Below are 56,578 nucleotides of genomic sequence, written 5' to 3'. Positions count from 1 at the left end.
GTAGCCGCCGCCGGCGCGTGACGGGGTTCACCAGGCCGAGGTGATCCGGGCCAGGCAGGCGTCGACCACGTCGGCGGCGGAGTTCGGCGTATCGGCGGCCGCCCACAATTCGGTCGCCAGCCGGACCGCGGTATTGGCCATGGCGGCGGCGAGCGCGACATCGAGATCGTCGGCGGGCCGGCCGGTACGGGCCGCGATGATGGGAATGAGCTGGGTTTCGCAATCGTGCTGGACGCGCAGCCAGGTGGCGCGCAGCGCGGGCAGCTGGGTGGCGGCCCGGACCAGCGGGCGCAGCCGGGTTTCGGCGATGCCCTCGGCGGCCAGGGTGCCCGCGGTGGCGGCGCGGTAGGACCGGCTCAGGGCCTCGCGCAGCGGGAGTTCGGGCGGGCAGGCGGCCAGTTCGTCCGCCCAGGCCTGGGTGCCGATGGCCAGCAGCGGCGCGACCACATCCTCCTTGCCCGCGAAATAGCGGTAGAAAGTACGCAATCCCATCCCGGCGGCGGCCGCGATCTCCTCGACCGTCGTTGCGGCATAGCCGTTTTCGATGAACAGGTGCGCCGCGACCATCGCCACTTCGCGGCGGGTGGCGGCGCGGCGGGTCTCGCTGAGCGCCGGCCGCCCGGCGCGATTTCGCTCGCTGCTCACCCGGGCACCTTACCGAGGCCGAAAGATTTCATGGCGCGCCGTGCCATTTTTGGCATACTGTGTCATTAACTAGTTCCACCGATCAGGAAGAGATCCATGAACCGTCTCGAGCAGCGCCGCATTCTGGTCACCGGCGCCGGATCCGGCATCGGCCAGGCCACCGTTCTCCGTCTGCTGTCCGAGGGCGCGATCGTCGCCGGCGCGGACGTCAATGCCGAGGGCCTGGAACTGACCCGCAAGCAGGCCGCCGAGGCGGGCACCGACGGCCGGCTGACCACCCTCGAAATGAACATCGGCTCGGAGTCCGACGTGGTCGCGGGCGTGGCGAGCGCCGTCGAATCGCTCGGCGGGCTGGACGCATTGGTGAACGCGGCGGGCATCCTGCGCGCGGCGCACACCCACGAGACGTCCCTGGATCTGTGGAATCAGATCATCAATGTCAACCTCACCGGCACGTTCCTGGTGATCCGCGAGGCGCTGCCCGCGCTGCTGGCCAACCCGCGCAGCACGGTCGTCAATTTCTCTTCCACCTCGGCCAATTTCGCGCACCCGTACATGGCCGCGTACTCGGCGAGCAAGGGCGGCGTGCAGACGCTGACCCATGTACTGGCCCTGGAGTACGGCAAGCAGGGGCTGCGCGCGGTCAGCGTCGCGCCCGGCGGCATCAAGTCCGGCATCACCGACGCCACTCCCGGCTATCTGCCGCAGGATTCGGACTGGTCGCTGTTCGGCCGGCTGATCGCCGTACTGCCGCAGGACAATCCGGAGGAACTGGCCGGGCCGGAGAACGTGGCGGGCGTCATCGCCATGCTGGTGTCCGACGACGGCCGGTTCATCAGCGGCACCGAGATCCGCATCGACGGTGCGGCACACACGTAGCAATTCGACCGCGGCAATACCCGAGGCCCCGACCGGAATTCCGGCCGGGGCCTGGCCCTCACCGCTCAGCCCGCGGCGCCGACCAGCTCGGACTCCGCACCGCGCAGAATGCCCTCGGCGGTGCCCGCCGGCCATTCCAGTGCGGTGTCCAGCTTGGCCAGCACGTCCTCGGCCGGGGATTCCATCAGGCAGCGTTCGATCTGGCTGACGGCGCCGGCGGCCGGACCGCCCTTGCGCGCCACATCGGCCTGCGTCCAGCCGTTTTCCTTCCGCCGCGCCTTCACACGCTCGGACAGCGCCTTGATGTCCGGCTCTCCCGCGACCGCCGCGGCGGCCTGCGCGGGTGCGGCCGCCGGGGCCGCCGCCGCGACCGGTTCCGCCTGCGCCACGACCGGTTCCGGCTGCGCCCGCACGGCCTCCTGCGGCCGCGTCTTGCCGGAAGTCAGCAGCCCCTGCGTGATGAGCCTGGACCGCTTCCGCCTACCCATTTTCGCCATACACCGCTCCTCGATCCACAATCCCAGCCTTCGCTGAAGCACCGGATAGGTTGCCACAAGTTCGCGAGAATCCTCGATCATGCCCGAGTGTCGGCGCGCCACGCCGACCGATCCGGACGACCGCCCACCCCGTTTCCACTCGTCGTGGCGCGGCTCGGCTCCCGCGAGGACACTGGTCGGTAGCGCCGAATCAGTTGCGGGAGAAGATGCGATGGCAACCAACGGACCGTTCGGGATCGACCCCGAGGACTTCGAACGCGCCCTGCGCGAGGCGGGCATCGAAATGCGTGACCTGCTCGGCAAGGCCGCCCAGTACGTGGACCGCACCAGCCTCAACACCCTGGCCGGTCTGCTCACCCAGTTCACCCAGCCCGAAAGCCCCAGAACGGCCAAACCGGAAGGCGATACCGCCGGTGAATCCGGCAGCGGAGTCTGGGCCATCTACACCCTCGACGCCGACGGCAGCGCCCGGGTGGATCAGGTCTTCCCCAACGAACTCGAAGCCCTGCGCGCCCATCGCGACAATACCGACGCCACGCGCCGCGTCCGCTTCCTGCCCTATGGCGTCGCAGTGAGCGTGCTCGACGCGACCTAGCCCGCGATCACCGACCGCGGAATCGGCTGCCACGTGAAATCCACAGCGAGGCAGAGGTTTTCGCGGGCGTCAGGTTCAGAGCAGTCCGCTGCTGCGGGCGGCGCCGAGGACCGCCACGCGCGAGTTGGTGCCGAGTTTGGCGTAGATGGCGCGCAGGTGGGTTTTGACGGTGTTGATCGAGACGCCGAGGTCGTCGGCGATCTGCTGCATGGTGCGGCCAGAGGGCAACTGGCGCAGCACTTTCAGTTCGGTGCCGGTCAGGGTCGAGTGGCCGGTGCGGCGGCGGGCCAGGGGGTGGTGGCGCAGGCGGGTGGCGAAGGCGTCGTAGCGGCCGAAGCTGCCGGTGAAGCGGTCCAGCAGGGTCAGGGCGCCGGGCACTTCCAGGAAGGGGCGGGCGATGCGTTCGGCGGCGGCCTGCCGCAGGCCGTGCTCCACGCCGTCGCGGGCGCGGGTGACATCGTCGAGGGCGTGATGGGCGGCCGCGTGCAGTAGCCAGGCGGTCACCCGATGCACCGGATGCAGCGGCACCTCCTCCGCCAGGACCGGGTCGACGAGTTCGAGCACGCCGCGCGAGCGGTGCGCGGTTTCGGCGAGAGCGGCTCGGGCAATGGCGATTTCGGGGGAATCGCCGAGTGCGGTGCGGCTCTGTTCGATCAGCAGTTGCGCCTCGTAGGTTTCGCGCACGCGCAGCAGCGGCCACACCACCAGGGCGATGAGCCCGGCGCTGGTGGCCGGGACCGGGCTGGTGTCCAGGACGCGAACGAAGCTGTGCCGCAGGCGATCCGCCGCTTCGATCTTGTTGTCGGCGGTGTCGAAGGCGACCAGGCTGCCGATCAGATGGGCCTGCCAGCCGCCGGTCGCGCCGAGCGAGCCGTCCAGCAGCGTGTGTTCGGCGAGAGTCCGTGCGATGGCCTCGTTTTCGGCCGGATCGCCCTGCACGTAGGCGCCGAAGGCGGCGAGGGCGGTGGCCTGCACGGCTTCCGGGGTGTCGAGCAGCGCGTGCGTGCGCGCCAGTTCGAGCGCGTGCTCGGCGCGCTGCCGGGTGGTGGTGACGGCGCCCGCGAGGGCCGCGGACACGCTGAGCCGGGTGAGGGCGCGCACGCGCAACCGCGGTTGCGCGCTCAGCTCGGCCACCGCCAGGCCCTGCCGCAGCCGCTCCTCCCCCGCCGCGAGATCGCCGCGCACGACCAGGGCGGTGGCGGTCTCGATGCGCGCGTACCCATCGAGATCGGCATGCCCGGTGGCGGGCAGGGCGTCGGCGACGAATCGGTCGTCCAGGGCGAGTCCCGTGGTCACCGCCAGCTCGCAGGTGACCGCGGCGGCCAGGGCGGTGCGCATTTCGGCGCTCGCGAGGGATTCCTGATCGTCCGGGCGCTCGCGCATGGCCTCGAAATGGGCGCGCGCCGCGCCGGTGTCACCGTGGACCAGGGCGTCGACCACGCGCAGCCACCGCAGATACGGATCCGCGGGCAGCGCCGGATCGATGGCCGTCAGCGCTTCGAACAGGCTGGCGCCGTGCCCGCTGATGGTCAGGTGCAGCGCGTGCTCGCGCAGGAATGCCAGCAGCGGTTGCCGATTCGGCATGGCGAGCACATGCGGCAGCGCGGCCTCCGGTTCCCGCGTGGATTGCAGGTGCAGTGAGGTCCGCAGATGCAGTTCCGCCGCCAGGTCCGGGCCGAGCCGGTCGAGTTCGGCGCGGAAGTAGGCGCGCAGCATCGGGTGGTAGGCGAACCGGATCTCGGTGCCGCGCACCACCGAGGTGAGCGGAAAGTTCGACCGTTCCAGTTCCTGGAGCCGATGCCCGGCCCCGCCGCCGACCAGTTCGTCGGCGAGCTGTTCGGTGAATTCGGCCGGGACGCTGGTGTAGGTGAGGAACATGCGCAGGTCCGGGGACAGGGTGTCGATCAGCTCGGCGGCCAGCAGGTCCGCGATCGAGGCAGGCAGCCGGGCCAGGGCGGTGAGCGCGGCGGCCGAATCGTCCTGCCGCGCAGTCAGATACACGGCGGACAGCCGGACCAGCGCGGGCCAGCCGCGGGTGAGCTCCAGCAGTGTGGCCAGTTCGGCGTCCGCGAGTTCGCAGCCCTGATCGCCGCACAGCCGCCGGGTTTCGGCGGCCGAGAACGCCAGATCGATCGCGCCCCAGCGCCGCAGCCGCGCGGACAGTTCCAGCAGATGCCAGCGGATGGGCGGTTCGAAGCGCCCGGCCACCACGATCATGACGGTCGGCGGCGCGTGCAACAGCAAGTGTTCGACGGCGGCCAGCGTCGGCGGGTCGGTGATCAGATGCGCATCGTCGAGGACGATCAGGGCCCGCTCCCCGCATTCGGCCAAGGCCCCGGCGAGTGCGTCCGCAGCCGCGAGCGGCGTGTCGAACGGACCGTGCGCGGGATTCACGAACCCCAGCCGGGTACGCAGCTGCTGCCAGAGCGTCGCCGGCGACTGCTGATCCACCGTGAGCCAGGCGACCCGCCGACGCGCACCGCGCTGCCGCCGAGCACGCGCCGCCCATTGCGCCAGTACCGCGGTTTTCCCGGTTCCGACCGGCGAGCGAACAAGCAGCACACTGCCATCCGGGGTTTCCGCCACCGCGTCCAGCTCATCCAGCAGATCCCGCCGGGGAATCGGCGCGAATGCCAGGCGTGGAATTCCCGCGTCATCGGACAGTGAATTCCACCGTCTTTCCAGGAATTCGAGATCGTGTGCTTCCGTCATCGCCCCTCCCGATTTCCATCGACGAACTTCGACCGCGCTCGATTCCCGGAGTTTAGCGGAGCAAACTACTCGAATTGTGAAAGCCGGAGAATCTTTTTCCCCGGGCTCACCCGAAACGGGCGATGGTCATCCCCGCGCCACCGGCGAATACTCGCCGTGAGCCGTGTCGCCCACGCGGCCGTCCCGAAGGGAGACACGGCGATGGCCTCCGATGCGACGCCCGGCACCGGCCCGATCCCGCGGCCCGCAACCTGGTCGATTCCGCGCGGGCTCATCGTGCTGCCGGCCGCCTACGCCATCGCGCTCGACCTGCCGGGCAAGACGCTCAGCGGTCTCACCGGCATCCTGTCCGATCCGAAAGCCGTTCTGCTGGATACAGATCCGTCGACACGCTGGGTCAGCGCATTGATCAGTACCGCTCCGCAACCGACACCACGGAGGTAGGAAAATGTCGTTCTGGGAAGTGCTCTGGCTGATTATCGTGAGCTTCGCCTTCATCGCGTATCTGCTGTTGCTGTTCTACATAATCGGCGACCTGTTCCGCGATGACGCCACCTCCGGCTGGATGAAGGCGGTGTGGATCGTATTCCTCATCTTCCTGCCGATCCTCACCTCCCTGGTCTACCTCGTCGCCCGCGGCAAAGGCATGCAGGAACGCTCCACCGCGCAGGCCAAGCAGATCCGGGAAGCCCAAGCCGCATACATTCAGCAAACCGCCGGAACCAACCCCTCGGCGCAGATCGCCCAAGCTCAGCTCCTACTGGCTGAAGGCACCATCACCCAGCAGGAGTTCGATCAGCTGAAGGCCAAGGCCCTGGCCTGAACGGAATCAGTGCTCCAGATCGGCGGTCGCGGCGGCCACGGTGGGATACACCCGGATGGACCGGTCGCCGCGGTCCGCGCTGTGCAGGGCGTCGCCGAACTGGCCGACGGAGCGAGCGATACGGAAGTCGATTCGTTTGCGCGCCAAGCTGTCTCGTAGCTGATCGAGCATCTCGGCGGCGCTGACGTCAATGCTCGGCGAGGTTTCGGCGTCGAGCACGACCAGGCGGGTGCGATCGGTGCACAGCTGCTCGATCCGCTCGCGGACGTAGTCGGCATTGGCGAAGAACAGCCCGGATTCCACCCGCACCACCAGCAGGTCGTCGCGGCGCGGCAGGTCGGGGTGCTGTTCGGCGTCCAGCCACAGCGTGCCGTGCCGGGCGAGAGCGGCCACATGCGGCTGGGAGGCGCGATACACCAAGAGCACCATGGAGATTCCGATGCCGATGAGCAGTCCGGGCAGGGTGTCGAACAGCAGCACGCCGAGCATGGCGGCGAGGGCGGCGGTGAAATCGGCGCGGGCGGCGCGGCCGTAGATGCTGCCCAGCCGGGCGGTCCAGACCTGGTAGAGGCGGCGCAGCGCGGCGAAGTCGACGAGTTCGATCACCGCGGCGATCACCACACCGGCCAGGGTGGCTTCGGGCAGCTTCTCGAACAGTCCGGTCAGGAACAGCAGGGTCAGCACGGTGAGCGCGGCGACCACCAGACCGCTGAGCTGGGTGCGCGCCCCGGCGGAACCGTTCACCGCGGTCTTGGAGAGACTCCCGTTGACGACCATGCCCGAGGCCAGCCCCGATCCCAGATTGGCCGCGCCCATGCCGAACAGTTCCCGGTTGGGGTCGATGCTGTAACCGGCTTTGGCCGCATAGGTTTTGGCCGCGCCGAGCCCTTCCGCGAACCCGATCAGCAGCACGCCGACCGCGGGGCCGAGCAGATCGATGTAATCGTGGAAGCTCACCCCGGCCGGCAGGCCGAGGGCGGGCAGACCGGCATCGATATGGCCGACGATCGCGACGCCGTGCTCGTCCAGATGCAGCAGCCGCACCGCGAGAATGCCCAGCAGCACCGCCAGCAGCGAGCCGGGCACCAGCGGCAGCCACCGCTTCAGCCCGACCACGATGGCCAAGCTGACCGCGCCGACAAGCGCTGTGCGCCATTGCGTTTCACCCAGGTGGGTGAGCACGCCCCACGCCTGTTCGAAGAAATCGCCGGAATGCTTGCCGATGCCGAGCAGTTTCGGCACCTGCCCGATGATGATGGTCAGGGCCAGCCCGACGATGAACCCCTTGAGCACCGGCTCGGAGATGAACGCCGCCACGAAGCCCAGCCGGATCAGCCCGGCCAGCAATCCCAGGACCCCCGTGGCAATCGCCAGCCCCGTGGAGAGCGCCAGGTAGCGCCCCGAATCGCTGCCCGCCAGCGGCGTGATGATGGCGGCCGACAGGGCCGCGGTCGCCGACATCGGCCCGACCACCAGGTGCCGGGAACTGCCCGCCAGCGCGTACAGCACCAGCGCCGGCACCGCCGCGTACAACCCGGTCACCGGCGGCACCCCGGCGATGGTGGCGTAGGCCAGCGCTTCGGGCACCAGCACCGCCCACACCGTCAGTCCCGCCAGCACGTCGGGCCACAGCCACGCCGTGCGATAACCCTGCAGCGATTCGAAAACCGGCCATCGGGCGCTCATTCGCTCACCCTAGGCCGACGGCCGCGCACCCGACCTCACCCCCGGTGGGTGAGGCGCGCCCGGGCCGGCGCCGCGAGCATCACCGCATGGCGCAAACAACTTCGAATCTCGGGCCCGTGGAGCTGGTGGTGATCGGATTTCCCGGCACCCAGCTCGATGTGAGCGTGCGGGCCGCGCTGCGGGACGTGGTCGATCGGGGGTATGTGACGGTGCTCGACCTGGTGTTCCTGTCCAAGGACGCCAACGGCTACATCACCGAGATCGATTTCGACGAGCCGCTCGACGAGCTCGGCCTCACCGGGCTCACCGGCAACGGCCGCGAACTGGTCAGCGATTCCGACCTCGAACCGATCCGCTCCACCATGCGCGCGGGCACCTCCGCCGTGGTGGTCGTGTACGAGGAGACCTGGGCCCGCAGCCTCGCCGACACCGTTCGCCGGGCCGACGGCGATGTCATCCTCCACGTCCAGGTCGACCGCGATGCCCTGGACGCCGCCCTGGCGTCATCGTAGGAAAGGTTGCCGCACATGATTCTTCGCAGAGCCCGTTTCGGCCGCCCCGGCCTGATCGGCACCGTGGCCCGTACCGCCGTGGTCGCGGGTACCGCCAGCGCCACCGCGAACGCCGTGAACCGCCGCTCCGAGCAGCGCGCCGCCGAGCAGCAGGCGTACGCCGAACAGCAGCAGGCCGTCTATTCCCCGCCGCCGCAACCGATCTCGCCGCCCGCTCCCCCGGCCGAGGATCTGGTGTCCCGCCTCGAACAGCTCGGCAAGCTGCACGCCTCGGGCGCGCTCACCGATGCCGAGTTCGCCGCGGCCAAGGCCCAGTTGCTCGGCTGACCCGTCTCGATAATCCCGTCGAAAGGAATCACGAATATGGCAGGCACCCTGACCGTTTGGAAGTTCCCCTCCGAAACCGGAGCCGAGACCGCACTGCACACCCTGAAGGAACTCCAGTCCGAGGAACTCATCACCGTCCACGATGCGGCCCTGGTGACCTGGCCGGCGGGCGCGAAGAAACCGAAGACCCGCCAGCTCAACAATGTCACCGGCTTCGGCGCGCTGAACGGCGCTTTCTGGGGGATGCTGTTCGGGCTGCTGTTCTTCGTGCCGCTGCTGGGCGCCGCTTTCGGCGCGCTCGGCGGGGCCATCGGCGGGGCGCTCACCGATGTCGGCATCGACGACGACTTCATCGACCGGGTGAAAAAGGAAGTCACGCCGGGCACTTCGGCGCTGTTCGCCCTCACCTCGGGCGCCGTCGCCGACCGCGTGCACGACCGGGTGGCCGGGCAGCACGGGCAGCTGATCGCGAGCAATCTCTCGGCCGAGCAGGAGGCGAAGCTGCGCGCGGCCTTCGCCGAGTGAACGGCTTTCGTTCAGCTGTCCCCGTCGATCGCCGCGAAGTGCCCGGTCAGGAGTTTCACCACCTGGCCGGGCGCTTCGTCGGGCAGCCAATGCGATACGCCGGGAACCACTTCGAACCGGAACGGCGCGTCGACGTATCGGCCCGAGCGGCGGGGGCCGTGCTCGAGGACCGCAGTGTCGCCGTCGCTCCACACCTGCAGCACCGGCACCCGTACGCGCCCGCGCAGGAATCGTGGCGAGGACAGCAGCATGCCCCGATACCAGTTCAAGCCGCCGCGCGCGATCACCTTGTCCCGCAGGCGATCCGAGTCCCGTCGCGCCACTTCCGCGGGCTGCCCGGTCTGTCGCAGCAGCCGCAGGAACAGCTCGGTCCGCAAGATTCTCTCCGGTAGCACCGGCAGCTGGAAGACGTACATGTACCACGACGCCAGGCCCTGCCGGGTGGTGAGCATCGACCGTACGAACGCTCCCGGGTGCGGCACCGAAAGCGCTGTCAGCGAGGCTATTCCGCCATGACCGGTGGTGGCCGCCGCCCAGGCCGCCGCCGCGCCCCAGTCGTGCCCGGCCACGTGCACCGGCCGCCCGATCTGCTCGACCATCGACACCACGTCGGCGGCGACCTCGTCGAGCCGGTACGCCCACCGCCGCCGCGGCGCCGCCGTTTTGCTCGCCCCGCGCAGGTCCGGCGCGAACGTCCGGTATCCGGCCTGATTCAACAGCTCCGCGACCTCGGCCCAGCTCCGCGAGTCCTGCGGCCAGCCGTGCAGCAGCAGTACCGGTTCCCCGTCGAGCGGCCCGGTATCCTGCACCGGAAAGACCAGCTCACCCCGCCGGAACACGGCGATCCGGCCCGGATCGCTCCACACGCCGTCCGGCTCACGATCGGATACATCGGTCATCGTCGACACCCGCACCTTCATTGGTCGCAGCAATACGGCTTCAGCGTGTCACACCCGATCAGTTTCTGCTACCTCCAGTCACACTAAACCGGTGGTGTGGCCGACCGCGCGGATCCGGCCGCTGCCGTCTCGGCGTCTCTGCGATACTCCTGGGGCTGTATACGGTGCGAAACATGATGGAGGAGTGGGTATGGGCGGGTTCACGGTGGCGGAAGCCAAGGCGGTTTTCGAGAAGGTCGACGTCAACGGGGACGGGTATCTGACCGTCGAGGAGTACACGCAGGCGGTGCAGGCGTACGGCTTCTCGTCCGAGGCCGCCAAGCAGGCCGCGCTGTCGATTCTGGCGAAGGCCGACCTGGACGGGGATCAGCGGATCAGCCTCGAGGAGTTCCTGACCCTGGTCAGCTGATCGGCGCTACCAGGGGCACAGCCGGCGTGCCAGTGCGAGCCGCGCGCCGGCTCAGGCCGGGGCGGGATGGGAGCGGCTGGCGCGGCGGTAGCCGAGGACGGCCGGGACTGCGAAGAGACACAGGGCCGTCAGCGACCAGGCGAAGCTGAGGGTGAGCGGCCGGGCGAGGGGGCCGCCTTCGGACAGTGCGCGCATGGCTTCGATGGTGACCGAGATCGGCTGGTGTTCGACGACGGGGCGGATCCAGCGCGGGTAGGCATTGAGCGGGACGAAGCCGGTGCTGAAGAACATCAGCAGCGAGGTCAGGATCGTCATGCTTTCCACCAGTGTGGCTTTGGGCGCGAGGGCGGCGATGGCGGTGACCACGGTGGCGAAGCCGAGGCCGAGCAGGACGGGGATGAGCACGAAGGCGAGGGCGGGCAGCACGCCCTGCTGGAAGCGGAAGCCGAGCAGGTAACCGAAGGCCACGATCATCAAGGTGCCCAGCAGGATTCGGGCGCCTTCGGCCAGTACGCGGGCGGCCGGGCCCGAGGCGCGGTGCACGGGCAGGATCCAGAATCTGGCGAGCAGACCGGCTTCGCGTTCACGCCACAGCATGGCGCCGCTCGCCACAGCACCGGAGAGCGCGCCGATCACGGCGACCATGGGGACCGAGCCGTAGAGGGCGCTGTGCCCGGAGAATCGGCTGACCTGGGAGCCGATCACGGTGTTGAGGACGAACAGCAGCAGGCACGGGATGACCAGGGTTTCCAGCAGGGTGACCGGGTGGCGGGTCCAGCGCAGCAGGAGCCGCTGGGTCTGGATCATGGTGTCGCGCAACAGCATTGTCATGCGGCGCTCCGGATGTTCAGCCGCCAGGCCAGGGGCAGGCAGAGCAGGGCGATCGCCGCGATCCAGAGCAGGGCGGGCGTGATCAGTCCGAGGGTGAGGACGGGTGCGCCGCCGCCACTGTCACCGGCCAGTGCGCGCAGTACGGCGGCGAACTGGGAGACCGGCTGATTGCGCACGAAAGGCTGGATCCACTCCGGGAATTGGCTCGCGGGCGCCAGGCCGGTGGAGAGCAGCCCGAGGATCAGCGGCGGCAGCCCGAGGATCTGGGTGATCGATTCCGGACTCCGCGATGCCGTGCCGACGACATCGGCGGCGAGGGTGAACACCATGCCGATGCACAGCGCGAACACCACGAAGCCGAGCGTGTGCGCGGCATCGAGCCGGAACCGGAAGCCGATCACGTGCCCGCAGACCAGGGCCGCGGCCAGGGCGATGCACAAGCGCAGGAAGGATCCGGACATGCGGGCGGCCACCGGCACCAGCGCCCCGATCGGCATGGTGTGGAAGCGGCGGTCCAGTCCCGAAACCGCGTCGGTGGCGGCGCGCATGGCGGCCGAGATGGCGGTGAAGGCGCTCGCCTGCAGGATCACCAGCGGCATCATGAATTGCGCGTAGCTGCTGTAACCCGTTCCGGCGAAGGACATCACGATGTTCAGCGGGATGTAGAACCCGGCGGTGAACACGGCCGGGGCGATCACCGAGGTCAGTACTTCACCGGAGCGCACGGCAGGTACGACGAGCCGCCCGCTCAGCGCCCACCACTGCTGTACCGCGACGGGTGTGGCGCGCACCGAATCGAAGCGGATCACGGCGGTCACGGATGCACCTTCTTACGTGCGGCGCCAGGCTCGGGGGCGGCATGTTTGCCGGGACTGGCTGTGAGCGAGAGGAATACATCGTCCAGCGATGGCCGCCGCAGCGCGATATCGGCCAGTTCGATGCCCGCGCCGTCGAGCAGGCGCAGTACCTCGGCAACCGTTTTCGCGCCGTCCGGTGCTGGCACGGTCAGCCGGTCGGTCTCGGTGCAGGATGCGGAATGCCGCTGTGGCGCAATCTGTTCCAGCACCGCCTGCATGATCTCGAGCTCCTGCGCGTGCAGCGGGACGATCTCGCAATAGCTGGATCCGGTGCGCGCCTTGAGCTCGTCGGCGGTGCCTTCGGCGACGACCGCACCGTGATCGATCACCACGATGCGATCGCACAGCGCGTCGGCTTCTTCCAGGTACTGGGTGGTGAGCAGCGTGGTGATGCCGTCGTCGCGGAAGGTCCGCACCAGCTCCCAAACCCCTTGCCGGCTGCGCGGATCCAGCCCCGTGGTGGGTTCGTCCAGGAACACCACCTCCGGGCGCACGACCAGACCGCAGGCGATATCGATGCGCCGCCGCATGCCCCCGGAATACGTGCCGACGCGCCGCGCCCCCACCTCGGTGAGTTCGACGGTCTCGAGGAGTTCGTCCGCGCGCGCCCGGGCGTCCCGTTTGCTCAACCCCTGGAGGCGGCCGAACAAGACGAGGTTCTCGTACCCGGACAACATGCCGTCGAGCGCCGCGAACTGTCCGGTCAGCATGATGGACCGGCGGACCGCGGCGGCCTCGCGCACCACATCGTGCCCGGCCACCGCCGCCCGGCCGCCGTCGGGTGCGAGCAGCGTGGAGAGGATGTCGACGGTGGTGGTCTTGCCCGCCCCGTTGGGTCCGAGCAAGCCGAGGATCTCCCCCGGTTCCGCCACGAAATCGATGCCGCGCAAGGCGGATACGCCACCGAACGCCTTCTCGATGCCCTCGACGATCACCCCGCCGGTGCCGCCCGTAGCGCCCGTCATGCGCCCGCGCCCGGTCGCGTGGTCAGGTGCGGGTCGAGCAGCCGCGCGATCCGGGACAGTGCGGCCGGCGCGGTCATACGACTGTGTTCGGCGTCGATGTCGTACACGGTGATCTCCCCGCCGACATGCGGCCGCCAGGCCTCCGGTTCGGCGATCCGCGAAACCCCTTGCGTGGCACGGAAGAACACGATGTCGCCGTCGAACCGGGGTCTTCGATACCCGCCCATGAGCCGGATGGCCGCGTTGTAGGACCCGGTGAGCCGTTCCAGCAGTTCCGCGGTCACCGGCGATTCCGCCCCGAGCCGATCACGGATCAGCCCGGCCGCGGCCTCGGCGCCGATATCCGCGGGGATGCCGGAAAGTCCGAACAGCCCTCCGAATTCGTTGAGCAGCGCTCCGACCGCGAGCTCTTCGGTCGCCGCGGCATCGGCGTGCGCCCCGTTGGAGGCGTCGGCGTCCATCATCGCCAGCACGCCGACTTCGGCTCCGTCGGCCCGCAGCACTGCCGCGATGGCGTGGGCGATGATGCCGCCGAACGACCACCCGAGCAGATGGTAGGGGCCGTCCGGTTGCGCGGCCCGGATCTCGCGGGCGTAGCGCTCGGCGAATCCGGCGATGGTCGCGATCGGCTCCTCCCCCGACAGCTCGGGCGCCTGCAGCCCGTAGATCGGCCGTCCCGGGCGCAGCAATTCGGCGAATCCGAGGAAGGGCCAGGCGATTCCGGATGCCGGGTGCACGCAGAACAAGGCCGGTTCCGTACCGCCGCCGCGAATGGGCAGCAGCACGTCCAAGCCCAGTGCCGAGGATTCGGTACCCCCGGACCCGGTCTCGGCCGATGCCGCCAGCGCGGCCACGGTGCGATGCCGGAACACCTGCGCGGGCGTCAATGCGATCCCTCGCCCGCGCGCCCGGGACACCAGTTGCAGGGCGATGATGCTGTCGCCGCCGAGCGCGAAGAACGAATCGTCGACGCCGATCCGATCCCGGCCGAGCAGTTCGGCGAACAGGTCAGCGAGCTCCTTCTCCGCCGGCGTGGCGGGCGCCCGATAGGCGACGGTGTCATCGGTGAACACGGGATCGGGCAGCGCCTTGCGGTCCAGTTTGCCGACCGGGGTCAAGGGGATGGCATCGACGATGACGAAGGCGGCGGGCACCATGACGGCGGGCAGCCATTCGGCCAGATACGCACGCAATTCCCCGATCCGCGGCGTCGGCCCGGCCGCCGACGGCACCACGTAGGCGGCCAGCGCGGGCTGCCCGGCGGGGGTGTGCACGCCGAGCGTGACCGCGAATTCGACCCCGGGCGCGGCGGCGAGCACCGCGTCGATCTCGCCCAGTTCGATGCGCTGCCCGCGAATCTTGACCTGGAAGTCGGCGCGCCCCTGATATTCCAGCTGCGGTTCCGCATCGCCGGTCCACCGCACCAGATCGCCGGTGCGATACATCCGCTCCCCCGGCGCCCCATACGGATTCGCGACGAACCGCCCGGCCGTCAGCCCGAACCGGTTGAAGTAGCCGCGTGCCAGCGACGGCCCGGTCACGTACAGCTCGCCGACCACGCCCGCGGGAACCGGCCGCAGCCAGGCGTCCAGCACGAGCAGGTCGCTGCCCTGCACCGGCCCGCCGAGCGTGACCGGCGCATCCGCCGCCAGTTCGCCGGATCGGGTTGCGACGATGGTGGTTTCGGTGGGTCCGTAGAGGTTGACCATATGCCGTCCGGGCGCCCACTGGGCCACCAGATCCGCGCCGATCGGCTCTCCGCCGACCGCCAGGTGCCGCACCTCGGGCAGGTCGCCGGGTTGCAGGGTGGCCAGTACGGACGGGGTGACGAACGCGTGCGTCACCCGCTGGTCGCGCAGTACCGCGGTGAGATCGGCGCCGCTGTAGGCGTCCGGTGGCGCGACGGCGAGCGTCGCGCCGGAACCGAAGGCGTACAGCATTTCCAGGATGGAGGCGTCGAATCCGGGTGAGGCCACGTGCAGGACCCGTGCGTGCCGGTCCAGGCGCATGGCGCAGATCTGCTCGGCGACGAAATTCGCCAGGCCGTGATGCTCGAGCAGCACCGCCTTGGGTTTGCCGGTGGAGCCGGAGGTGTAGATCAGGTACGCGATCTGCTCCAGGGTGATGGGCCCGCCGCGTTCGGCGTCGGTCACCGGTCCGTCCGGCACGGTCATGGCGTGCCGGAGCGTGCGCAGTTCGTCGAGCACCAGCCAGTCGACGGTGTCCGGCAGTTGATCGCCGATCTCGCGCACCGTGATTCCGATCGGCGCGCGCGAATCGGTGAGGACGTGTTCGATCCGGTCGATGGGATGGTTCGGGTCGACCGGCAGGAACGCGGCGCCGGTCTTGGCGACCGCCCACAGGGCGACCAGAGATTCCAGTGAGCGGGTCAGCGCCAGCACCACGAACACTTCCCGGCCGACCCCGTGCCGGAGCAGGATGCGGGCGTAGCGGTTGGACCAGGCATCGAGTTCGGCGTAGGTCATGGACCGGTCACCGGCCACGATGGCGGTCGATTCCGGGTCGAATCCCGCTCCGGTGGTGAGGATTTCGTGCAGAGTGAGCGGTACGGCGGAGCCGGCGCCGCGCCTGGGTGTGAGGTGCTGGCGCTCGGATTCGGTCGCGGCCGGCAGTTGCGCGAGGCTGTGCTCCGGGTGGGTGGCGATGGCGGTGAGCAGCCGTACGAATCGCTCCAGCAACGTCCCGGCGGCCTCGGCATGGAGCTGTTCGGTCCAGTGGTTGACGGTGATCCGCAGGGTGTCGCCGTCGCCGCCCGGGAGCGGGGTCACCTTGAGAATCAACGGGTACGGCGCGGATTCGGTGTCGGCGATATCGATCAGCCCCATACCCGCCCGGGCCAGGGCCGTGTCGAGTCCGGCACGGTCGACGGGCACCGATTCGTAGACGGTGATGGTGTCGAACAGTGCGGGCATATCCACCGCGCGATGGATATCGGCCAGGCCGATGTGCTGGTGGTCCAGCAGTCGCGCCTGCTCGGAGACCATGCGCGCCAGCAGATCCGAGATCCGTTCGCCGGGATCGAGGGTGACCCGCACCGGCAGGGTATTGATGAACAGGCCGATCATCTCCTCCACCCCGGGCAGCTGCGGGGGACGTCCGGAGACGGTCGCCCCGAACACGACGTCGGTGCGGCCGGTCAGGGTGGACAGCAGTAGCGACCAGGCCAGTTGCAAAGCGGTGTTCACGGTCGCGCCGGCGTTTCCGGCCACCCGGTTCAGCGCGGCCGTGAGTTCAGCGGGCAGCTCTGTCGACAGCGTGCCCGGGGTGGGCGAAACCGGTTCGGCCGCAGGGAGAACAAGTGTCGGCGCGTCGATACCGCGCAAGGCGTCGGTCCAGGCCGCGAGCGCGGAATCGCCGGTGTCGCCGAGCCAGGACAGGAACTCCGCGTAGGAATGCGCGGGCCGCTGAGCCTCGGAATCGGCTGTGCCGGTGAGGTATCCGGTGAGCAGTTCGCGGATGAGCAAGGGCATGGACCAGCCGTCGAGGACGAGGTGGTGGCTGGTGACGATGACCGTCCAGGTCACGGGGGTGGTGTGGATCAAGGTCAGCCGCAGAAGCGGCGGTTGTGTGAGGTCGAACCGGGCGTGGGCGTCTTCCTCGAGCATCCGCGCCAATTCACGCCGTCGGTCCTGTTCGGTGTGTGCGGTGAGATCGATTTCCCGCCAGCCGATATCGGCGGATTCCACGACCACCTGACGCGGACCGGTCTCGGTCTCGATGAAGCCCGCACGCAGAATATCGTGCCGGTCCACCAATCCCTGTGCGGCGGCGCGCAATCGGGCGGCATCGATGGAGCCCCGCAGTTCGGCCTTGGTCTGGAGCAGATAGTGGTCGACGGTGTCCGGGTCGAATCGGGTGTGGAAGTACATGCCCTGTTGCAGCGGCGACAGCGGCCACACGTCGATCAGGCCCGGATAGTCCAGCCGCCACAGCTCCAGGTCGAGCTCCGGCACCGGGACGAGGCTGAAGGGCGCGATCGGCCCGGCCGCGGGATGCGCCGCCGCCTCGGTGACGGCCGCCAGTCCCGCGATCGTCTTGTGATCGAACACGTCGCGCGCGGTGAACGCCAATCCGGCGGTGCGCGCCCGGGATACCAGTTGCAGGGCGATGATGCTGTCGCCGCCGAGCGCGAAGAACGAATCGTCGATGCCGATGCGCTCGCGGCCCAGCAGTTCCGCGAAAAGCGCCGCGAGTGTCTGCTCCACCGGAGTGCCCGGTTCCCGGAATACGGTCGCACCGTCGGTGAACACGGGGTGGGGCAGCGCTTTGCGGTCCAGTTTGCCGACCGGGGTCAAGGGGATGGCGTCGACCATGACGAAGGCCGACGGAACCATGACCGCCGGCAGGCGCTCGCCGAGATAGGTTCGCAGCTCGTGGTCCGTGGGTGCGCAGCCGGGGGCGGGGACGACGTAGGCGGCCAGTGCGGGTGTGCCGGCCGGGCCGCGTACACCGAGGGTGACCGCGAATTCCACGCCGGGAGCGTCGATGAGGGTCGCGTCGATCTCGCCGAGTTCGATGCGCTGCCCGCGGATCTTCACCTGGAAGTCGGTGCGGCCCTGGTATTCGATCCGGGGGTGCGCTTCCGAGGTCCAGCGCACCAGGTCGCCGGTGCGGTACATGCGTTCACCGGGCGCGCCGAACGGGTTCGCGGTGAACCGGTCCGCGGTCCGGCCCGGTCGCCCGGAATAGCCGCGCGCCAGGGCCGGACCGGCGAGATACAGTTCGCCGGTGACACCCGGCGGCACGGGGCGCAGCCAGGAGTCGAGCACCATCGCCGCCATGCCGCGGATCGGCTGACCGAGCGTGACCGGTTGTCCCGCAACGAGTTCGGCGGGACCGGTGGCCCAGATGGTGGTTTCGGTAGGTCCGTAGAGGTTGACCAAGCGCCGGCCCGGCGCCCATTGCGCCACCAGGTCGGCGCTCACCGCTTCGCCGGCGACGGCGAGGAATCGCAACTCCGGCAGGTCCTGCGGTTTCATGGTGGCGACCACGGACGGGGTGATGATGGCGTGCGTGACGTGCTGGGTGCGCAAGAGTTCGGCCAGTTGATCACCGCTGTAGACGTCGGAGGGCGCGACGACCGCCGTGGACCCGCCCGCGAAGGCCAGGGTCTGCTCGGAGACGAAGGAGTCGAAGCTGGGCGAGGCGACCTGCAATACCCTCGAATGCCGGTCGACCCCGAATGACTCCTGCTGGGAGGCAACCAGATCGGCGATGCCGCGCTGGGAGATGAGGACGCCCTTCGGGGTGCCGGTCGAGCCGGAGGTGTAGATCATCCAGGCGGCTTGGTCCGGCCGGGGCCGCGCGAGTTCGATTCCGGCGGGGGCCGCCAGGCTGGGATCGTCGAGCTCGAGCCAGTGCACCCCGCCGGGCAGCGCAGCGCGCTGAGCGGATTCCGTAAGTCCCAGCGTGGCACCGGAATCCGCGAGCACCAGTGCGATGCGGTCGGCGGGCTGCCCCGGATCGATCGGCAGGAACGCCGCACCGGCCGCGGCCACCGCCCAGACGGCGACGATCAGTTCCGGTGAACGCGGGAGCAGCAGTGCGACCAAGGTTTCCGGGCCCGCACCGGCGGCGGTCAGGAGCCGGGCGATGCGATCGGATTCCGCCCGCAATTCGCGGTAGGTCATGGTGTGCGTGCCGGAGACGATCGCGACCGCGTCGGAGTTCAATGCCGCTCCGGCGGTGAAGATTTCGTGCAATGTGCGCGGGACTGCGGCCGCGCCGCCGCGCAGTGGCGTCAGATCCGCTTCCGGTTCGACGACCCCGGACAGATGCCCGACGGTCCGGCCGGGCTCGGTGGCGATCCCGGTGAGCAGGCGCACGAAACGCTCCAGCAGCGTCCCGGCGCGTTCGTCGTCCAGGCGTGAAGTCCAGTAGTTGATGCCGATCCGCAACCGGTTGTGGCCGTCCGCGCCGGGCTCCGGAACCACCTTGAGGCTCAACGGATATGGCGCTGTCTCGATATCCGAGACCTCCAGCACCCGCATTCCGGCGCGGTCGAGTGCGCCGTTGAGGCGTTCCCGATCGATCGGCACCGATTCGTAGACGGTGATGGTGTCGAACAGCTCCGGCATGCCGACCGCGCGATGGATCTCGGCGAGCCCGATGTGCTGACAATCGAGCAGCCGCACCTGTTCGGCCCGCATGCGGGCGAGCACCTCGGTGACGGGTTCGGCGGGGTCCAGCGTGACTCGCACGGGCAGGGTATTGATGAACAAGCCGATCATTCCCTCGACGCCGGGCAGTTGCGGCGGGCGACCGGAAACCGTTGCGCCGAACACCACATCGGTGCGGCCGGTCTGCATCGACAGCAGCAGCGACCAGGCCAATTGCAGCGCGGTATTGACCGTGGCTCCGGCCTTGCGCACCGCCGACTCCAGCTGGGCGGTCACAGCCGCGGGCAGCTCCGTCGAGACGCTGCCTGCGCCGATCGGGCCCGGTTCGGGTGGCGCGGGCAGCACCAGGGTGGCGGCGTCCACACCGTTCAAAACCTCTGTCCAGGTGTCGATTCCGGTGCCGTCGTTCGCCGCCAGCCACGCGAGGAATTCGGCGTAGGAGTGCGGCGCTTCTGCCGGTTCCGTTGGGCCGGTGAGGTATCCGGTGAGGAGTTCGCGGATCAGCAGCGGCATGGACCAGCCGTCGAGGACGAGGTGGTGGCTGGTGATGAGCAGCGTCCAGGTGTCGGCGGTGGTGTGGATGAGCGTCAGGCGCAGCAGGGGCGGGCGGGTCAGATCGAAACGGGTGCGAGCGTCCTCGCCGGCCAGCCGGTGCAACTCGGCGTCACGGTCTCGATCCGGCAGGTCGGCGAGATCCACTTCGCGCCAAGCTACTTCGGCGTGCTCGAAGACGATCTGCCGCGGTCCGTCCGGGGTATCGACGAAGGCGACGCGCAGGCTGTCGTGCCGGTCGATCACCGCCTGGGCGGCGGTGCGCAGCCGGGCGGCATCGACGGAACCGGCCAGCGCGGCCCGGGTTTGGATCAGGTAGCGGTCGACGACGACCGGATCGAACTGGGTGTGGAAGTACATGCCCTGCTGCAGCGGCGACAGCGGCCACACATCGGTCAGGTTCGGGTAATCCCGTCGCCAGCGCTCCAGATCGGCCTCCGACTCCGGGACCAGCGCGAACGGTTCGACCGGGGCGCTTACGGATTCGGGTGCCGTGGTGGTCGCCACGGCGGCCAATCCGGCCACGGTCTTGTGGTCGAAGACATCGCGCGCGGTGAAGGACAGTCCGGCCGCGCGGGCGCGCGACACCAGCTGGAGGGCGATGATGCTGTCGCCGCCGATCGCGAAGAAGGAGTCGTCCACGCCCACCCGCTCCCGGCCGAGGAGTTCGGTGAACAGTTCGACCAGGGTGCGTTCCACCGGGCTGCCCGGGGCGCGGTATTCGGTCGTCTCGTCGGCGAAGACGGGGTCGGGCAGTGCCTTGCGGTCCAGCTTGCCCACCGGGGTCAGGGGCACCTCATCGACCATGACGATCGCGGCGGGCACCATGTAGGCGGGCAGCTGCTGCGCCAGATAGGCACGTAGATAACCGATTTCAGGAGCAGGCCCGGTGTCGCCGGGCACCACGTAGGAGGCGAGGGCGGGCTGGCCGGCGGGGGTGCGCACGCCGAGGGTGACGGCGTACTCCACTCCGGGCGCGGCGGCGAGCACGGCATCGATCTCGCCGAGTTCGATGCGCTGACCACGGATCTTCACCTGGAAATCGGACCGGCCCCGATACTCCAGCAGCGGTTCCGCGTCGCCGGTCCAGCGGACGAGATCACCGGTGCGGTACATGCGTTCACCCGGAGCGCCGTACGGGTTGGCGACGAAGCGGCCGGCGGTCAAGCCGAACCGGCGCAGATAGCCGCGCGCCAGGGCCGGGCCCGCCAGATAGAGCTCGCCGGTGACGCCCGGCGGGACCGGTTGCAGCCAGCTGTCCAGCACGAGGGCCTCGAAACCGCGGACCGGCCGCCCCAAAGCGATGGGCCGATCCGGCCCGAGATCGGGGAATCGGGCTGCGACAATGGTGATTTCGGTGGGGCCGTACAGGTTGACCAGGCGCCGGCCGGGTGACCATTGCGCGACCAGATCCGCGCTCACCGCCTCGCCGCCCACCGCGAGACTACGCAGCTGCGGCAGGTCGTGCGGGCGCATAGTGGCCAGCACCGACGGGGTGATCAGCGCGTGCGTCACCCGTTGATCGCGCAGGACGGTCTCCAGTTCCGTGCCGCTGTAGGCATCCGGCGGGGCGATGACCAGGGTCGCGCCGCAGCCGAAAGCGAAGAGGGACTCCAGGACCGAGGCGTCGAAGCCGGGCGAGGCGACGTGCAGGACGCGCGCGTGGCGGTCCAGGCGCATCGTTTCCCGGTGCTCGGCAAGGAAATTCGCCAGGCCGTGGTGATTCAGCAGCACGGCCTTGGGTTTGCCGGTGGAGCCGGAGGTGTAGATCAGATAGGCGATCTGGGCGGGCAGGATCGGGCCGCCGCGCTCGCGGGCGGAGATCGGCGTCGCGGGCATCTCGCCGACGTCGCGGAGGGTTCCGGGGTCATCGAGCAGGAGCCAGTCGACGAGGCCGGGCAAGCGAGCCGCGGTGTCGCGCAGCGTGATTCCGAGCGCGGGACGGGAATCCGACAGGACGTGTTCGAGGCGATCGAGCGGATGGTCCGGGTCCACCGGAAGGAAAGCCGCACCGGTCTTGGCGACCGCCCATAACGCGACCTGCGATTCGATCGAGCGAGTCATCGCGAGCACCACGAACCGTTCCCGGCCGATGCCGCGCCGCAGCAATACCCGGGCCAGGCGATTCGACCTGGCATCCAGCTCGGCGTAGGTCAGGGACTCGGTGCCGGAGACGAGCGCGGTCGCCGCCGGATCCGATTGCACTCCCGCCGTGAGGATTTCGGGCAGGGTGGACGGCAATACGGCAGCCGCGCCCCGTGCGGGCGCCAGGCCCTCACGTTCCTCGGCTGTCGTGACCGGTATCCGCGACAGCGCGCCCGCCGCGCCCGCGCGCAGGAACCGATCCAGGAACGCCAGGAATCGCTCGTGATGTGCGTTCAGCTCGGCTTCGCTGTACAGGTTCGGATTCGCCTGCAGATCCAGGTGCGTGCTCTGCCCGCCGATGCCCGGATACACGTTCACGAACAGGTCGTCGATCAGCCCGGAGATGAGCACGTGCAGGCGGCCGATCACCGGGCCGAGGTGAATCCGGTTGTCGAACATCATCAGGTTCACCGTCGGGCCGAACGACGTGGCGATATCCATGGTGTGCCCGAGGTCCCGGAAGATGTCCTCCTGGCGATACCGCTGCCGGCGCAACGCACCGGTCAGTTCGCGCTGGGTGGCGGCAATGAGCTCACCGACCGTCATGCGCGGATCGCGGCCCAGGCGCAGCGGCACCACATTGGCGACCATGCCGCCCGAGCGGCGCAGCGCCGCCGTGGTGCGGCCCGAGACCGGCAGGCCCAGCGTCTCCTCCCGGGCATCGGTCATGGCGCCCAGGTAGGCGGCGAACGCGGCGACCACGATGGGCGCGATACTGCTCGATTCCGCCGCCGCCATCCGCTCCAGCAATTCCGCTGTGGCAGCAGGTATTTCACCGGAGACGAGCGCGGGTTGCGCGGCCACCCCGCCGGTGCGGCCGGCCAGGGTCACCGGTTCGGCGAGCCCGGCGAGGTGGTCGTGCCAGTACTCCCGGTCCGATCGCATGCGGCTGGAATCGCGATAGGCGAGATCGTCGTCCACGATTTCCCGCAGGGCGGCGGCCCGGGCGACCGGGATTTCCTGACCGGAACTGATCGCATCGTAGATTTCGCTGGTGCGCTGCATCATGGTCATGGCGCCGGCGCCATCGATGACGATGTGGTGCATCCGCGAATACAGGAACCAGGATTCCTCGTCCAAGCGCAGCAGCACCACCCTGATCAGCCGGTCGGCGTACAGGTCCAGCGGTGCGGCGTATTCCGCGCGCATCCAGGCGCGGGCGGCGGCATCGGCATCGGGCCGGCCGCCCAGATCCACCAGTTCGACGTCGATATCGAGCCCCGGATCCACCACCTGGCAGGGGACGCCGCCGGTCTCGACCAATCGCAGCCCGCCGGTGCCGAATTCGCTTCCCGCTTGCCGGACCGCGCGGGCCAGCACCGCGATATCGACGTCGCCGGAGAATTCGACGTATTGCGCAATGGAAATCGGGGTGTCCCCGGCCACCTGCTGCGCGAACCAGATGCCGCGCTGGGCGGCGGAGAGTTCGAAAGCGTCGGTGGAAGGCATGGTTTCACCCACGGCGGATCCGAGCATGGGATTCCTGTCTGCGAATGGTGGATTTCCGATTCCGGCGGCGCGTTCAGCTCGCGCGCCGCTGACCGCCCACTTCGGCCGCCGTCAGCGGTGCGCCGGTGGTGCTCAGATACTCGCGCAACGTCGCGCGGTCATCGAGCACCAGCCAGCGCACGGCATCGCTGAGCTCACCGCGCCGAGCATGCACGGTGACGCCCAGCGCCGCCGCGGGGGTGAACGTCCCCGCGCCCACCCGCCACGCGGTGGCACCTATCTTGACCAGTGCTTTTCGCACTGCGAGGGCCTCGAATCCGGGCACGCCGGCCAGTACGACGAGACAGCCCGGTCCGGCTCCCATCCGCAAGAGCATGCGCGCCAGCCGATTCGACCACGCCTGCAGATCCGCGTCCGTGAGCGCGAACCCGTCCGCGACCGCCACCACGCCATCCGGCCGCGCCGCCGCGACCGCCGTCTCGTCACCGAAAGTGCTCATACGCATAGAAATCGATCCTCCTACCGGTCGAACGCATTTCTCCACGTGCAGGCAGTGATAACCGCCGGATGACGCGGCACGGGCAGACACTGGATACGCCCCGGAAAGCGGATGGAGACTGCGGGTGGGAAACACATCCGCGAAATTCGTTGCCGCTGAATTCGAATCGACTACGCAATCACTGCATCGGGATTGCCACCGGTTCGCACAATCCACCGTAAACACGGCGCAACACACCCGTAAACCTGCCGACCCCACCCGCCTCCGGGCTAACACCCGCCAGTGTCACCCCTCCCCAAAACACACACTCCCCGGTGCCCCCACCACGTCCCATCCGCCACTCGAGCCTCGTCCCGGCTCCGCTCCCCCACCTCCGCCAGCCCCACCACCAGCATCAAGGCCATGGTCACCACCGTCACCGCCAGGAACAGCGGCGGCGCCCGCTCTCCCATCCCACCGATCACGCCATCACATAGGCCAGTACCGGCGCAGCCCATCCATAACTGGATCAATCGAGCCCCAACATGCTCACTCACCTTGGAGTTCAGCCTAATCCGCCGTGAACTGCGTTAAACCTTCTCCACACCAACGCAATTCGCGCGCCGACTAAGATCCTCCCCCTTCGACGACCCGCTCGACAACCTCCGCCACCTGCGCACCCGCGATGAACCACCACACGGCAGCCAGCACCATGGTTCCCAGCACCCCCGCCAGAATCCGCCAGCCCGGCCCCGGCTCCAGCGCGGGCCGGTCATCCGGAACCCCACGAGCCAACTTCCACCGCCAACGCACGTGCGCCCACCCATAATTCACCGCCGCCGCCGGAAGCAGCCCCAGCGTCAACCCGAATCCCCGAGTAGCCCCGACCCCGATCCCCCCGACCCAGGCGACCCCAATGGCGATCTGCCCGATAGCCGCCAACCCGATAGCCAACTGCCCCACCGCGATTACGCCCCGCGCCAACTGCCCGATCGCGATCACCCCGGTCGCAACCTGCCCGAACGCGAAACACCCATTGGCAACCTGCCCCACCGCGATAACCCCGGTGGCCTCCTGCCCCACCGCCACCACCCCGACCGCCATCGGCCCCGAAGCGAAAACCCCGACCGCACCGGGCCCGATCGCGAACAACTGCATGCCCGGAGTCTACGAGTCACGGGCCGGGCGCGAGTTCCCAGCCGAGCCTGCCGCCCGCCATCCGAAGACCGGTCCCGCCCGATCAGAGCAGGAGGTTGCGGGTGGGGTCGGCGGGGTCGTAGAGGACGCGCAGATGTTCTCGGGTGGCGAGGTAGCTGCCGGGATGTTGTTCGTAGGAAGCGCTTTTCGCGGTGAAAGAGCGGCCGGTGGCCGGGTCGGTGCAGACGGCTTCGAGCGAGTAGCTGAGGGGTTCCTTCGATCGGCGGCCGTGACCACCCTCTTGCACTCGGACACTGTGGACAGGGACGAACAGCTCACGGCCATGATCGGTGAGCCAAACGGCGAGGCGACGGCGGCGACGAGCGCTCACGAATGCCCACCCGCCCGCGAGAACGAACAACAAGCCGAAGCCACCGATCATCACAGTGCCCCCGAAAGTTTCGTGAAAGTCCGCCACGCGCGCGTCAGCAGGATCGGCGGGGTCGTACGCAACAGAAACCGTGTCACCACGCCAGTAGGTGTGCAGAACACTCCAAGTGGTGATTTCGGCTCGATACCGGCGCCCGTCGGCCGCCGTGAACGACACCGTTCCCCGCCCGCCATCCGCATCCGGCGCTTCCACCACCGTCCCATCGGTTCGCGCCTTCCCTGCGAGCTGCGAGTTGTTCCACACCCCCAAACCGACAGCGAGCAATACGATCACCAACCCCACCCCCAGCCCGAACAACGCATTGCGGCTCAGCGAAAGCGCCTTGGGCACCGAAATCGCGGGACCTCCAGGCTGCGCCGCGTCGGGTCGTTTCATCTCCACACCCGGTTATCGCGCCGAACGTCGCCAGCGCAGCAGGACGCGCCCGGAGCAAAGGTCACCTTTCGATGACCATCGACCGTAACTGCGGCTCGGCTACCAGCCCGGGGCGGCTTCGACCGTGCCGTCGGTGATCGCCGCGACCAGGTCGGCGTGGTCCTTTCGGGTCTGCCGGGCGTAGGATTCGGCGAATTCGGTTATCGCGCTGGTGAATTGGTTTCCTTTGCCGATGTAGGCGGCGATGGCTACCGGGTCGCCGCTGCGCGCGTGGGCTTTGGCCAGGGCGTGTGCGCAGGATGCGGCGAACGGGGTCAGGTAGGGGGCGATCTTGCGGCCGTCGGGGATGACCTTCATGTCGCGGAATTGCCGCACGTAGAAGTCGAAGCCTTCCGCTCGCGTCCAGCCGCTGAACAGGTCGGTCGCCGACTGCATCAGGTGCTGGCCGGCCACTACGCGATGCCCGTGGTTGTCGTGCCGGCTCGGTTCCAGGTGCTGCTCGTAGACGGAGGCGCCGGCCTGCTTGATCTGCAGAAACTGTGGAGCTTGGCCGCTGTTGCCCTCGGCCAGCACCAAGTACACGCGCATGCCGACACTGCCGACGCCGACGATCTGCCGAACCACATCGGTCAGGGTGAACCGTTCGAACAGGGTCGAGAGTTCCTCGGGCACCGAAGCCGAGTAGGTGCGGAACACCTGCCAGGCGATCTCGGCCTCGTGGCGGTCCTGCGGACGGTCCAAATGCACTCGGAACGGCGGCTTTTCGATGATCCGGCGCCGGCCCTCGCGTAGCTCCGTCAGCTTCCGGAAGGCCCCGGCGCTGGTGCGGCGCTCGGCCTCTTTCGCGATCCGGCGGCTCATGTCCTCGCGGTCCCGGGCGGACAGCGAGGACAGCGGAGTCGCCACGTCGATCCGGTCGTACCAGACATCGAGTTCGGACATGGCGGCGTACTCGCGCATGTGCGCCCGATACGACCTGACAGCCGCAACCACCGCGTCGCGCGCCGCGCCGCCGGAAAGCCCATTGTCCCGGGCACACACCACCAGACTCGCGGCCAGCCGCTTCACATCCCATTCGAACGGCCCCGGCAGCGTCTCGTCGAAATCCCGCAGATCGAACGCCAGATTCCGCTCCGGCGTCGCCCACAGTCCGTAATTGAGCACATGCGCGTCCCCGCACAACTGCACCAGCAACCCCGTATGCGGCGACAACGCCAGATCAGCGGCCATCACCGCCGCCGCACCCCGCAGATACGTCCACGGCGACGCGCTCATCCGCCCATAGCGGATCGGCAACAGATCCTTGTCCCGTTCGGAATGCTGGCCGAACAGCACCTCGAGCGCACTCCGCGAACGCCGCGCGCCATCCCACTCCGCCAAGCTCCGCCGCGGCACCACCCCCCGAGCCGCACGCCCGGTCGCGATACTCACCTCGTTGGCCACACTGCCGGACAATCCGAACCCTCCTTCACTCGATGGAGGCCCCCGCACCGCGGAGCCGGGCAACTCGACAAGCGTACGCCGGAAGAAAACGGCTGCATGATGGCGACCGAGAGACGGCGCTTGATACCGTCGGCGGTATGCCGGGCGTCGCGGAAGCTGAGTTGCTGGCGCGGCTGCGGGCGGGGGACGAGGCGGCGTTCGCGACCGTTCTCGATCGGTGGTCGGATGGAATGCTCTGGCTGGCACGGGATTTCGTGTCGACGAACGAATCGGCGGCCGAGGTGGTGCAGGATACCTGACTTGCGGTGATCGAAGGCATCGACGGGTTCGAGGGGCGGTCGTCGTTGCAGACGTGGGTTTTTCGGATTCTGGTCAATGTCGCGAAACGCCGGGGCGTGGCCGAGCATCGGTCGCTGCCGTTCAGTAGTGCGCTGCCCGCGGACGACGACTCGGGTCCCACGGTCGACCCGAGTCGATTCCAAGGCGCGGACGAGCCCTACCCGCATCATTGGCGGGCGTTGCCGGCGCCCTGGCCGTCACCGGAACAAGAACTCCTGCACCGCGAATTGGGCGCACGGATCAGCGCCGCGCTCGACGAATTGCCGCGACGGCAGCGCATGGTCGTCGGTCTGCGGGATGTGCACGGCTACACCGCCGCGGAGGTGTGCTCGATACTGGAGATCACGCCCGCCAACCAGCGGGTGCTACTGCATCGAGCCCGGGCGTTCCTGCGCGCCAGGATCGACGAGTACCTCTCCACCGACGAGCCCCGCACCGGCATGGGAAGGCAGGCCGCGACATGACCCGGATGAATTGCGACGAGTTCGTCGAAACCGTCACCGCCTACCTCGAGAGCGACCTCGACGGCCCGGAGCTGCAGCGATTCCTCGAGCACTTGGACGAGTGCGATGGCTGCGAGACCTACCTGGACCAGATCCGCGAAACCATCGACACCCTGCGACGCGGGCCGCGGCCGCAGTTGAGCCAGGCGGACCGGAGCGCCCTGCTGGCGGCGTTCCGCACTCGCCCGAAATAAATCTCGCGCATCCCGCGTAACGTTCGCGGACCGTTCCGACACTGAGCCTCCATGGATTCCGCTACCGGACCAAGGAGACAAGCCATGAATAACGCCGCACTCGCGCAAGCCCCGCGCCGCTACCTGCCGACCGCCGACGCCGGCCGCACAGTCGACCGGCTGGGCTTTCTCATCGCCTGCTTCGGCGTCATCGCGGCGCTGGGCTGGATCGGCGCGATGAAGTTCACCGCGGAGGAAGCCGCCGCGATCCAGCCACTGGTGAGCGGCAGCCCGCTGATGAGCTGGCTCTACGACGTCGCCGACGTCAGAACGGTATCGGCCGTGATCGGGGTCATCGAGATCACGACCGCCGCGCTCATGCTGCTCGGCATTCGCAGCGCCATCGCGGGCGTGGCCGGCGGGCTGCTCGGAACCGGCACGTTCCTGCTGACGCTCTCGTTCCTGGTGACATCGACCAGTTACGCCGGCACGCCGCCGTTCTTCTCCCCGGGCGGTGCCTTCCTCGTCAAAGACCTTGCGCTGCTAGGCGCGTCGCTGATGATGCTGGGTCGCTCGTGGGCTCGTCTGACGACGCGATGAATTCCTGTTGATCGCCGAGGTCGCGAAAACGGCAGAGCCGCAGGCGATCGACCTGCGGCTCTGCCGGACCCTATTCCTTTGCCGCGGAGCCGATTACGGATGGTTGGTGCGAGCCCAATCGATGATGACGGACAGCGCCGGTCCGCCACCGAACTCGTTGTCGTTGTCGGTGGTCACGTCGGAGGATTTCTTGACCGTGGTGTCGCCGATGGTGCTGCCGACGCCGACCACCCGCGGCCAGGCTTCCCCGTCCCACCATCCCCAGGTGGGTCCGCCGGATTGACCGGGAGTGAAGTCCTTGGCGTGCCCCATGACGTAGCCGGTCTGACCGGCGGTGGAGTGCGAGGAAGTGGTGCGGACCGCGCCGTTGTTCTCGAAGGCGGGTCGTTCACCACTGGCCCGCTCACCCGGATAACCCATTGTCTGCCAATAGGATCCGCCGTTCCAGCCCGTATCGTAGGCGCGGAACCCGGCGAACCCGGTGGTATCGCCGATGCGTTCGGAGAAGACCAGGACCACATAGTCGAAGGCGGTCTGGTCGTCGGTCATGGTGCCGGGGTTCTCGACCCAGGAGATGACATCGGTGGCATAGAAAGTGCCCCACGGACCGCGGCCGTCGTAGTAGGCGGGCGTGAAGTTGATCCAGCCGATGCGGCCCTGGGAGTCGCGACGCCAGTCCACGACGTGGCTCGCGGTCAGCACGTGACGGGGTCCGATGACCGTGCCCGACCCCCAGCCGCCGGCGGTGGCGACCTTGCCGATGATCCGCCAGGGGAAGGCATCGGGCTGGAACAGATACCTGTCGTCAGCGTCGAAAATCGAGCCGCCACGCTTCCGCGGTTTGCCCCCGGTAGGAACATCCCGCCAGACACGCGGCGCGCGCTGCGGCCGGAAAGTGGTCTCGAGCCCGCCGGGCCGATGCCCGGGAAGATCGCGCGGCGTAGCGTATTCCCCGAGCTGATCCCGGCTCAATCGCACATCCGCCGGCCGCAGCCGATCGCGCGTGTCCGGCAAGCCGTCGACACCGACGCGGGCGGTCACCCGGGTACCCCGCTCACCACGCTGAACATTCACCTCCGCTCCCCTGGCCGAATCCGTATCGGCGAGAACGACTTCGATGGTGACGTCGCTCGGCGGATCGGCGGGAATGACGCGGTCGTACGCCAATTCCTCATAACTGAGTGGATTGCTCATGCCTGGTCCCCTCCTCGATTGATTCTCCCCTGCTCGATGTGAGCCAGATCAGTTTCAACCCGCCCGGACCAGCGCGGCACGAGTAGCCGGCTACTCGATATCAAAATGCTCTGATAATCGGAGAGCCCAGGCACGGACCGCGGCCCGCTGCCTGAGCTCGACCGATGTCACATCGCCTGCGCGTAGGTCCCGAATTCCGAGCGGTCCTCCTCACGCGCGGCCATGCGACCGTTCACGAAGATGGCGGCGTACGCGTAGTGCGCATCCTTCCCGCTGACGGCCGACCACACGTAGGTCTCCTTGGCGAAGAACACGTCCACCGAACGGCACCAGACACCGCCGTCCTTGGCCTCGCCGAAGGTAGCGATCTCCTCCCGCTTACCCAGACTGTCGTAGTACGTGATCCGGTTGTTGTCCTGCGTGTCCGAGCAGAACACATACCGCACGTTGCCATACTTGGGCACCTCCGCAGCATGTGCGGCACCCGCCCCCGCGACGAGAGCTCCGGCGACTACGCCGGCCACGCCACAGGTCGAGAGTGCGCGCCGCGACAGTGTCCGTGTCATATGAGAAATCCTTCCGATCCTGACCGGAGACAGGTAATTCCCACCCCCGGTCGCCCGCATGGCGTTGCCAGCGAACCGGACATTCAACCACGCCAACGTGTTTGATGGTCTACTCGGGAGGGGCAGATCACCCTGCTCAACGAATTGCCCAGTTCGCCGAACCGGGTGAGTTGGGCAACGGCGGGCATTACTCGATGCGGCCGGCGAATCTGTCGTTGGCCCGTAATACGGTGTGGCAGTGGCTGATATCTACAGCAGATACGCACTTTCCTTCCGCGTCCCGGGCGAATCGAATCGGCTATCGAGGCGTGAACGAGCCGCTGTCAGGCCGGTTCGCAGATAACCACCGGAATATCGCGCCGAGTGCTGCGCTGATATCCCTCGTACGGGTTGCCGATACCGCGAGTGATCTCGGGCCAGAGCTCGGCCTTCTCCTCCGCGGAAGCGGTGCGCGCGACGTACGGCTTGGTCTCCCCACGCACGGTGATCTCGACCTCGGGATGCGCAACGAGATTCAGATACCAGGCGGGGTTGTGCGAAGCGCCACCGAGCGAGGCGATCAGCACGATCCGTTCCGGAGCGAAAATAGGCGAGCTCAACAACGTAGAGCGCCGCTGACCGGTCTTCCGACCGATAGTGTGCAACTCCAACGCCTGCATCGACCCGAGCCTGTGCGGCCAACGACCACCCGTCAGCTTCAACAAGGTCCGATGTCCGTTCTCCAACACCCAAGCGCCGCTTTCCGCAACCCAATCGGGAGTCTTCTGCTTGTCACCCATCGGCACTCCCCTTCGGTTAGACAGCATCTTCGGTCGACATCTTCACGAGCTTTCGTGACTGCATCATGTGCGGCCGCTCCGAGTCAATGACAGGAGAGGACAAGAGCTAGAAAACCCTGCATTGCCGAATGGTTCGCATTTCACCTGTTGATGTCGTATCCGGCAAGCTGGCGGTGTGAGAGTTGATGTCGCCGCATTCGTCGCCGCGGGCGCCCTACCGGATTGGGATGCCAGCGAAGACCAGATCTCGTACCGCCAGGCCCAGCTCGAAGCGATAACCGGTCCGGTCACCGGCGAGGAAGCCGCCGCGCTGATCCAATGCTTTGGGCCAGACGACTGCTACGGCCTTGCCTGGACTCTACTGCATCTCATCGAGACCGGCCCTAATCCCGCATTCACAAGCAAGCCGGAACCCGATGCCAACGCCTGGCATCACACTCTCTGGATGCGAGCAGTCGCCGGCGGCCTGGTGATAGCGACCGAAGCACCGGAACAGCCGCCCCGTTTCCTCGGAAGATTAACGGAATGAGCCGATCCGAGGTCGGCGCGCATGCTACTACCGAACGTCGGTATCGCGGCGGCTACAGCAGCCCTACGTGCATGTAGACGGTGCTCCTGGTGGCGGAGCCTGCGATCAGCCGTTCCCGGTTAACATTCGCCCCTCGTCACCGCGATCGTTTCGTGACGACCGCCGACCCGCGGGCCGGTCGTGACGGGAGGGTCGAATTCATGCGTGTGGCAATAGGATTGGTCGTCGTGACATCGGTAGCGTTGGTGAGCGGTTGTTCGAGATACACCCCGGAAGACGCGGTGCGCCAGCACATCGAGGCCGCAGCGGCCGGCAATGTCGCCTACCTGCGCGAACACACCTGCGGTAACCTCGCCAAGCAGCTGGCGACCCGCACCGACGATGAGGTGCGCGCCGCATTCGTGCACTACTACGAGCCGAAACCCGACCGCTTCAACGACCACGACGCCACCGAATCCCCGGTCATGGTGGAGGGCTACTACACCGGCGCAACAGATCTCGACATTGCCTTCGTCATCGAAGACAACGGGCATGGCTATTGGAAGGTGTGCGAGGTCCGGAAAGGCAATGGGATCTTCGGGACGATTCCCGGCCCCTTCGGGTAGCGGCGCACGCAGCCCGATTCCCCGGTGGCGGAGGAACAGGATCACAGTGTTCACCAGCGCACTATCCTGCCGCTGATCGCTGGGACAGATGCGGTGTTCGCCGGCGAACGCGCACCGCATCTGCCGACTGCACTGTGCTGTCGGCACTCAAGGGTGTGGGTAGATGCCCGGCTGCGCCAGGTGCGTGATCGTGTCGGCGATGTCGCCTTCGGTACGGCCGAACGCCAGGTCGAAGTAGGCGCGTAGATACGTGCGTTGAAGGTCGAGGACGCGACGGGGGTCGCTGTTCCCGATGATCGATTCGCTGGTGGCCTGGGCGAGCAGGCCGCCGGTGACGAGTTGGGGCAGGATCTGCCCGACGTCGTTGAATGCCATGTGCTCGGTTCCCGACAGGCGCAATGGGATCTTCGCCCCGGAATTGTTCGGCCAGAACGGTTCCCAGTTCTCGCGGTTGAGCCATCGAGGATTGTCGTTGCCGAGCATGAGCAGCGGCTGGTTCAGTCCGTCGGTGACGACGGAACCCAACAGGGGCCCGTCCAGGTTCACCCCGGCCAGGGTGCGCGGATCGTCATGCATGGCTTGGGCGGTGGTGGAGCCGCCGAGAGAATGACCGAACATGCCCACTCGTGTCGGGTCGAGACTTTTCGTCAGATTCACTTCGTCGCCGGCCGTGACGCCTGACGCGATGTCGGTGAGCCGGTTCAATACGAACCGGATGTCGGCCACGCGGACGGGTAGCAGCAGGTCGGTGAGAACTTCTGGCGGTGAGTCCAGGGGGGATAACGGTTCGTTCGATGCGGCCATCGGGGAATTGGACGGCGAACGCTTCGTGGGTGTGGTTGATCGCGGCCACGATGTAACCGTGACTGGCCAGATCTTCGGCTTGGGCGGTGTTCAGTCCGGCCGGATCGTCCATGCCCGGTGAGAACAACAGGATGGGAAATGGGCCGTCGGCAACGCGGGCTTTCGCACCCTGAATGCTGTGCCCCGGACCGAAAGTCCATCTGTCCTGGTCGATTCCGAGATCGGCGAGGTCGCTGGTCTGCGCCTGCAGAGCACCGGCCGGTATCCACGGAGCGGCTGGTGTGCCGTTGGCATCCGCTGCCGGATACCAGATCCTCACCATCAGCTCACGCTGCTGATCGGTGTTCCACGGGTCCGTGCGATCGGTGTCGACCAGCCGAAGTTCGGTGACGCCGACAGGGAGCTTCCCTGTCGGGGCGGGTAGTGAGATCACCAGGGCGGAAAGGGCATTCGGTGCCGAGAGCGCGCCAGGGATGCCCACTACCACCTCGATCGAGAGGAATACGACGGCGAATATGGAACGGCACAAGGCATTCGGACGGATGACAGCCCCCTTCGAAATGATTCCGAATGGAAACACTACAAGATCGGATGTGTCATGGCTTTCGCTCCACTCTCGCCGCCATCCACTCATGCTGCGCCCCGGCGTTCGGAACCGGCTACGCGCCCGGCCGGCGAGGGCACGCAAATGCCGAACGTCGAGTGGCACATGAGGCTGGGGATACGTCCTGATCATCGGGACGAGCTCGGCCCGGCGGTGAACCTGGTGCCTACCATCCGGTGATGACCAGCTCCAGGCGCGCAGTGATCTCGTTGCTTCACGACTATGCCGATGCTCTCGACCGGCGTGATTGGGCGAGCCTGAACAGCGTATTCGCTGCCGACGTGACGGCGAATTACTCGGGCGCCGAGATCGTCGACGGCCGAGAGCGTCTCACCGGAATGATCCGGGGATATCTCGACAAGTGCGGCCCCACACAGCATTTGATGGGTCATGAGCGCGCGGTTGTCGATGGTGACCGGGCCTCGGTGTCTGCCAAGATGCGAGTTCACCACATAGGTGCCGATCGCCCTGACCTCACGTTCGAAGTCTTCGGTTGGTATCACGCCGAGGCCGCCCGCACCCCGGAGGGTTGGCGGATCGTGAGCTGGCGGCAAGAGGTCACCCACGAGGTGGGCACCTATGAGGTGTTCGGCCGTAAATAGATCACAACTCGAGTCGGCATCAGGCATCCGCGACTGGTGTCCCCGGCTCCTACGCCATCACCGCGAATCGCCTTCGACGACATCGATTGCGCGGGGGTGATTTTCGCCGGGGCCGCCTCCGGACCAGTGTCATTCCGGATGGTGGCCGAAAGCCCGGAGGAACGTCGCGATCGCGTTCCGGGTGACTTCGCGCAACTCGGCTTCGGAGATCCTGCGTACCCCCATGCGAGTGCGGGCTTCGAGGGGCGCGGTGAGCAGGGCGGCGAGCTGTTCGGCGGCGATGGCGGGGTCCGAGGCGAGGTGCAGCTTGCCGGCCAGGGCGAGTTTGGCCAGTCGTGCGGACAGTGCGTCGCCGACTCGGTCGGAGGCTTTGTCTTTGACGATATCGAGCAGGTCCGGCATGTTCGGCAGGTTCGCGTGCAGCAGTCGGCGCAGCGCAACGGAGCGTTCGTCGCAGTAGCACTCGGCGAGCGTGAGACCGGTCTCGGTCAGCAGCGTGGCGAGATCGCCGTCCTGGTCGAGGATTTCGACCGCGGCGAGATTTCGCGTCAGTGCCTGCGTGGAAAGGTGGGCGATCACTTCGCGGAACAGGGTCTCCTTGTCGCCGAAGTGGTTGTAGATCGTGTGCTTGGCGACCCGCGCCTCCCCGGCGATGGCGTCGACGCCCGCCTGGTGGTAGCCGTCCCTGGCGAAAACGGTGAATGCGGCGTCCAGGATCGCCTGCCGCTTGTCTATCCGCCCGCTCGGGCGCTCCGGCTTCAGTGAGGGCACGAGACAACCCTAGCGAATGCACTAGCTAGTACCTTAATATGCACCCATCAGTGCAAATGGAGGCGTGATGATCATCAATCTGCTGCGGTTCAGCTTCAAGCCCGGTGTCCCCGAACAGGAACGGGAACAGGTGCTCGCCGCTATGCGACGCACCGCGTCGGTCGAGTCGACAGCGTTCTCGACGGTCGGGCCGGACCTCGGCGACCCGGCGGATGGCTTCACGCACGCGTATCTGGCGGCGATTCCCGACCTGGACGCGCTGGAACGCTATATGCACGATCCGGTGCATATAGCGGGTGACGATTACATCCTGCCGCGGCTGGCCAAGCAGTACGCGGTGCGATTCTCCGACGAATCGAATCCTGAACTGCCCGAGCAGATTTACGCGATCTACAAGCGCAAGGTCGAGATGTATCCGGAGTGGGGACGCGAGGTCGAGGCCTTGTTCGCCGCCGCGGGGACTTCGCCCGCTCCGTCGAGCACGCCCTAGTCGCCGCTACCGCACAGCGCGGCGTCCAGGGCGGAAAGGGTGGCGGCCGCGGCCTCGGGGGTGGCGGGCAACTCGTTGAATGCCAGTGTGACAGCGCGGTTTTTCGACGGCGCGTAGCGGACGAGGGTACGAAATCCAGGGAGGCCTCCGGCGTGCCCCCAAGCATCGATGCCGCATGAGAGGCGCACCCGGCTGATCCCGAGGCCGTATTCGGCGTCCGGCTTGTCGGTGGGGATGGTGCGCATCAGTTCATCGAGCTGGGGCCGGGGCAGGAGTTTGCCGGTGAGCAGGGCGGTGAGGAAGGTGTTCATATCCGCTCCGGTCGAGATCATGGCGCCCGCGGCGCCCGCCCAGGTGGTGTTCTGGCGGGTGATATCGACCCGCTTTCCGTCCATATCGGCGTACGCGATCGGGTGCGGGTCAGGGAGGGCGGTGTCGTCGGGACCAGGAAAGGACGTGCCGCGCAGGGCGAGCGGCTCGATGATGCGGTCGGTTATCTCCGCCGCGATGGATTGCCCGGTCACCTTCTGCACGATCATGCCGGCGAGCAGGAAGTTCGTATTCGTGTACTGGAATTTCGCACCGGGCTCGAAGTAGGCGGGCAGGGCCAGTGCGATGGCGAGCTCTTCGTCGGAGGTGAAGCGTTGCCAGCGATTGCGTTCGGTGGGTGTGATCTGGCCCGGCTTGGGCGTATCGCCGTCGATCAGGTAGTCCGGAATTCCGCTGTTGTGCTGCAACAGGTTTCGCACGGTGATGCGGGTGCCGTCGCTCCCGTTCCCGTGGACGACGCCCGGCAGATATCGCTCGATCGGCGCGTCCAGGTCGACCTTGCCCTCCGCGACCAGTTGCAGGACCACCGTCGAGACGAACGTCTTGGTGTTGCTGCCGATCCGGTAGTGCGAGTTGTCAGGAAACGGCGTTCCGGTGGCCAGGTCGCCGGCACCTGCCGATACCGACCAGGTCCCACTCCCGGCCGTGACCACCGCCTGCGCTCCTGGAATCCCTTGTGCGACAGCCTGTTCCAAGGCGCTGGTGAGCGCCGCGGCACCGCGTTCGCCGATGTGCGGCACGCTCGAGGTGGAGACCGCGCGCCCCTCGTCGGCCTGGCAGGCGGTCGCGACGAGCGCGGAAGTCAAGAGAATCACTCCGACGCAGCTGCGAATCGGTCTCGACGGCAACGAATGTCCTTCCACGAAGCAATGTGTTAACGCTGTTACCATTGGCCGCCGAGAATATTGATAACGTTGTTAACATGTCAAGAGAAGTGCGCCGGGTCACCAAGTCCGGACGCCCGGCAGGGCAGGCGGTCGCCGGCGAAACGATGGTGTCCATCGCGTTGACGCTGGTCGAAACCTTGGGGCTGGAAGGATTGACCATGCGCCGCCTGGCCGACGAAGCCGGAGTGCAGGCGCCCGCTCTGTATCGGAGATTCGCGAGCAAACAGGACCTGCTCGACGCGATGGTCGAGCGGATCATCGGGGAAGCACTCGCCGATCCCGCACTCCCACATCAGGGCGATTGGGGACAACAGCTGGCGACCCTGGCGCACAGTCTGCGGCGCGCCCTGCTGGCGCACCGCGACAGCGCCCGCATGCTCAGCGGCAGCATCACGGCCGAACGAAACGTGTTGTCGTTCAACGAAGCCGCACTGACCCCGCTCCTCGACGCCGGCTTTCCACCGACCCGGGCGGCCTGGGGCGCCGACGTCGTCATGTCCTACACCATGGGGCAGGTCCTCCGGCAACAGACCGCGCAGGACAGCGGCCTCACCCCGGCGCAGGGCGCGGCCCGAGTACGACAAAACCTCGTCCACGCACCCGACATAGCCCTCCCCGCCGACCTACCCCTGGAACAAATCGCCGATGCCGACGCCCGCTTCGAATACGGCCTCCACGTGATCATCATCGGCCTCACCCACTCCCTCGAACAGCCGATGTGATCGCGAACTCTATTGCGGTCGTTGGGGATCCGAGCGAAGTCGATGCCGTGTCACCGACCTCGATTCACGCACGCTGGTCTTGGGCCGGTTCGGAATCGTGGTCGACGGCCCAGCTGGCCAGGATGCGCAGGGCGTCCTCGGAGTCGCTGCCCGGTTGGGTGCCATAGGTGAACAGGATGAGGTTGTCGGCGGGTAGTTCGAGGGATTCGTAGGTGAGGTGGAGGGTGCCGACGACCGGGTGGTGGATGGGTTTGGCGCCCTGGTGGTGGCGGCGGACGTCGTGGCGTGCCCAGCGGATTCGGAATTCGTCACTGCGCGTGGATAGTTCGCCGATGAGGTCGCTGAGGTCCTTGTCGTAGGGGTCGCGGCCGGCTCGGGCGTGCAGGAGGGCGACGATGTCGTCGGCGGCGCGGTCCCAGTCGGGCCAGAACTGGTGGGAACGGGAGTCGAGGAAGATGAACCGGCCGTGGTTGGGGACCGCGCCTCGGGCGGCGTCGATCATCGGTGCGTAGAGGGCGCGGCCGAGCGCGTTGGCGGCCAGGACGTCACCACAGCCGTTGATGATGAACGCCGGGCCGGTCATGGAGTCCAGTAAGCGCTGCAGATTCGGTCGAACCGCGGCGGCGGGCTGGCGGCGGAATCGGGGGCGGGGACCGGTGGTGCGGGCGAGGTCGTCGAGGTGGGTGCGATCGTCCTCGTTCAGCCGCAGTGCACGGGCGAGGGCATCGAGGACCTGGTTCGATACTCCGGACAGGTTGCCGCGTTCGAGTCGCGCGTAGTACTCGACGCTGATTCCCGCGAGCTGAGCAACTTCGGCGCGGCGCAATCCGGGTACTCGGCGTTTGCCGAGGACGGGCAGCCCGGCCTGCTGTGGGCTGATCTTGGCGCGGCGGGAGGTCAGGAACTCCCGGATCTCGGCTGCGTGATCCACGATGTCCAGGTTAAAGGCGACTGCTCTGCGGAGGGGTGCACTACCAGTACACCTCTCACCAGTGGCTTCCTCCGGGACCGGAGGTTACCGTCAAATAGCTGCAGGAAGTGCCGGACGATTTCCCATGAAACGGAATGAGAAGGAGCTACTGCGATGGCGGTCGATTCCGAAGCGCTCGCGACCTTGGCCAAGGGCCTCAGCAGCCCGGTCCGCGCCCCGATTCTGCATACACCGGACGAGTACGGGATGGCGTACGAGGACCTCACGTTCCCGTCGCTGGACGGTACTCCGCTGGAGGCGTGGTGGATTCCCGCTCCGGGTTCGGACAAGCTGGTCATCGCCAACCATCCGATGCCGATGAACCGCTACGGTTTTCCCTCGCACCTGCCCCGGTGGCAGTTCGTGCCCGGCAACGACATCGAGGTCAACTACATGCGGGAGTACCAGTACCTGCATGAGGCCGGCTACAACGTGCTGACCTACGACGCGCGCAACCACGGCCAGAGCGGCGACGCCAACGGCTTCATCTTCACCTGGGGCCAGTTCGAGTCCCGTGACGTCGCCGGCTCGTTGCAGTACGTCAAGTCCCGGCCCGACACCCGCGCCATGACGGTGGGCCTGCTCAGCCGCTGTATGGGTGCCAATGCCACCTATGTGGCGATGACCAGATACCCGGAACTCTTCGCGGACGTGAAATGCCTGGTCAACCCGCAGCCGATCTCGATGCGCGCCATGGTCGAACGCAACCTCGAGATGATGGGAGCCGAGGACCAGTTCGACGCCGTCGACCGCGAGTTCAAGCTGATCACCAGCTTCACGATCGACCAGGTGTCACCGATCGAGTACGCCGCGAACTGCCACGTGCCCACCTTCATCACCCAGGTGCGTGACGACGCACTGACCAAGCCCGCCGACGTGCAGGCGATCTTCGACGCCATCCCCGCCGGCGACAAGAAACTGTTCTGGATCGAAGGCAGCACCCGCCGCTGGGATGGCTACAACTACTTCTCCGAGCACCCCGAGCAGCTGATCGAATGGTTCGACAAACACATGAACTGAGCCCATCGGACTGCGGTGGGGCGGGCCGAAATGATCTGACGGCGCCCGAATGCACCGATGGACGTCCGCGAGCTGGGCTACTTGGCGAACACCTCATCGAGCGAGTCCGCGGTGAGCACCCGAGTGCCCCAAACACGCAACCGCGCCGCCTCTGCCCCACGCACGATCTCGATAATCTGATCGGGCAGCGCCCCGAACTTGACGACCAGTTGGTCGAGCAAAGCTTCCGCTCGCCCCTCGGTGCGTCCTTCGGTGCGGAACTGTTCAGCGGTTGTCATCATGATCTCCTTCGCTCGCGGACCGAGCCGGTCGATCAACGGTGCAAAGCCAGCGACATCGGTCTTACCGACACTCCAAAGATACGCCATCACCTGGTCGAACTCGCCCGGGTAGTCCTCGATCAACACCCGCAACTCGGCCTCGAGCGGCAACAGGTCATGCCCCAATCGGGGATTGCCGGGCCCGATTTTCAGCGATACGAACAACACCTTCGCCATCACGCTGAGCTTCCGCGCCCGCAACGCCGCGATATCGGCCGCACCCAGGTCGTCCAGCAGAAATCGAAACCGCGGCAGACACTCGCCCAACACCGGTCGCATGGCCTGGTCGACGTCGAGCAAATCGGACAGCTCGGTGGGCGCATTCCAGCGGTATCCGCCTGGATCGCAGTGCACCACCACCGGAATCACCACCGGCAGGCGACGCGCCTTCGGGTTGTGCCGCAGGTAGCGGTTCCAGATCGCCACCATGTATTCGAGCATCCGAAAGGCCATCAACTGGTCCGTGCTGCTCTGATGCTCGATCAACATGAAGACGAAGGCGTCGCGATCATCCCAGCGTGTCCGAAACAGCACGTCGGTGTAGCGTGAGCGCAACTCCTTCGGCACGAAACTGCACGACTGCAGCTCCATGCCATCCCAATCCAATTGCACCGCAGCAGCTTCCGGTAGCACGTTCCGCATCTCGCCCGCCGCGGCAGTCGCCTCCGACATAACATGCCGGAAGTAGGCGTCGTGTGGATTCTTCGGCTGCTCAGCCATATTCGAGCAACTTACTACCGAAACCCCTCACCGAGGATCGATTCATCGATCCCACGTATTATGACCGATTCTCCACTCGCGCAACAGGTTGCGGTCACCGATATCCGGAGCCGTCGCAACAACGCCTGATCGAGATCGAGCGCCATGACTCAGTCGAGTGCTGCGAGCACGCGGATGCGTTGTTCGACGGCGGTGATTCGTTTGGCGGCCGAGGGGTGGGTTGCGGCCAGTGCGGCCAGGCGCTCACGGAGCAGCCCGGGCGGTGCGAGGGGGTTGCGGTTCTCCCACTTCGTTCTCTCGTGCCGCTGCAGGAAGGACAGCATGCCCAGGCCGAAGCCTAGGTCGACCGCGAATCTGTCGATGACGAGTTCGTTTTGGCGTTGGAGTGCCGACTCGGCCAATGCTTCGATGATCAAGAGGCAGGCGGCGATCGGTGCGCCGAGTGGTCCGACGAGCAGGAACAGCGTCAGGACTGTGGTGGCTGGGAACAGCACGAGGACGGTTACGGCGGCGATGCCCAGGAACATTGTGGACTTGCCCAACCATCGGTCCAGCAGCAGAAATGCGGCGCGTAGTGGGAGATTCGCCACATAGAGGGGCGCTCTGTACAGGTGCGGCAAGGCCTGCCAATTCGACCGTAGCGGGTCGAGCAGGTGGCCTAGTTCGTGCGCGAGTACCGCGGCCAGCTGCGGACGGGTCGACTCCTCGATCTCCGTGTCCTTGAGAACGATCATGCGGCTGCCTATCGCGGCGGCGACGTGCGTGGTCGTATCGTCGACCCGAACCAGGCAGCGGTGCTCGGGAACTTCGGCGGCCGCGGCGACTTCGCGCCAGGCCGAGATCAGCTGGGCCGACTGTGGTCCGGTCCATTCGTGCATGGCCGTCCCCAGTGCGGGTGAAAGTCGGAGTGCCAGGGTCACCGGAGTCCAGCGGCACCGAATTTCAGCCTACGCGCGACATCAGAGCACTGGTCCATTTGCGAAGTCGCGCGGGGCTTCTCACGCGAGTGGTCAAGACTTCTACCGGAATGAAATGAACCCGCAGGCGGCGCGGCCTGCGGGTTCATTGTGCTGTGGTTCTAGCTGGGATCGAACCAGCGACCCCTCGCGTGTGAAGCGAGTGCTCTCCCGCTGAGCTATAGAACCTTGCGGATGAGAGAACCTTAGCTTGTTACCCCACCTGGACACCAAATCGGGGCCGGAGCAGGGGGTTTGGGTGGGGTGGTGGGGTGGGCGATTCCTTTGGGGGGTGGTGGGGGTCTGTATGGCATGGGACTTTCTTGCGCTATGCGTGCGCTGCAGCAGACTTCGTTCGATGGGCCGCGGGATTTGCGGGTGGCGGAGGGTTTGGGGGTGCCGGTGCCGGGGGCGGATGAGGTGCTGATGAGGGTGGGGGCGGCGGGGGTCAATTTTCGGGATGTGGTGATGGCGTATGGGGGGACGGCGGAGGGGGTGCGGCCGCCTTATGTGGCTGGGTTCGAGGGGGCGGGTGAGGTTGTGGGCGTGGGTGAGCGGGTGCGTGGGGTGGAGGTTGGGGAGATGGTTGTGGGGGTGGGGTATGGGGCTTTTGCCGAGTTCATGACTATGGCGGCGGGGGCGGTGGTGCGGGTGCCGGCGGGGTGGACGGCGGCGGAAGCGTTGGGGCTGGTGGTGAATTGGCCGACGGCTATCGCGGCGTTGCGGCCGTTGGGGCGGATAGCGGCCGGGGAGACGGTGTTGATTCGGGCGGCGGCGGGTGGGACGGGGCAGGCCGCGGTGCGGGCGGCGAAGCATTGGGGGGCGCGGGTGATCGCTACTGCTTCGGTGGGGAAGCATGAGGTGGTGCGGGGGTTGGGGGCGGATCATGTGCTGGATGCGCGGAGTGGGGATCTGGCGGCGGAGGTGTTGCGGTTGACCGGGGGTGAGGGTGTCGATGTGGTGTTGGAGTCGGTGGGCGGGGAGTCGTTCGGGGTGGGGTTGGCGGTGGCGAAGCGGGTCACCGGGCGGGTGGTCGTTTTCGGGCTGGCCGGTGGGACTGCCGCGCTGACCAATTGGGAGTTGGTGTACGAGAACCAGATTCAGGTGATGGGGCTGAATATCGGGGTGCTGGCGCAGCGGGCTCCGGAGCTGTTCGGGGAGGTCATGGGTGAGCTGTTCGGGTTGATCGCGGCGGGCGTGGCGCCGCCGGGGAAGCCGACCGTGTACGACTTGGCCGATGGGGCGAAGGCGCTCATGGCGTTGGAGAGCGGGACGACCGTGGGGAAGCTCGCACTGGTGCCGTAAGGGTCAGGGCAGGATTTCCGGGAAGCCGAAAGTCGTTGTGATCAGGGCGGAATGGTGGAACGCCACCACCCTGGTCACGCCGCTGGCGGTGGCTTCCAGGACGGTCACGCCGTAGGCCCGGTACTCCCCTGCGGCGTCGCAGCGGTAGGTGACGGCGGCGGGCTGCCCGTTGGCGATGGCGGGGAGCATGCGCCAGTCACCGGCCGAGCCGAGGACATAGCGCTCGAGCATGCGGAGGCAGTGCGTTACGCCGGCGGTCCAGTCGCGGAACGGGGTGGCTTCCAGGGTGGCGTCGACGCGCAGGATGTGTTGCAGCAGTGCGGCATCGGACTTCTCGAAGGCGGTGATGTAACCGTCGAGGAGGGCGCGGGCGCGCGGATCCGTGGGTTCGAGGAGTTCGCCGGGCCGGGGTGCGAGTTCGTCGAGGCGGGCGCGGGCGCGTTGCAGGCCGCTTTTGACGGCGGGGACGGTGGTGCCGAGGATTTCGGCGGTTTCGGCGGCGGAGAACGCCAGCACCTCGCGCAGCAGCAGGATGGCGCGCTGGCGGCCGGGCAGATGTTGCAGGCCGGCGATGAGCGCCAGGCGCAGGGATTCGCGGGCGATCACCACCGCGGCCGGATCACCGTCGGGCAGCCAGGTGTCCGGAAGCGGTTCGAGCCACGAGACCTCTTCGTGTGCAACGAGATTCGGCGGGCGGTCCAGTTCTTCGCAAGGTCCCGCCAGCCCCGACGGCAGGACACGGCTCTGCTTGCTCCGCACCGCGGTCAGGCACACGTTCGTGGCGATCCGATACAGCCACGAGCGCACGGACGCCCGCCCTTCGAAGCCCTCGTACCCCCGCCACGCCCGCAGGTAGGTTTCCTGCACCAGATCCTCGGCATCGTGCGCCGACCCCACCATCCGGTAACAGTGCGCCAGCAACTCCCGCCGGAACCGCTCGGTCTCCGCCGCGAACTGTTCCATCGGCCATGATCCCGACTCCATCCGCCGAGCTTAGGCCGCGCCCCCGAAGCTGCTTCGATATCCGCGACCGCCGACCTAGGCTGGGGCGGCCACGATCTTGAAGCCGGCACCGAAAGGACATGTCATGTCGGAGAATCCGGCGGCGCTGCTGGAACGCCGGGGCGCCATCGCGCTCATCACGCTCAATCGCCCCGAAGCCCTCAATGCGGTGAACGGCGCGCTGTCCACGGCGGTGGGCGAGGCCCTGGAAGAGCTCGCGCAGGACGACGATCTGCGGGTCGGCGTCATCACGGGGGCGGGACGCGCGTTCTGCGCCGGCGCCGATCTGAAGGCGCTCGCGTCCGGGCAGCCGATCTTCGCGCACCGGCACGAGGAGTGGGGGTTCGCGGGCATGGTGCAGCATTTCATCGACAAACCGCTGATCGCCGCGGTCAATGGTTTCGCCCTGGGCGGCGGCACCGAGATCATGCTCGCCTGCGATCTGGCGGTGGTGAGCGAGCAGGCGAAATTCGGTCTGCCCGAGGTGAAGCGGGGCTTGGCCGCCGCGGCGGGCGGGGTGCTGCGGCTGCCGCGCCAGCTTCCGATGAAGCGGGCGCTCGAGGTCATGCTGACCGGCGATCCCATCGATGCCGCGACCGCCGCCGACTGGGGCCTGGTCAATCGCGTGGTGCCCGCCGACCAGGTCCTGGACGCCGCCCTCGAATTGGCCGAACGGATCGCCGCCAATGCCCCGCTGTCGGTGCGCGCTTCCAAACGCATCGCCTACCGGAGCGCCGACTACGGCGACGATTGGGGCGAGGACATCTGGCGGATGGCCGGCGAGGAGCTGGAATCGGTGTTCCGCAGCGCCGACGCGCAAGAGGGTGCGATGGCTTTCGTGGAGAAGCGCGCACCCCGCTGGCAAGGGCGGTAGCTGGGACGCGGCCGGGAACCTGGACGGCCGGCGGAGCCCCGGGCGACGCGGCGGCCCATCAGCCGATCTCCACGACGCGCGCCCATTCCGGCGGCAGGTCGGGGACGTACTCGGCGCGCTGCTCGCTCCAGCTGGGCCTGCGGCGGAACAGCCCGACCACCGTCCGGCAGGAGGGTCGCGCCGACGGCCACGGTGTCTGGCCGTCGGTGAGCACCACCAGCACATCCGGACGCGGCCGGGTGCGCAGCGCACGGGCGAACCCCTCGCGCAGGTCGGTGCCGCCGCCACCCAGCAGCGGAATGCTCTCGGCGGCGCACAGCGTGTGCGCGATGCGGGCGGCGGCATCGCAGGACAGCACGGTGACCAGATCGCGGCGGCCGCCCACGGCGCGGGAGATGGCGGCGACTTCCAGTAGGGCACTGCCCAATTCGGTATCGCTGACCGACCCCGAGGTGTCGATGATGACGGTGACGCGCGGCGGGGTGCGCCGCAGGCTGGGCAGCACCACGCCGGGCAGTCCGGCCGAGCGGCGCGCGGGACGGCCGTAGGTGTAGTCCTCCCCCACGCCGGGTGCGGAGACGGCGGCGCGCAGGGCGGCGCCCAGCAGGTCGCGCCAGGGCTGGGGTGGATGAAAAGTCTCCTGCGCCCAGCGCCGCCAGCCCTCGGGAACGTTCCCCGGCCGGCCGATAATGCCCTCCGCCACCCGGAATCGCACACCGTCGCGCTCCTGTTCGCTGAGCCCGTCCGCGCCGCCGGGACCCAGCTCCCACTCCCGCTCCACGCCGTCGGCCGCGCTGCCGCAGTCCAGCCAGGCCATGTCGGCGGTGTAGACCCCAAAGTTGTACTCGCGCAGGTATTCCTCCATGAGCTTCCCGGCGGGCAGGTCGATATCCGAGGGCAGGATCGCGCCCTCCGGTTTGACCAGTCCGTCGCCGAAGATGTCATCGTTGATCTCGAAATCCGCGGCGATATTGCGGCGCAGCGCTTCGGCGGGCCCGGTCAGTTCGTGCTCGCGCGCGAAACGCTCACCGCGCGCGTGATGTTCGCGCAGCAGATGCGCCACCTCGTGGACCAGCACACCGGCCAGTTCCTCGACGGGCATGCGATCCACGAAGGCCGGGGACACGTAGCAGCGCCAGTAGCGGTCGACGCCCATGGTCGGAACCCGGTGCGATTCGACGATGCGCAGCGCGAACAGCGCGGTCGCCAGGTAGGGCCGGACCCGGACGGCGTACAGCCGGGCGGCGAAGAGCTTGCCGAGATCCAGTGTGGCCGTGCGGTTCACGCTCATCGGCCCGCCCGCACCAGGTCGGCGGCCTGATCGGCTCGCTGGGATACCGACACCACGGCGGCGAGCCGTTCGATCGCTGCGGGGACGACCCAATCGTCCCGGCGCAAGGTGGCGAGCGTCGTGGCGGGCACCACAACGAGATCGGGGGCCCCGGATTCGGCGGCCCGCACCAGCAGCGCCCAGGCCGCATCCCAGCGCTCCCGGTCCGGGCGTTTGCGGACTGCCGCGACCACGCCGTCCAGCACCGCTTGGCGCAGGTCCCCGCGCTCGGGCAGCTCCGCGGCGTCCGGATCGGCAAGCAGCGCTTCGGGATCCGGTAGATCCATGCGGTCCAGGCTAGACAGTAGTTCGAAGCCGGGCCCGTCGCCGACGGTGCCGCGGATCAGCATGGACAGCACATCCCGGGAGGATCCGGCGGCGGTGGCGAAGGCGATGAGCCGCAACGCCATATCCCAGCTGCGCGGCGAAGCCCATGCGCCGCCGCGCCGGGTCTCCGTGGTCGGCATCTGGTGCACGAGTTTGGGGCGGGCCGCCAGCAGGAAGCACACCGCCCGGCGGGCGTACTCCACTGCCTCCGTGAGCTTTTCGGGATCCAGCACGGGCAGGGTGGCGCGCGGCCAGACCCCGCCCAGGCCGCGCACCACCACATCGTGGTCGTGCACCCAGCGCAGGTGCACGAACCGGTTGGCCAGCGGCGGGCTCAGTTCCCAGCCGTCGGCGGCCGAAGAGCGCGGGTTGGCGGCGGCCACGATCCGCACCTGCGGGGGCAGTTTCAGCGCGCCGATGCGACGCTCGAGCACCAGGCGCAGCAGCGCGGCCTGGACGGCCGGGGGCGCGGTGGAGAGTTCGTCGAGGAACAGCAGGCCGCGCCCGGCGCGGACGAGCCGGACCGCCCAGTCCGGCGGGGCCATCGGTACGCCCTGTTCGGCGGGATCGTCGCCGACGATGGGCAGGCCCGAGAAGTCCGACGGCTCATGGACACTCGCGATCACCGTGGTCAGCGGCAGGTCGAGGGATTCGGCCAGCTGGGTCAAGGCCGCGGTCTTGCCGATGCCGGGTTCACCCCACAGCAGCACCGGCAGGTCGGTGGCGACGGCCAGGGTGAGCGCCTCGAGCTGGGTGTCGGGGCGCGGTTCGGTGGTCGTTTCGCCGAGCAGTGATAGGAGGTCGCCGGCGATATCGAGCTGGGTGGGCGCTTGCGAAGCAGAGTGTGCAGGCATGTGTGGATCACCTTGTGGGTCAGTAGAATTCATGGATCTGTGCGGAATTCGCACAGGGTCGGGTCAGGGTCGGCGCGCGGCCGTCGGAGCACAATCGTGTGACGCGGATGCCCGCGCCGATCACAGGGACGCGGCCGCACGACTGTCAGTGAACGATCACGTGACACCGATGCCCGCGCCGATCACGAGACTGCGGCCGGCCGACTGCCAGTGAACGATCGTGTGACGCGGACGCCCGCGCCGCTCACGAAGCTGCGGCCGCACGACTGCCAGTGAACGATCGTGTGACGCGGACGCCCGCGCCGCTCACGAAGCTGCGGCCGCACGACTGCCAGTGAACGATCGCGTGACACGGATTCCCATGCCGATCACGAGGCTTCGGCTGTGTGGGTTTCAGTGAACGGTGGCGTGGCGCGGATGCCCGCGCCGGTCACGGGGACGCGGGCGCATCGGACCTCTGGGCGCCGGGAGGGACAGGCCCGCCCGGTACAACCCGTAGGTGATGCGCTGGTCCGCGAACGCCTCCAGTTCGTTTCGCAGGGCACCGTCTCGCAACTGTGCGCCGGCGCCGAGCAGTTCGTCGACGATGGCGAGCGCGCCCGTCGTATCGCCGTGGTCGAGTCGTTCGCGAACACCGGTGAGGCAGTCGGGATTTCGGTGCGCGCGATCGATGACCTGGAGGCACGGCAGCGGTGTCCCGGTCAGCGCGACCAGCAGTTCCTCGCGCCGTAGTTCGACCGGGTCGTGATCGAGCGCGGTGAGGACGCCGTCGACCAGCCCGATTCGATGTTGTTCGCCCCGGCATTCGACGAGCCGTGCGCGCTCCGAACCGGTTGTGGCCCTGTCGGATTCGGACGGTTCATACCCGGGCGCCAGTGCGGCGGCGACGAGCGGATGCAGGCGGTCGGCCGAGATGTCGCCGTCGCGTAGCAACACGAGATCGGGCGCGGTCCAGGTCGCCGCATCGGGCAGTACCGGCAGTGCGGAGATGCCGCCCGCCGGATGGCCCGGGGCCGGGCGGACGGACGGTCCGTCGTCGCCCTCGACCAGTTCGGCGATCATCCGCCGCCGGGAACCGCGCCGGATGAGGAACGTATTCCCTTGCCGCTCTTCGGCATCGAGGAGAATGCGCGCTTCATCGGCCCAGCGGTCGGGCGTACCGGTGCGGAACCGCAGTTCCCCGGTCCGCCTCGCATCCCACAGGTGCCGATGCAGGTCCAGCCGGAAGCGCCGGTCGGGCCGGGGATGCGGATGGGAGCCGCCTCCGAATTCGGAGCCGTCCCACAGTGCGAGCCCGATCCGCTGCCCCGCATCCGCCCAGACGGGAGCGGTGCGAGCCACCAGGTACACGAAACCGGCTCTGCCACTGGCTCTTCCGGGATCGTATCGAGCCAGTGCGATGGTCAGCCCCGGCCGCAGCAACCCGTCGGGAGCGATGCGGGGCATATGCCATCGCAGGAGGTCCGGGGCCAGATGCCGCAGGTCGGCCCGCACCCTGGCGGCGAGTTCACCGCCATGAGTCCGGGCCAGGCGACGTAGATCGATATCGACATCGAAACCGGCGGCGGCGCAAGCACCCACCCAGTCCCCGGCTGCGCGCCGGGCGGTAGCGATCTCGATCATGGAGGGCGGCACGGCGTATTCCCGCACGCGCGGCCAGAAGGAATGCCGGGAAGTAGACCCGTTCACGAATTCGGTGAGCATCAGCACTCACCTGGCGTGGACGGGACCCCCAATCTGCGATCAGAAGAAGTCATCATCGCGAACGATCATATAGCGACCGCCGGATCCCTGCCAGCCCACCCGGTCCGAGCCTTGTACGTCCGGGCCCGGCTCCGCTCGATCACCCGAGTCCGCGACCGATCCGGGCCCCGATCTCGGTCAGCAGCGCGGCGGTCAGACCGGGATCGGCATAGGTGTCGAGCGCGGTCCGGTCCGACAGGGCGTGCACGGTCTCGAAACCCGCTGTCGCCCAGTCCGTTCGCGAGAGCCGGTTGCGCCCGACGACGGCGTGCACCGGCACCGGCCGGGCTCGGCGCGCGATCGCGGTGGGCAGCTTCCCATGCCCGGATTGCGCGTCGAGACTGCCTTCGCCGGTGATCACCAGGTCGGCCTCGGCGAGCCACCGATCGAATTCCAGCATCTCCAAGAAGAACTCGGCGCCCGGCACGATACGTGCGCCCAGCAGCTGTGCCGCGAAACCGATTCCACCGGCGCTGCCCGCCCCCGGCGCCGACGCGAGTGCCCGTGGCACCCCGCCGGCTCCCGAGGCGAGGAGACACCCCTGACCGCTCCCGAACCCACCGGCGCCTGCCTCCGACAGCGCACGCCCGCCCCCGGCTCGGGCTGCGGCGGGGCACCCTCGTGCGAGAGCGCGTTGCTCGTGAGCCGCGGCCACCTCGACCAGATTCCGCAGTCCCGCCTCGAGCTGTGCGATGTCGGCCGGCATGGCGCCCTTCTGCGGCCCGTACACCGCGGCCGTCCCGTCCGGGCCGGTGAGCGGATTGGTGACGTCGGAGGCCGCCAGCAGTTCGATCCCGCTGAGGTCGATCGCCCGGGACCAGTCGACCGCCGCGATCTCGCGCAGCGTGCGCCCGCCCGGCCGGAGCGCATGCCCGGCCCGGTCGAGCCAGCGCACGCCGAGCGCGGCCAGCATTCCCATCCCGCCGTCGGTGCTCGCACTGCCGCCGAGCGCGAGCACGATGCGCGCCGGACGATGCCGCATGGCCTGCCGGATCGCCTGCCCCAGACCGAGACTCGAACTGTCCAGGGGTGCGAGCCGCCCCGTGGTGGCCAGCCCGCAGGTGCCCGCCACCTCCACCAGCGCCGTATCGCCCCGGACCGCGATCCGCGCCCGCACCGGCAGACCGGTCGCCCCGGCCACGGTGATCGGATACGCCGTGAACCCGGCGGTGACGGCCACGTCCACGCTGCCGTCGCCGCCATCGGCGAGGGGCAGTTCGGTGACCCGCACCCCGGCGGCTCGCAATCCGGTGGCCAGGCATCGGCTCACCGCGGCCGCGGAGAGACTGCCTTTGAACTTGTCGGGCGCCACGAGAACGTGCACGGGTCTCCCTCTCGATTCGATCATTGGATGACGCGGATCAGCCACGAGGCCGAGATGACCGTGGACACCCCGCCGATCCGGGTGGAGATCTGCGCGAACGGCATCAGGTTCATGCGCCCGGCCGCCGACAGGATCGCCACATCGCCGGTGCCGCCGAGACCGCTGTGGCATACGGTGACCAGCGATGCGTCGATCGGATACATGGCGATGGCCCGCCCGGCCGCGAATCCGGTTGCGGCCATGGCGATCACGACGGCCGCGCAGGCGAGCACGTATCCCGGCGACAGCACTCCGATCACGCTGGCGAGCGGCAGGTACAGCATGCCGAGACCGATCATGGTCGGGTAGATGAAGTACCGGGAGATGATCGCGTACACCGCCCGCGCATCGGTTTCCACCACGGCGGGGAAGACGCCGAACAGCTTGCACAGCACCGACAGGATGATCACCAGCACCGGCGCCGGCAGGTGCACGACCCGCTCCAGCAGGGTCGCCAGCACGAACAATCCGGTGACGGTCAGCACGCCGAACGCGTAATTCGGTTCCCGCGCGGTAGTTTCGGGCGATTCGGCCGTCAGCTCCGGGTCCGGCGTATTGACCAGCTGCCCGCCGCCGTCCAGCTGCGGCCGCCGTTCCCCGAGCTTGCGCAGCACGCCCGCCGTCACGATCGCGACGATATTGCCGATGATCGCGGCCGGAATCAGTTCCGCCACATAGCTTCCGGGTTCGCCGCCGAGCGCCGAGGCATACGCGGACGACAGCGGGATGACCCCTTCCCCGATGCCGCCGCCGATGATCGGCACCACGATGTAGAACAGCGCGCGGTGAAAGTCGTACCCGAACGCCATCGCGGTCCCCACCCCGGCGGCGATCGCCACGGTGGTGCCCGCGATCAGCGGCGGAAACAGCCGGATCAGCCCGCCGATCATCAGTTTCCGGCTCATCCCCAGAATGCTGCCGACCACCAGGGTGCTGATCACGAAGTACAGGAAGTTGGCCTGCTTCATCAGCACCGTCACCGCGTCCAGGGTGTTCTGCTCGAACGCGCCCAGATACACCAGTATCGACGGCCCCAGCAGGCAGATGAGCGCTCCCCCACCGATTTTCGAGATGACCGGCAGCCGGTTCCCGAGCGGCCCGAGCAGCGTGCCGAGCCCCACGATCACCGCCAGCCCGCCGATCATGTTCTCCGGCACCGCGTCGAACAGCCCCGCGACCAGCACCCCGGCGGTCAATGCCAGCGGCACGATCAGCGGCACATCGTCCAGCCGTGGCAGCACGCGCCGCCCGGTCTTGTCTTTCAAGCTCATCTCAACTCGCTGTTTTCCTCAGATGGGCGGTGATGGCCTTGCCGAGCGACGCGGTGGTGCCGACGCCGCCCATATCCGGCGTCAGCGCCGTAACACCTTGTGCCAGCACGGCTTCCACCGCACCCAGCACCGCGGCGGCCGCCTCGTGCTCGCCGAAATGGTCGAGCATCATGGCCCCGCTCCAGATCTGGCCGATGGGATTGGCGATGCCCCGCCCGGCGATATCGGGCGCGGACCCGTGCACCGGCTCGAACAGACTCGGAAACTCGTTCTCCGGGTTGATGTTCCCGCTCGGCGCGATGCCGATGGTGCCCGCGCAGGCCGGCCCCAGATCCGAGAGGATGTCGCCGAACAGATTGCTCGCCACCACCACGTCGAACCAGTCGGGGTGCAGCACGAAATTCGCGGTGAGGATGTCGATATGGAACTTGTCGACGCTCACCTCGGGGAAGCCGGCCGCCACGGCCGCCACCCGCTCGTCCCAGTAGGGCATGGTGACGGAGATGCCATTGCTCTTGGTCGCCGAGGTCAGGTGCCGTTTCGGCCGCCGCTGAGCGAGTTCGAAGGCGTACTTGAGGATTCGATCGACGCCGGTGCGGGTCATCACCGTCTCCTGGACGACGGTCTCCCGGTCGGTGCCCTCGAAGATGCGGCCGCCGATGCTGGAGTATTCGCCCTCGGTGTTCTCGCGCACCACATAGAAGTCGATATCGCCCGGCCCCCGCCCGGCGAGCGGGCTGGCGATACCCCGCAGCAGCCGCACCGGCCGCAGGCTCACGTACTGGTCGAAGCGCCGCCGGAATTGCAGCAGGCTCCCCCACAGCGAAATATGGTCCGGCACCACCTCCGGCCAGCCGACCGCACCGAAGAAGATGGCGTCGAAACGCCGTAGTTCCTCGAACCAGTTGTCCGGCAGCATCTTTCCGGTCGCCAGGTAATAGTCCGCGCAGGCGTAATCGAACTCCTCGAATTCGAGAGTGAAATCGAATTCGGCCGCGGCGGCCCGCAATACCCGCAATCCCTCCGGCACGACTTCCTTGCCGATGCCGTCGCCGGGAATGACCGCGATCCGATACTTTGCGCCCATCGTGATGAATCTCCTTCGCCCGCTGAATGTTCTGTTTGTGCGATGGATCACAACGGTAGGCTCCGATATCCCGGCGGAGATAGCGCTAGGCGCGCAAGACAGCTTTGCCGATTCGGAAACAATGAGGAGGCTCCGGTGCGCGGCGGGCTCAGTGACGACATCGTGTTCTTCGACATCCTCGCCCGCTGCCGCAGTCTCACCGAGGGCGCACGCGAATTCGGCGTCTCGGTGTCGGCGGTCAGCAAACGGCTCACCCAGATCGAGACCCGGCTCGGGGTGCCGCTCATCCAGCGCACCACCAGGCGGCTCGTCCTCACCCCCGAGGGCCGCCGCTATGCCGCCGGGGCCGCGCTGATCGCCGCGCAATTGGAGGAGCTGGAGGATTCGATCTCCGCACAGCACGACGAACTGCGCGGGCGGGTGCGGATGCGTTCGACCATCGGGCTCGGCCGCACCCATATCGCCGCGCTGGTCGCGGAATTCGTGACGGCGCACCCCGGTATGCGGATCGATCTCGAACTATCCGCCGAACCGCTCAATATCGCGGGCACCGGTTTCGATATCGATATCCACGTGGGCCCGCTGCACGATTCACGGCTCACCACCACGCGCCTGTGCCGGAATCGCCGGGTGGTGTGCGCCGCACCGGAATACCTGCGCCGGCACGGGCAGCCGCAGGATCTCGCCGAACTGGAACAGCACAATTGCCTCGTACTGAAGGAGAACGACAGCGACTATTCGCTGTGGCGGTTCGCACCCGGCGGCACCGAGACGGCGGTTCGCGTGGACGGGAATCTGGTCAGCAACGACGGCGATGTCATCACCCGCTGGTGCGTGGAAGGCCAAGGGCTGGTGATGCGTTCGCTGTGGCAGGTCGGCCCGCTGCTGCGGGACGGGACACTGGTCCAGGTGCTCGCCGATATCCCGACGCCCAGCGCCGACGTCTACGCCGTATACGCACCCACCCTGCCCCGTCGCACGCGCGCCGTCATCGACCACTTGAAACACGGACTGCGGGAACGGATTCCGTACTCCTACTGATTCGCGACCGCGAGCACCGGCACCGCCGGGCGCATCCGGTGCAGGAGGAAGGCCACGGCCCCGCACCCGGCGGTGACCGCCACCGCCGCCCACCCCGGCGGCCAGGCGACCGTGCCCGACTCGAACAGGCGCGGGCCGCCGGAGGTGTCGAAGCGGCGGCGCACGGCGGCGGCCAGGATGGACGGCGCGAACAGCATGGCGATGGCCAGCGCGACGCCCGGAAACTGGCCCGGCACAACGGTTCCGAAGCAGTAGCCGCCGACCGCCGCGATCCCCACCGTGCCCAGCACGGGCAGCATCGAACCGCCGTCGCCGGCCGTCACGGCCGCGAACACCGCCAGCGCGACCGTCGCCGCCGCGGCCACCGTGGGCCGTGGCCAGCGCGCCCCCGCCCACAGTCCCGCCGCCACCGCCGCCACCAGCACCGGGATGGTCCAGCCCGGTCGCGGCGCGGCGCCGACCGCACTGCCCGCGGCGGCGAACGCGACCGTCAAGGCGACCAGGGTGCCGTCCCGGGCGGGCAGCAGCAGCGCGGCCACCAGGGTGGCCAGCACGGTGAGCGCGCCGCCCAGCAGGATCTGAACGGCCCAATGCGGATGGCTCACCGTCCATTCCGAGCGCAGCATGGACGCCGAGATGAGGACCAGCACGGCCGCGACGGGACGCATCGGGATCTCGCGGGGTTCGTGGCCGGGGACCGGCGTCCGGTTCCGCCAGGCGCACCAGCCCAGCAGCAGCGCGGCGGCGGCGATCAGCGGGAGCGGCGGCGGGGACACCAGCGCCCAGCGGACCATGGACTGCAATTGCTCGCCCGCGCCCGGCGGCGGTGTGCGACTGCCGATCACGATGCCCGACAGCGCGCCCAGCAGCAGTCCGGCGGTTTCGAGCGAGCGGCCGACCACGAGCGAGGCGAGCGCGCCCATCACCACGCCGCCGGTGATCGCCTCGGCATAGCCGGAAGTGGTCAGCCCGTCGGTGAGGCCGCGCGCCACGATCCGCCCGAGCAGCAGCAGGGCGGTGCCGATACCGGCCACCAGCCAGGTGCTGAACCGGGGCGCGACCCCGCACATCACCGCGCTCATCACGGCGGCGAGGGCGCCGGCCGCGGTGGCGAGCGGGAAGTTGGTGACCAGGATCTGCATTTCCAGCGCGGAACCGCCACCGAGCCAGCGCAGATCGATCGGCACGGTGACCGCGAGCCCGGCCACGGCCCCGGCCGTGCCGACCGTGACGGCTTCCAGCCGATTTCCCGATGCACCGATCATCAGTCGAACTCCTCCGGTAACGGCGGACGGTAATCCTCGAGTCCGTGCCGACCGTATGAGCTGGGCGGACGGTGCGGCCTCACTCGATACGGGTGAACTAGACGGATGACCGGTCGGCGCGGTGCCGCGGCGCCGGATTCGCGGCGCTACCGGCGGATTCGCGGCTCGCGACCGATGGCGATATCGGTGAGCGCGCGCAGGCCGTCACCCGGGCGCTGCTCCAGCACCGACGGTGAGGCTCCGGGATGACGCGGTGAGACGCGCACGCGCAGTGCGCGCGGGCGAATCCGGAACCGCAGCGGCGGCTCCAGCACCACCGATTCACCGTCGATGCCGAGCGATACCGGCCGCGCCGCACGGACTTCGAAGGCCACCGCGTCCCAGCGCCGCAGCCGGCGCTCGCGGGCGCGCCGCGCGGAGTCGTCAGCGATGACCGCGACCCCGAGCCGGCCGGTGTCCAGGCGCGGGCGGGTGCCCGGTCCCACGGGCTCGCCGAGCCGATACGGGTTGTTGGACACCAGGATCGCGGCGGCCGAGGCGTGCACGGCGCCGTCGGGTGCGGTCCAGCGCAGATCGGTGGCCGCGCCCGCGCCGCCGAAAAGCGTTGCGGCCGTGTCGAGCAGGGTCTTGATCTTGGCGTCGCGGTAGGCGGGCCGGCGGACGGCTTCGGCGTACAGGCCCATCGAGACATTGTTGACGAAGACGCGGCCGTTGACCTCGCCGAGGTCCACCCGGTGCTCGCCGCCTGCGACGAGAGCATGCAGGGCGCCGCGGATATCGTCGCGGTCCACGCCGAGATCGAGGGCGAAATGATTGCGGGTGCCGGCCGGGACGCAGGCGAACGGGAGGCCGTATTCGGCTGCGGCCGTGGCGATCACGGCCTGGGTGCCGTCGCCGCCGGCCGCGGCCAGGCCGTCCGCGCCCGCCGCGATCGCCACCCGGACCAGGTCCGCGAGATCGTCGCCGATCCGCATTTCCACGGTATCGATGCCGAGTGCGGCGGCGTACTCGGCCAAGCCCGCGCGGGCGGCTTTCCCATCGCCCGACCAGGGATTCACGAACAGCACCGGATGGCGCGGCGGCGGTGCGAGCGGCCGCCGCAGGACCGGGCGCAGGGCGATCCGCGCGGCCGCGTGCCACACCAGCACGCCCGCCACCAGCAGCGCCGAGGTGAGCCAGCCGCGATCGCGCAGCAGCAGGAGCGCCGCGCCCGACAGTGCGAGCACCGCGACGAGTGCGGCGATCACGCGCCGAATACCGTTGCGCACCAAGGCGAACCAGCCCGCTACCAACGCGATGG

52 protein-coding genes, 1 tRNA gene and 1 pseudogene are annotated in these 56,578 nt (G+C 68.2%); 21 read left to right on the top strand and 33 right to left on the bottom strand.

Features of this window, described 5'->3' with window-relative positions; genetic code table 11:
* Window positions 1–27: 27 nt before the first annotated feature.
* Entirely contained in the window at window positions 28–645 is a 618-nt protein-coding gene (locus NY1_RS38700) for a TetR family transcriptional regulator (protein WP_067722517.1), read from the bottom strand.
* A 96-nt stretch (window positions 646–741) separates the two neighbouring features.
* Here NY1_RS38700 and NY1_RS38695 point away from each other — a divergent pair, with 96 nt between their 5' ends.
* On the top strand, window positions 742–1,524 hold the full coding sequence (locus tag NY1_RS38695) for an SDR family NAD(P)-dependent oxidoreductase (RefSeq protein WP_067722515.1): 783 nt from the start codon (window positions 742–744) through the stop codon (window positions 1,522–1,524).
* Window positions 1,525–1,589: 65 nt separating this feature from the next.
* On the opposite strand, the gene NY1_RS42455 is transcribed toward NY1_RS38695, so the two are convergent.
* Window positions 1,590–2,021 (bottom strand): helix-turn-helix domain-containing protein, encoded by a 432-nt coding sequence (locus NY1_RS42455; protein WP_157762763.1) that lies wholly within the window; start codon window positions 2,019–2,021, stop codon window positions 1,590–1,592.
* A gap of 211 nt (window positions 2,022–2,232) precedes the next feature.
* On the opposite strand from NY1_RS42455, the gene NY1_RS38685 reads away from it, so the two are divergent.
* Window positions 2,233–2,616: an Rv0313 family protein gene (locus NY1_RS38685; protein WP_067722511.1), complete on the top strand. Its 384-nt coding sequence runs from the start codon at window positions 2,233–2,235 to the stop codon at window positions 2,614–2,616.
* Between the two features lie 75 nt (window positions 2,617–2,691).
* Here the strand turns inward: NY1_RS38685 and NY1_RS38680 are convergent, their stop codons facing one another.
* Window positions 2,692–5,328, bottom strand: a complete 2,637-nt coding sequence (locus tag NY1_RS38680; protein ID WP_067722508.1) for a winged helix-turn-helix domain-containing protein — start codon at window positions 5,326–5,328, stop codon at window positions 2,692–2,694.
* A gap of 201 nt (window positions 5,329–5,529) precedes the next feature.
* Between NY1_RS38680 and NY1_RS38675 the strand changes: the two genes are divergently transcribed.
* Together NY1_RS38675 and NY1_RS38670 are read left to right on the top strand one after the other, a co-directional pair.
* On the top strand, window positions 5,530–5,772 hold the full coding sequence (locus NY1_RS38675) for a hypothetical protein (RefSeq protein WP_067722506.1): 243 nt from the start codon (window positions 5,530–5,532) through the stop codon (window positions 5,770–5,772).
* Between the two features lie 4 nt (window positions 5,773–5,776).
* Window positions 5,777–6,151, top strand: a complete 375-nt coding sequence (locus tag NY1_RS38670; RefSeq protein ID WP_067722505.1) for an SHOCT domain-containing protein — start codon at window positions 5,777–5,779, stop codon at window positions 6,149–6,151.
* A gap of 6 nt (window positions 6,152–6,157) precedes the next feature.
* On the opposite strand, the gene NY1_RS38665 is transcribed toward NY1_RS38670, so the two are convergent.
* On the bottom strand, window positions 6,158–7,837 hold the full coding sequence (locus NY1_RS38665) for a SulP family inorganic anion transporter (protein ID WP_067722503.1): 1,680 nt from the start codon (window positions 7,835–7,837) through the stop codon (window positions 6,158–6,160).
* Between the two features lie 86 nt (window positions 7,838–7,923).
* Here NY1_RS38665 and NY1_RS38660 point away from each other — a divergent pair, with 86 nt between their 5' ends.
* The 3 genes from NY1_RS38660 to NY1_RS38650 are packed head-to-tail and all read left to right on the top strand — an operon-like array spanning window position 7,924 to window position 9,201.
* Window positions 7,924–8,349: a DUF6325 family protein gene (locus tag NY1_RS38660; RefSeq protein WP_067722530.1), complete on the top strand. Its 426-nt coding sequence runs from the start codon at window positions 7,924–7,926 to the stop codon at window positions 8,347–8,349.
* Between the two features lie 15 nt (window positions 8,350–8,364).
* Window positions 8,365–8,676: an SHOCT domain-containing protein gene (locus NY1_RS38655; protein WP_067722501.1), complete on the top strand. Its 312-nt coding sequence runs from the start codon at window positions 8,365–8,367 to the stop codon at window positions 8,674–8,676.
* A gap of 36 nt (window positions 8,677–8,712) precedes the next feature.
* The gene (locus tag NY1_RS38650; protein WP_067722498.1) at window positions 8,713–9,201 is read left to right on the top strand and encodes a DUF1269 domain-containing protein; all 489 of its coding nucleotides are present in this window, start codon (window positions 8,713–8,715) and stop codon (window positions 9,199–9,201) included.
* Window positions 9,202–9,212: 11 nt separating this feature from the next.
* On the opposite strand, the gene NY1_RS38645 is transcribed toward NY1_RS38650, so the two are convergent.
* A complete protein-coding gene (locus NY1_RS38645) occupies window positions 9,213–10,100 on the bottom strand; it encodes an alpha/beta fold hydrolase (protein ID WP_067722529.1) in 888 nt (295 codons plus the stop codon).
* A 190-nt stretch (window positions 10,101–10,290) separates the two neighbouring features.
* Between NY1_RS38645 and NY1_RS38640 the strand changes: the two genes are divergently transcribed.
* Entirely contained in the window at window positions 10,291–10,509 is a 219-nt protein-coding gene (locus tag NY1_RS38640; protein ID WP_067722495.1) for an EF-hand domain-containing protein, read from the top strand.
* A 51-nt stretch (window positions 10,510–10,560) separates the two neighbouring features.
* On the opposite strand, the gene NY1_RS38635 is transcribed toward NY1_RS38640, so the two are convergent.
* The 8 genes from NY1_RS38635 to NY1_RS38595 form a co-directional block, all read right to left on the bottom strand.
* Entirely contained in the window at window positions 10,561–11,340 is a 780-nt protein-coding gene (locus NY1_RS38635) for an ABC transporter permease (protein ID WP_067722493.1), read from the bottom strand.
* The gene (locus NY1_RS38630; RefSeq protein WP_233434675.1) at window positions 11,337–12,158 is read right to left on the bottom strand and encodes an ABC transporter permease; all 822 of its coding nucleotides are present in this window, start codon (window positions 12,156–12,158) and stop codon (window positions 11,337–11,339) included. Before NY1_RS38630 ends, NY1_RS38635 begins: the two co-directional genes overlap by 4 nt.
* Window positions 12,155–13,162 (bottom strand): daunorubicin/doxorubicin resistance ABC transporter ATP-binding protein DrrA, encoded by a 1,008-nt coding sequence (locus tag NY1_RS38625; RefSeq protein ID WP_067722491.1) that lies wholly within the window; start codon window positions 13,160–13,162, stop codon window positions 12,155–12,157. The genes NY1_RS38630 and NY1_RS38625 overlap by 4 nt, the downstream gene beginning before the upstream one ends.
* Window positions 13,159–23,448, bottom strand: a complete 10,290-nt coding sequence (locus tag NY1_RS38620; protein WP_233434674.1) for a non-ribosomal peptide synthetase — start codon at window positions 23,446–23,448, stop codon at window positions 13,159–13,161. Before NY1_RS38620 ends, NY1_RS38625 begins: the two co-directional genes overlap by 4 nt.
* Before the next feature lie 73 nt (window positions 23,449–23,521).
* Entirely contained in the window at window positions 23,522–23,953 is a 432-nt protein-coding gene (locus tag NY1_RS38615; RefSeq protein WP_067722487.1) for an AMP-binding protein, read from the bottom strand.
* A 600-nt stretch (window positions 23,954–24,553) separates the two neighbouring features.
* The gene (locus tag NY1_RS38605) at window positions 24,554–25,084 is read right to left on the bottom strand and encodes a hypothetical protein (protein ID WP_067722483.1); all 531 of its coding nucleotides are present in this window, start codon (window positions 25,082–25,084) and stop codon (window positions 24,554–24,556) included.
* A gap of 82 nt (window positions 25,085–25,166) precedes the next feature.
* Window positions 25,167–25,844, bottom strand: a complete 678-nt coding sequence (locus NY1_RS38600) for a DUF3592 domain-containing protein (RefSeq protein WP_067722481.1) — start codon at window positions 25,842–25,844, stop codon at window positions 25,167–25,169.
* Window positions 25,845–25,988: 144 nt separating this feature from the next.
* On the bottom strand, window positions 25,989–27,344 hold the full coding sequence (locus NY1_RS38595; protein ID WP_233434673.1) for a DUF2252 domain-containing protein: 1,356 nt from the start codon (window positions 27,342–27,344) through the stop codon (window positions 25,989–25,991).
* Window positions 27,345–27,469: 125 nt separating this feature from the next.
* On the opposite strand from NY1_RS38595, the gene NY1_RS44945 reads away from it, so the two are divergent.
* The 4 genes from NY1_RS44945 (at window position 27,470) to NY1_RS38580 (ending at window position 28,947) form a co-directional block, all read left to right on the top strand.
* Window positions 27,470–27,631, top strand: a complete 162-nt coding sequence (locus tag NY1_RS44945; RefSeq protein ID WP_233434672.1) for an RNA polymerase sigma factor — start codon at window positions 27,470–27,472, stop codon at window positions 27,629–27,631.
* Between the two features lie 6 nt (window positions 27,632–27,637).
* Window positions 27,638–28,135 (top strand): RNA polymerase sigma factor, encoded by a 498-nt coding sequence (locus NY1_RS38590; RefSeq protein ID WP_233434671.1) that lies wholly within the window; start codon window positions 27,638–27,640, stop codon window positions 28,133–28,135.
* Window positions 28,132–28,368 (top strand): anti-sigma factor family protein, encoded by a 237-nt coding sequence (locus NY1_RS38585; RefSeq protein ID WP_233434670.1) that lies wholly within the window; start codon window positions 28,132–28,134, stop codon window positions 28,366–28,368. Before NY1_RS38590 ends, NY1_RS38585 begins: the two co-directional genes overlap by 4 nt.
* Window positions 28,369–28,452: 84 nt before the next feature.
* On the top strand, window positions 28,453–28,947 hold the full coding sequence (locus NY1_RS38580; protein WP_169815472.1) for a DUF417 family protein: 495 nt from the start codon (window positions 28,453–28,455) through the stop codon (window positions 28,945–28,947).
* Window positions 28,948–29,040: 93 nt separating this feature from the next.
* Here the strand turns inward: NY1_RS38580 and NY1_RS38575 are convergent, their stop codons facing one another.
* From NY1_RS38575 to NY1_RS38565, 3 genes are all read right to left on the bottom strand, one after another.
* Window positions 29,041–30,141, bottom strand: a complete 1,101-nt coding sequence (locus NY1_RS38575) for a trypsin-like serine peptidase (protein ID WP_067722476.1) — start codon at window positions 30,139–30,141, stop codon at window positions 29,041–29,043.
* 167 nt (window positions 30,142–30,308) lie between these two features.
* Window positions 30,309–30,707: a hypothetical protein gene (locus NY1_RS38570; protein ID WP_157762761.1), complete on the bottom strand. Its 399-nt coding sequence runs from the start codon at window positions 30,705–30,707 to the stop codon at window positions 30,309–30,311.
* Window positions 30,708–31,030: 323 nt separating this feature from the next.
* Window positions 31,031–31,486 carry a nitroreductase/quinone reductase family protein gene (locus NY1_RS38565; RefSeq protein WP_067722472.1) on the bottom strand — a complete coding sequence of 152 codons (456 nt, stop codon included), beginning with the start codon at window positions 31,484–31,486 and terminating at the stop codon, window positions 31,031–31,033.
* A 175-nt stretch (window positions 31,487–31,661) separates the two neighbouring features.
* On the opposite strand from NY1_RS38565, the gene NY1_RS42450 reads away from it, so the two are divergent.
* The gene (locus NY1_RS42450; protein ID WP_084536166.1) at window positions 31,662–32,015 is read left to right on the top strand and encodes a hypothetical protein; all 354 of its coding nucleotides are present in this window, start codon (window positions 31,662–31,664) and stop codon (window positions 32,013–32,015) included.
* A 227-nt stretch (window positions 32,016–32,242) separates the two neighbouring features.
* The gene (locus NY1_RS38560) at window positions 32,243–32,620 is read left to right on the top strand and encodes a hypothetical protein (protein ID WP_157762760.1); all 378 of its coding nucleotides are present in this window, start codon (window positions 32,243–32,245) and stop codon (window positions 32,618–32,620) included.
* Between the two features lie 147 nt (window positions 32,621–32,767).
* Here NY1_RS38560 and NY1_RS38555 read toward each other — a convergent pair whose 3' ends face one another.
* The gene (locus NY1_RS38555) at window positions 32,768–33,424 is read right to left on the bottom strand and encodes an alpha/beta hydrolase (protein ID WP_157762759.1); all 657 of its coding nucleotides are present in this window, start codon (window positions 33,422–33,424) and stop codon (window positions 32,768–32,770) included.
* Between the two features lie 31 nt (window positions 33,425–33,455).
* Window positions 33,456–34,058 (bottom strand): annotated as a pseudogene (locus tag NY1_RS45490) (alpha/beta hydrolase); the annotation flags it as partial.
* 149 nt (window positions 34,059–34,207) lie between these two features.
* Between NY1_RS45490 and NY1_RS38550 the strand changes: the two are divergent.
* Window positions 34,208–34,630 (top strand): nuclear transport factor 2 family protein, encoded by a 423-nt coding sequence (locus tag NY1_RS38550; RefSeq protein WP_067722466.1) that lies wholly within the window; start codon window positions 34,208–34,210, stop codon window positions 34,628–34,630.
* Between the two features lie 129 nt (window positions 34,631–34,759).
* Here the strand turns inward: NY1_RS38550 and NY1_RS38545 are convergent, their stop codons facing one another.
* Entirely contained in the window at window positions 34,760–35,401 is a 642-nt protein-coding gene (locus tag NY1_RS38545) for a TetR/AcrR family transcriptional regulator (protein ID WP_067722464.1), read from the bottom strand.
* A 67-nt stretch (window positions 35,402–35,468) separates the two neighbouring features.
* Between NY1_RS38545 and NY1_RS38540 the strand changes: the two genes are divergently transcribed.
* Window positions 35,469–35,891: a Dabb family protein gene (locus NY1_RS38540; protein ID WP_067722462.1), complete on the top strand. Its 423-nt coding sequence runs from the start codon at window positions 35,469–35,471 to the stop codon at window positions 35,889–35,891.
* Here the strand turns inward: NY1_RS38540 and NY1_RS38535 are convergent.
* Entirely contained in the window at window positions 35,888–37,027 is a 1,140-nt protein-coding gene (locus NY1_RS38535; RefSeq protein ID WP_067722526.1) for a serine hydrolase domain-containing protein, read from the bottom strand. The two genes, NY1_RS38540 and NY1_RS38535, sit on opposite strands and share 4 nt — an antisense overlap.
* A 116-nt stretch (window positions 37,028–37,143) precedes the next feature.
* Between NY1_RS38535 and NY1_RS38530 the strand changes: the two genes are divergently transcribed.
* The gene (locus NY1_RS38530; protein WP_084536160.1) at window positions 37,144–37,830 is read left to right on the top strand and encodes a TetR/AcrR family transcriptional regulator C-terminal domain-containing protein; all 687 of its coding nucleotides are present in this window, start codon (window positions 37,144–37,146) and stop codon (window positions 37,828–37,830) included.
* A 64-nt stretch (window positions 37,831–37,894) separates the two neighbouring features.
* Here NY1_RS38530 and NY1_RS38525 read toward each other — a convergent pair whose 3' ends face one another.
* The gene (locus NY1_RS38525) at window positions 37,895–38,770 is read right to left on the bottom strand and encodes a helix-turn-helix domain-containing protein (protein ID WP_218028548.1); all 876 of its coding nucleotides are present in this window, start codon (window positions 38,768–38,770) and stop codon (window positions 37,895–37,897) included.
* A gap of 144 nt (window positions 38,771–38,914) precedes the next feature.
* On the opposite strand from NY1_RS38525, the gene NY1_RS38520 reads away from it, so the two are divergent.
* The gene (locus tag NY1_RS38520; protein WP_067722459.1) at window positions 38,915–39,820 is read left to right on the top strand and encodes an alpha/beta hydrolase family protein; all 906 of its coding nucleotides are present in this window, start codon (window positions 38,915–38,917) and stop codon (window positions 39,818–39,820) included.
* 77 nt (window positions 39,821–39,897) lie between these two features.
* On the opposite strand, the gene NY1_RS38515 is transcribed toward NY1_RS38520, so the two are convergent.
* From NY1_RS38515 to NY1_RS38505, 3 genes are all read right to left on the bottom strand, one after another.
* Complete coding sequence (locus tag NY1_RS38515; RefSeq protein ID WP_084536158.1) at window positions 39,898–40,860, bottom strand: Rpn family recombination-promoting nuclease/putative transposase; 963 nt, start codon at window positions 40,858–40,860, stop codon at window positions 39,898–39,900.
* 149 nt (window positions 40,861–41,009) lie between these two features.
* Window positions 41,010–41,780, bottom strand: a complete 771-nt coding sequence (locus NY1_RS38510) for a M48 family metalloprotease (protein WP_157762757.1) — start codon at window positions 41,778–41,780, stop codon at window positions 41,010–41,012.
* 153 nt (window positions 41,781–41,933) lie between these two features.
* Window positions 41,934–42,005, bottom strand: a tRNA-Val gene (locus tag NY1_RS38505).
* Between the two features lie 123 nt (window positions 42,006–42,128).
* Here NY1_RS38505 and NY1_RS38500 point away from each other — a divergent pair.
* A complete protein-coding gene (locus tag NY1_RS38500) occupies window positions 42,129–43,121 on the top strand; it encodes a zinc-binding dehydrogenase (RefSeq protein WP_067722453.1) in 993 nt (330 codons plus the stop codon).
* A 3-nt stretch (window positions 43,122–43,124) separates the two neighbouring features.
* On the opposite strand, the gene NY1_RS38495 is transcribed toward NY1_RS38500, so the two are convergent.
* Entirely contained in the window at window positions 43,125–44,105 is a 981-nt protein-coding gene (locus NY1_RS38495; RefSeq protein ID WP_067722451.1) for an RNA polymerase subunit sigma-70, read from the bottom strand.
* A gap of 103 nt (window positions 44,106–44,208) precedes the next feature.
* Here NY1_RS38495 and NY1_RS38490 point away from each other — a divergent pair, with 103 nt between their 5' ends.
* The gene (locus NY1_RS38490; RefSeq protein WP_067722449.1) at window positions 44,209–44,997 is read left to right on the top strand and encodes a crotonase/enoyl-CoA hydratase family protein; all 789 of its coding nucleotides are present in this window, start codon (window positions 44,209–44,211) and stop codon (window positions 44,995–44,997) included.
* 58 nt (window positions 44,998–45,055) lie between these two features.
* Here the strand turns inward: NY1_RS38490 and NY1_RS38485 are convergent, their stop codons facing one another.
* From NY1_RS38485 to NY1_RS38460, 6 genes are all read right to left on the bottom strand, one after another.
* A complete protein-coding gene (locus tag NY1_RS38485) occupies window positions 45,056–46,288 on the bottom strand; it encodes a vWA domain-containing protein (RefSeq protein ID WP_067722447.1) in 1,233 nt (410 codons plus the stop codon).
* A complete protein-coding gene (locus tag NY1_RS38480) occupies window positions 46,285–47,508 on the bottom strand; it encodes an AAA family ATPase (RefSeq protein ID WP_067722445.1) in 1,224 nt (407 codons plus the stop codon). The genes NY1_RS38485 and NY1_RS38480 overlap by 4 nt, the downstream gene beginning before the upstream one ends.
* A gap of 393 nt (window positions 47,509–47,901) precedes the next feature.
* Complete coding sequence (locus NY1_RS38475; protein WP_067722443.1) at window positions 47,902–49,212, bottom strand: hypothetical protein; 1,311 nt, start codon at window positions 49,210–49,212, stop codon at window positions 47,902–47,904.
* Window positions 49,213–49,351: 139 nt separating this feature from the next.
* Window positions 49,352–50,575 carry a glycerate kinase gene (locus NY1_RS38470; protein ID WP_084536155.1) on the bottom strand — a complete coding sequence of 408 codons (1,224 nt, stop codon included), beginning with the start codon at window positions 50,573–50,575 and terminating at the stop codon, window positions 49,352–49,354.
* A 20-nt stretch (window positions 50,576–50,595) separates the two neighbouring features.
* Entirely contained in the window at window positions 50,596–51,885 is a 1,290-nt protein-coding gene (locus NY1_RS38465; protein ID WP_067722439.1) for a 2-hydroxycarboxylate transporter family protein, read from the bottom strand.
* A 1-nt stretch (window position 51,886) separates the two neighbouring features.
* Window positions 51,887–52,972, bottom strand: a complete 1,086-nt coding sequence (locus tag NY1_RS38460) for a tartrate dehydrogenase (protein WP_067722427.1) — start codon at window positions 52,970–52,972, stop codon at window positions 51,887–51,889.
* 135 nt (window positions 52,973–53,107) lie between these two features.
* On the opposite strand from NY1_RS38460, the gene NY1_RS38455 reads away from it, so the two are divergent.
* Window positions 53,108–54,013 (top strand): LysR family transcriptional regulator, encoded by a 906-nt coding sequence (locus NY1_RS38455; protein ID WP_067722425.1) that lies wholly within the window; start codon window positions 53,108–53,110, stop codon window positions 54,011–54,013.
* Here the strand turns inward: NY1_RS38455 and NY1_RS38450 are convergent.
* Both NY1_RS38450 and NY1_RS38445 read right to left on the bottom strand, forming a co-directional pair.
* Window positions 54,007–55,278 carry a hypothetical protein gene (locus NY1_RS38450; protein WP_067722424.1) on the bottom strand — a complete coding sequence of 424 codons (1,272 nt, stop codon included), beginning with the start codon at window positions 55,276–55,278 and terminating at the stop codon, window positions 54,007–54,009. The genes NY1_RS38455 and NY1_RS38450 overlap by 7 nt on opposite strands.
* A gap of 146 nt (window positions 55,279–55,424) precedes the next feature.
* A partial coding sequence (locus NY1_RS38445; RefSeq protein ID WP_067722421.1) for a diacylglycerol/lipid kinase family protein occupies window positions 55,425–56,578 on the bottom strand: 1,154 nt, incomplete at its 5' end.

It is taken from the genome of Nocardia yamanashiensis NBRC 100130 (assembly GCF_001613325.1).
Classification (GTDB): domain Bacteria; phylum Actinomycetota; class Actinomycetes; order Mycobacteriales; family Mycobacteriaceae; genus Nocardia; species Nocardia yamanashiensis.
Note: the sequence above shows the minus strand (reverse complement) of the source record. Positions and strands in the feature narration are given on the sequence as shown.

Bases quoted from the DNA above. Each gene is read 5' to 3' on its own strand.
- NY1_RS38695 (WP_067722515.1), top strand. From the start codon at position 742: ATGAACCGTCTCGAGCAGCGCCGCATTCTGGTCACCGGCGCCGGATCC.
- NY1_RS42455 (WP_157762763.1), bottom strand. From the start codon at position 2,021: ATGGCGAAAATGGGTAGGCGGAAGCGGTCCAGGCTCATCACGCAGGGG.
- NY1_RS38685 (WP_067722511.1), top strand. From the start codon at position 2,233: ATGGCAACCAACGGACCGTTCGGGATCGACCCCGAGGACTTCGAACGC.
- NY1_RS38680 (WP_067722508.1), bottom strand. From the start codon at position 5,328: ATGACGGAAGCACACGATCTCGAATTCCTGGAAAGACGGTGGAATTCA.
- NY1_RS38675 (WP_067722506.1), top strand. From the start codon at position 5,530: ATGGCCTCCGATGCGACGCCCGGCACCGGCCCGATCCCGCGGCCCGCA.
- NY1_RS38670 (WP_067722505.1), top strand. From the start codon at position 5,777: ATGTCGTTCTGGGAAGTGCTCTGGCTGATTATCGTGAGCTTCGCCTTC.
- NY1_RS38665 (WP_067722503.1), bottom strand. From the start codon at position 7,837: ATGAGCGCCCGATGGCCGGTTTTCGAATCGCTGCAGGGTTATCGCACG.
- NY1_RS38660 (WP_067722530.1), top strand. From the start codon at position 7,924: ATGGCGCAAACAACTTCGAATCTCGGGCCCGTGGAGCTGGTGGTGATC.
- NY1_RS38655 (WP_067722501.1), top strand. From the start codon at position 8,365: ATGATTCTTCGCAGAGCCCGTTTCGGCCGCCCCGGCCTGATCGGCACC.
- NY1_RS38650 (WP_067722498.1), top strand. From the start codon at position 8,713: ATGGCAGGCACCCTGACCGTTTGGAAGTTCCCCTCCGAAACCGGAGCC.
- NY1_RS38645 (WP_067722529.1), bottom strand. From the start codon at position 10,100: ATGACCGATGTATCCGATCGTGAGCCGGACGGCGTGTGGAGCGATCCG.
- NY1_RS38640 (WP_067722495.1), top strand. From the start codon at position 10,291: ATGGGCGGGTTCACGGTGGCGGAAGCCAAGGCGGTTTTCGAGAAGGTC.
- NY1_RS38635 (WP_067722493.1), bottom strand. From the start codon at position 11,340: ATGACAATGCTGTTGCGCGACACCATGATCCAGACCCAGCGGCTCCTG.
- NY1_RS38625 (WP_067722491.1), bottom strand. From the start codon at position 13,162: ATGACGGGCGCTACGGGCGGCACCGGCGGGGTGATCGTCGAGGGCATC.
- NY1_RS38620 (WP_233434674.1), bottom strand. From the start codon at position 23,448: ATGCCTTCCACCGACGCTTTCGAACTCTCCGCCGCCCAGCGCGGCATC.
- NY1_RS38615 (WP_067722487.1), bottom strand. From the start codon at position 23,953: ATGCGTATGAGCACTTTCGGTGACGAGACGGCGGTCGCGGCGGCGCGG.
- NY1_RS38605 (WP_067722483.1), bottom strand. From the start codon at position 25,084: ATGCAGTTGTTCGCGATCGGGCCCGGTGCGGTCGGGGTTTTCGCTTCG.
- NY1_RS44945 (WP_233434672.1), top strand. From the start codon at position 27,470: ATGCCGGGCGTCGCGGAAGCTGAGTTGCTGGCGCGGCTGCGGGCGGGG.
- NY1_RS38585 (WP_233434670.1), top strand. From the start codon at position 28,132: ATGACCCGGATGAATTGCGACGAGTTCGTCGAAACCGTCACCGCCTAC.
- NY1_RS38580 (WP_169815472.1), top strand. From the start codon at position 28,453: ATGAATAACGCCGCACTCGCGCAAGCCCCGCGCCGCTACCTGCCGACC.
- NY1_RS38575 (WP_067722476.1), bottom strand. From the start codon at position 30,141: ATGAGCAATCCACTCAGTTATGAGGAATTGGCGTACGACCGCGTCATT.
- NY1_RS38570 (WP_157762761.1), bottom strand. From the start codon at position 30,707: ATGACACGGACACTGTCGCGGCGCGCACTCTCGACCTGTGGCGTGGCC.
- NY1_RS38565 (WP_067722472.1), bottom strand. From the start codon at position 31,486: ATGGGTGACAAGCAGAAGACTCCCGATTGGGTTGCGGAAAGCGGCGCT.
- NY1_RS38555 (WP_157762759.1), bottom strand. From the start codon at position 33,424: ATGGCCGCATCGAACGAACCGTTATCCCCCCTGGACTCACCGCCAGAA.
- NY1_RS38550 (WP_067722466.1), top strand. From the start codon at position 34,208: ATGACCAGCTCCAGGCGCGCAGTGATCTCGTTGCTTCACGACTATGCC.
- NY1_RS38540 (WP_067722462.1), top strand. From the start codon at position 35,469: ATGATCATCAATCTGCTGCGGTTCAGCTTCAAGCCCGGTGTCCCCGAA.
- NY1_RS38530 (WP_084536160.1), top strand. From the start codon at position 37,144: ATGTCAAGAGAAGTGCGCCGGGTCACCAAGTCCGGACGCCCGGCAGGG.
- NY1_RS38520 (WP_067722459.1), top strand. From the start codon at position 38,915: ATGGCGGTCGATTCCGAAGCGCTCGCGACCTTGGCCAAGGGCCTCAGC.
- NY1_RS38515 (WP_084536158.1), bottom strand. From the start codon at position 40,860: ATGGCTGAGCAGCCGAAGAATCCACACGACGCCTACTTCCGGCATGTT.
- NY1_RS38500 (WP_067722453.1), top strand. From the start codon at position 42,129: ATGGGACTTTCTTGCGCTATGCGTGCGCTGCAGCAGACTTCGTTCGAT.
- NY1_RS38495 (WP_067722451.1), bottom strand. From the start codon at position 44,105: ATGGAGTCGGGATCATGGCCGATGGAACAGTTCGCGGCGGAGACCGAG.
- NY1_RS38490 (WP_067722449.1), top strand. From the start codon at position 44,209: ATGTCGGAGAATCCGGCGGCGCTGCTGGAACGCCGGGGCGCCATCGCG.
- NY1_RS38485 (WP_067722447.1), bottom strand. From the start codon at position 46,288: ATGAGCGTGAACCGCACGGCCACACTGGATCTCGGCAAGCTCTTCGCC.
- NY1_RS38480 (WP_067722445.1), bottom strand. From the start codon at position 47,508: ATGCCTGCACACTCTGCTTCGCAAGCGCCCACCCAGCTCGATATCGCC.
- NY1_RS38475 (WP_067722443.1), bottom strand. From the start codon at position 49,212: ATGCTCACCGAATTCGTGAACGGGTCTACTTCCCGGCATTCCTTCTGG.
- NY1_RS38465 (WP_067722439.1), bottom strand. From the start codon at position 51,885: ATGAGCTTGAAAGACAAGACCGGGCGGCGCGTGCTGCCACGGCTGGAC.
- NY1_RS38460 (WP_067722427.1), bottom strand. From the start codon at position 52,972: ATGGGCGCAAAGTATCGGATCGCGGTCATTCCCGGCGACGGCATCGGC.
- NY1_RS38450 (WP_067722424.1), bottom strand. From the start codon at position 55,278: ATGATCGGTGCATCGGGAAATCGGCTGGAAGCCGTCACGGTCGGCACG.